We start from the raw sequence: 55,996 nt of genomic DNA on the forward strand, positions 1-55,996 counted from the left end.
CCGCGCCTCGCCCGCCGGCCGGGTGGGGCGCCCGCACCCCCGGCCCCGGCCCCCCGCCGGCGGACCGGGGGCGGCCCCCCGCGGGGGGCCGGCGGGGGGGGGGGGGGTCCCCCCCCCCCCGCGGCTGGGACACCGACCGCCTGCTCGGCGGCAGCGCCGACGGCACCGGCGCCTCGTACGTCAGCGAGGGCGCGTTCCTGTACGGGGCGCCGGAGTTCGACGCCGGCTTCTTCGGGATCAGCCCGCGCGAGGCCCTCGTCATGGACCCGCAGCAGCGGCTGCTGCTGGAGACCTCCTGGGAGGCGATCGAGCGGGCCGGGATCGACCCGCACACGCTGCGCGGCAGCCGGACGGGCGTGTTCGCCGGCACCAACGGGCAGGACTACGCGGCCCTGGTGACCAGGGCGCCGGAGGCGGCCGAGGGCTACCTGGCCACCGGCATCGGCGCCAGCGTGGTCTCCGGCCGGATCTCGTACACCTTCGGGCTGGAGGGCCCGGCCGTCACCGTGGACACCGCGTGCTCCGCCTCGCTGGTCTCCCTCCACCTCGCCGTCCAGGCGCTGCGCCAGGGCGAGTGCTCGCTCGCCCTGGCGGGCGGGGTCACCGTGATGTCGACCCCGCTGTCCTTCGTCGAATTCTCCAAGCAGCGCGGGCTCGCCCCGGACGGCCGCTGCAAGGCCTTCGCCGAAGCCGCCGACGGCACCGGCTGGGGCGAGGGCGCCGGCATGCTGCTGCTGGAGCGGCTCTCCGACGCCCGCCGCAACGGGCACCCGGTGCTCGCCGTGGTTCGCGGCAGCGCCGTCAACCAGGACGGCGCCTCCAGCGGCCTGACCGCCCCCAACGGCCCCTCCCAGCAGCGGGTCGTGCGCCAGGCCCTGGCGAACGCCCGGCTCTCCACCGCCGACGTGGACGCCGTCGAGGCGCACGGCACCGGCACCCGCCTGGGCGACCCGATCGAGGCCCAGGCGCTGCTGGCCACCTACGGCCAGGACCGCGAACTGCCGCTGCTGCTGGGCTCGGTGAAGTCCAACCTCGGCCACACCCAGGCCGCGGCGGGCGTGGCCGGCGTGATGAAGATGGTGCTGGCCCTCCAGCACGGCGTGCTGCCGCGGACCCTGCACGTGGACGCGCCGTCCTCCCAGGTGGACTGGACGGCCGGATCCGTCGAGCTGCTGACCGAGCAGCGGGCGTGGCCCGAGACCGGCCGCCCGCGCCGGGCCGGCGTCTCCTCCTTCGGCGTCAGCGGCACCAACGCCCACGTCATCATCGAGCAGGCCCCCGAGGAGCCGCCCGCCGGGCAGGCGAGCGAGCTGCCCGCCGGGGAGCAGCCCGCCGCTGCGGCACCGGCGCCCGCCCCGGGCCCGCTGCCCTTCCTGCTCTCCGCCCGCACCGACCGCGCCCTGCGCGCCCAGGCGCTGCGGCTGCGCGAGCACCTGGAGACGGACCCGGCCCCCGCCGACCTCGCTCTCTCGCTGGCGGTCTCGCGCTCCCGGTTCACCCACCGCGCGGCCGTCGTCGCCGGGAACACCGCCGAACTGGCCTGCGCGCTGGAGGCGTTCGCGGCGGGCGAGGAGCCGGCCCGGGTGGTCTCCGGCACCGCCGACGTGACCGGCAAGACCGTCTTCGTCTTCCCCGGCCAGGGCTCCCAGTGGGCCGGCATGGCCGTCGAACTCCTCGACACCGAACCGGTCTTCGCCCAGCGCATCACCGAATGCGCCGACGCGCTGGCCGAGTTCACCGACTGGAACCTGATCGACGTCCTCCGAGGCACCGACGGCGCCCCCGGCTACGACCGCGTCGACGTCGTCCAACCCGCCCTGTGGGCCGTCATGGTCTCCCTCGCCACCCTCTGGCAGGCCCACGGCGTCCACCCCGACGCCGTCATCGGCCACTCCCAGGGCGAGATCGCCGCCGCCACCGTCGCCGGCGCCCTCACCCTCCACGACGCCGCCCGCGTCGTCGCCCTGCGCTCCCAGGCCATCACCGCCATCGCCGGCCACGGCGGCATGGTCTCCATCGCCCAACCCGCCCACCACCTCGACCTCACCCCCTGGCACGACCGCATCTCCGTCGCCGCCGTCAACGGCCCCGCCTCCACCGTCGTCGCCGGAGACGCCGACGCCCTCGACGAACTCCAGGCCGCCCTGGAGGCCGAGGGGGTGCACGCCCGCCGCGTCCCCGTCGACTACGCCTCCCACTCCGCCCACGTCGAACAGCTCCAGGACGAACTGCTCCGCCTGCTCGCCCCCGTCGCCCCCCGAACCTCCCAGGTGCCCTTCTACTCGACGGTGGACGACGCCTGGCTGGACACCGCGGAGCTGGACGCCGCCTACTGGTACCGCAACCTGCGCCGGACCGTCCGGCTGGAGCAGGCCGTGCGCGCGCTCGCCGCCGACGGGCACGCCTTCTTCGTCGAGGCCAGCCCCCACCCGGTGCTCGCCCCCGCCGTCCAGGACACCCTGGACGCCGCCGGGGCCACCGCCGTCGCGACCGGCACCCTGCGCCGCGACCAGGGCGGGCCCGCCCGGTTCCGCACCGCGCTCGCCGCCCTGCACGTGCGGGGCCGCGAGGCCGACTGGCCGGCCCTCCTCCCCGGCGCGCGCCGGATCGCCCTGCCCACCTACGCCTTCCAGCACGAGCGCTACTGGCTGGACGCCACCGGCGCCGTCGGCGACGCCGCCGACCTCGGCCTCGGCTCCGCCGCGCACCCGCTGCTCGGCGCCTCGCTCTCCCTCGCCGACGGCGACGGCCTGCTGCTCACCGGCCGGCTCTCGCTGCGCACCCACCCCTGGCTGGCCGACCACGCCGTGCTCGGCTCCGTGCTGCTGCCCGGCACCGCCTTCCTCGACCTGCTGGTCCACGCCGGGGACCAGGCCGGCTGCGACCGGGTCGAGGAACTCGCCCTGGAGAGCCCGCTGGTGCTCCCCGAGACCGGCGGCATCGCCCTCCAGCTGCGGGTCGGCCCGGCCGACGACAGCGGACGGCGCGAGGTCACCGTCCACTCCCTGCGCGAGGACGCGCCGCCGGACGCGCCCTGGGTCCGGCACGCCAGCGGGTGGCTCGCCCGGGCCGGCGCGCCGGCCGCCGCCGAGGAGCTGACGGCCTGGCCGCCGGCCGGCGCCACCGCCGTCGACCTCGACGGCTACTACGAGCGGCTGGCCGCCGGCGGCCTCGGCTACGGCCCGGCCTTCCGCGGCCTGCGGGCCGCCTGGCTGGACGGCGACGACGTCTACGCCGAGGTCGCGCTGCCCGAGGAGCAGCGCTCCGGCGCCGAGCGCTTCGGGCTGCACCCGGCGCTGCTGGACGCCGCCCTGCACGCGCTGGGCTGCGCCGCGGACGGCGGCGAGGGCCTGGACCTGCTGCCGTTCGCCTGGAGCGGTGTGACCCTGCACGCCGCCGGCGCGACCGAGCTGCGCGTACGGCTCAGCCGCACCGGCCGGGACAGCGTCTCGCTGCTGGCCGCCGACCGCTCCGGCGCCCCGGTGGCCACCGCCGACTCCTTCGTGCTGCGCCCGATCGGCGCCGTGGGGGCCGCCGCCCGCGACACCACCGCCGACGCGCTGTTCCGGCTCGACTGGACGGCCGTGCCGCTGCCCGAGGAGGGCGTCGAGCCGTACCGCGCCGACGGCCTGGACGCGCTGCCCGCCGAGGTGCCGGCCACCGTGCTGGTGCCGGTCGAGGCGCCCGCCGGGGGCGCCACCGCGGACGGCGTGCGGGCCGTCACCCACCGGGTGCTGGCGCTGCTGCGGCAGTGGCTCGCCGAGGAGCGCTTCGCCGACTCCCGGCTGGTGCTGGCCACCACCGGCGCCGTCGCCGCCCGCCCCGGCGAGGACGTCACCGCCCTGGCCTGCTCCGCGCTGTGGGGCCTGGTGCGCTCCGCGCAGTCCGAGAACCCGGACCGGATCGTCCTGGTCGACCTGGACGGCACCGCGGCCTCGGCCGCCGCACTGCCCGCCGCGCTCGCCACCGGCGAGCCCCAACTCGCCCTGCGCGAGGGGGCGGTGCTGGCCGCACGGCTGGCCCGCGCGGCCGGCTCCGGCGCGCTCACCCCGCCCGCCGGCACGCCCTGGCGCCTGGACACCACCGGCCGCGGCACCCTGGACAACCTCACCCTGGCCGCCTGCCCGGAGACCCTGGAGCCGCTCGCCCCCGGCCACGTCCGGGTCGCGATGCGCGCCGCCGGGCTCAACTTCCGCGACGTGCTCAACGCGCTCGGCATGTACCCGGGCCAGGCCGGCCTGCTCGGCAACGAGGGCGCCGGCGTCGTCCTGGAGGTCGCCGAGGACGTCACCTCGCTCGCCCCCGGCGACCGGGTGATGGGCATGTTCGCCGGCTCCTTCGGCACCACCGCGGTCACCGACCACCGGCTGCTGGTCCGGATCCCGCGGGGCTGGGGCTTCACCGAGGCCGCGTCCGCCCCGATCGTCTTCCTCACCGCCCACTACGCGCTGACCGACCTGGCCGGGCTGCGGGCCGGGGAGTCCGTCCTGGTGCACGCCGCCGCCGGCGGCGTGGGCATGGCCGCCGTCCAGCTCGCCCGCCACCTGGGCGCCGAGGTGTACGGCACGGCCGGCACCGGCAAGTGGGACGCGCTGCGGCCGCTCGGCCTGGACGACGCCCACCTGGCCGGCTCCCGCACCCTGGACTTCGGCCGGGAGTTCCTGGCGGCCACCGGCGGCCGCGGCGTGGACGTCGTCCTGAACGCGCTGGCCGGGGAGTTCGTCGACACCTCGCTCGCCCTGCTGCCCCGCGGCGGCCGGTTCGTCGAGATGGGCAAGACCGACATCCGGGACGCCGAGGAGGTCGCCCGGCGGCACCCCGGCGTCGCCTACCGCGCCTTCGAGCTGTTCGAGGCCGGCCCGCAGCGCATCCGGGAGATGCTCACCGAGCTGGTCGAGCTGTTCGAGTCGGGGGCGCTGCACCCGCTGCCGATCACCACCTGGGACGTCCGCCGCTCGGTCGACGCCTTCCGCCACGTCAGCCAGGCCCGGCACACCGGCAAGGTCGTGCTGACCGTCCCGCCCGCGGCCGACCCCGACGGCACCCTGCTGATCACCGGCGGCACCGGCGTGCTGGGCGGGGTGCTGGCCCGGCACCTGGTCGCCGAGCACGGCGTGCGCCACCTGCTGCTCACCAGCCGGACCGGCCCCGACGCGCCCGGCGCGGCCGAGCTCACCGCCGAACTCACCGCCCTCGGCGCCACCGTGACCGTCGCCGCCTGCGACGCCGCCGACCGCGAGCAGCTCGCCGCCCTGCTGGCCGCGATCCCCGCCGAGCACCCGCTCACCGGCGTGGTGCACACCGCCGGAGTGCTCGACGACGGCGTGATCGGCTCGCTCACCCCGGAGCGGATCGACGCGGTGCTGCGCCCCAAGGTCGACGGCGCGCTCAACCTGCACGAGCTGACGCTCGACCGGGAGCTGGCCTGCTTCGTGCTGTTCTCCTCCGCCGCCGGCGTGCTCGGCGGCGCGGGCCAGGGCGGCTACGCCGCCGCCAACACCTTCCTGGACGCCCTCGCCCAGCACCGCCGCGCCCGCGGCCTGGCCGGCTCCTCGCTCGCCTGGGGCCTGTGGGCGCAGCGCAGCAGCATGACCGGGCACCTGGACGCCCGGGACGTCGAGCGGATGAGCGAGGGCGGCATGACCCCGCTCGGCTCGGAGCTCGGCATGGCCCTGTACGACGCGGCCGCGCTGCGGGACGAGCCGCTGCTGCTGCCCGCCGACCTCGACCTGTCCGCCCGGCGCGGGCGCGGGCCCGTCCCGGCGCTGCTGCGCGGCCTGCTGCGGGCCCCGGCCCGGCGCAGGGCGGAGGCGGTGTCCGGGCCCACCGGCTCGGCGCTGGCCGGCCGGCTGGCCGCGCTCGGCGAGGCGGACCGCACCGGGCTCCTGCTGGACCTGGTGCGCGGCCACGCGGCCTCGGTGCTGGGGCACGGCTCGGCGGAGGCGATCGAGGCCGACCGCGCGTTCAAGGACCTCGGCTTCGACTCGCTGACGGCGGTGGAGCTGCGCAACCGGCTCACCACCGCGACCGGGCTGCGGCTGCCCGCCACCCTGGTCTTCGACCACCCGTCGCCGACCGCGCTCGCCCGCCACCTGCGGGCCCGGCTGCTCGACGACCAGGCCCCGGCGGCCGCCGGCACGGCGCCGGCCCCGGCCGGCCGGGAGGCGGACGCCGACGGGGACGCCGTCGCGATCGTCGCGATGGGCTGCCGCTACCCCGGCAAGGTCGCCTCGCCCGAGGACCTGTGGCGGCTGCTGCTGGAGGGCGGCGACGCACTCGGCGGCTTCCCGGGCGACCGCGGCTGGGAGCCCGGCGGCCAGGGCGGCTTCCTGTACGACGCGGCCGGGTTCGACGCCGAGTTCTTCGGCATCAGCCCGCGCGAGGCGCTCGCCATGGACCCGCAGCAGCGGCTGCTGCTGGAGACCTCCTGGGAGACCTTCGAGCGGGCCGGCATCGACCCGGCCTCGGTGCACGGCACCCGGGTCGGCGTGTTCACCGGCACCAGCGGCCAGGACTACGCCTCGCGGCTGCGCCGCGTCCCCGGCGAGGTCGAGGGCTACCTGGGCAACGGCAGCGCGGCCAGCGTGATCTCCGGCCGGGTGGCGTACACCTTCGGGCTGGAGGGCCCGGCGATCACCGTGGACACCGCCTGCTCCTCCTCGCTGGTGGCCCTGCACCTGGCGGCGGCCGCGCTGCGCCGCGGCGAGTGCGACCTCGCCCTGGCCGGCGGCGTGGCCGTGATGTCCACCCCCGGCCTGTTCGCCGAGTTCGACCGGCAGGGCGGCATGTCGGCGGACGGCCGCTGCAAGGCCTTCGCCGCCTCCGCCGACGGGACGGGCTTCGCCGAGGGCGTGGGCGTGCTGCTGGTCGAGCGGCTCTCCGACGCCCGCCGCAACGGGCACCCGGTGCTCGCGCTGGTGCGGTCCACCGCGATCAACCAGGACGGCGCCTCCAACGGGCTGACCGCCCCGAGCGGCCCGGCGCAGGAGCGGGTGATCCGCGAGGCGCTGGCCGCCGCCGGCCTCGGCTCCGCCGACGTGGACGCCGTCGAGGCGCACGGCACCGGCACCCGCCTGGGCGACCCGATCGAGGCCAACGCCCTGCTCGCCACCTACGGCCAGGACCGCGAACTCCCGCTGCTGCTCGGCTCGCTGAAGTCCAACATCGGCCACGCCCAGGCCGCCGCCGGCGTCGGCGGCATCATCAAGATGGTGCTCGCCATGCGGCACGGCGTCCTCCCCCGCACCCTGCACGTCGACGAGCCCACCCCGCACGTGGACTGGACGGCCGGCGCGGTCGAACTCCTCACCGAACAGCGGGCATGGCCCGAGACCGGCCGCCCGCGCCGGGCCGGCGTCTCCTCCTTCGGGATCAGCGGCACCAACGCCCACGTCATCATCGAGCAGGCCCCCGAGGAGGGCGCCGAGGAGCCCGCCGCGCCGACCGGGCACGGCACCCTGCCGTTCCTGCTCTCCGCCCGCTCCGAGCGGGCGCTGGCCGCCCAGGCCGAGCGGCTGTCCGCCTTCCTGGCCGAGCACCCGGAGACCGCCCTGCCGGACCTCGCCCACTCGCTGACCGCCTCCCGGGCCGCGCTGCCGCACCGCGGCGCGGTGGTCGCCCGGGACCGCGAGGGCCTGCTGGAGGGCCTGGCGGCGCTGGCCGCGGGCCGCGGCCTGCGCGGCACCGCGGCGAGCGGCCGGACGGCCTTCCTGTTCACCGGCCAGGGCGCCCAGCGCCCCGGCATGGGCCGCGAACTGTACGACGCCTACCCGGAGTTCGCGCAGGCCTTCGACGCCGTCTGCGCCGAGCTGGACCGGCACCTGGAGCGGCCGCTGCGCGAGGTGGTGTTCCAGGAGGGCGAGCTGCTCGACCGCACCGGCTGGACCCAGCCCGCCCTGTTCGCCGTCGAGGTCGCCCTCTACCGCCTGGTCGAGTCCTTCGGCCTGCGGCCGGACTTCGTCACCGGGCACTCCGTCGGCGAGCTGGCCGCGGCCCACGTCGCCGGCGTGCTCTCGCTGGCCGACGCCGCCCGGCTGGTCGCCGCCCGCGGCCGGCTGATGGAGCGGCTCCCGGCCGGCGGCGCGATGGTGGCCGTCCGCGCCACCGAGGAGGAGGTGCTGCCGCTGCTCGGCGAGCAGGTCTCGCTGGCCGCCGTCAACGGCCCCGAGGCCGTGGTGGTCGCCGGGCAGGAGGACGCGGTGCTGGCCGTCGCGGCCGCGCTGGCCGAGCGCGGGCGCAGCACCCGGCGGCTGCGGGTCAGCCACGCCTTCCACTCGCCGCTGATGGACCCGATGCTGGCCGAGTTCCGCGCCGTCGCCGAGTCGCTGACCTACCACCAGCCGCTGATCCCGCTGGCGGCCGAGGTCACCGACCCGGAGTACTGGGTGCGGCACGTCCGCGAGGCCGTCCGCTTCCACGACACGCTGCTCGGGCTCGCCGAGCGCGGCGTGACCACCTTCCTGGAGCTGGGCCCGGACGCGGTGCTCACCGCGGCCGGCCGGGAGAGCCTGCCCGGCTCCGGGGTCGCGCTGATCACCGCCCAGCGGCGGGACCGCTCCGAGGAGCGGACCCTGGTCGAGGCGCTGGCCGCGCTGCGGCTGCGCGGCGCGGCCGTCGACTGGTCGCGCCTGCTGCCCGGCGCCCGCCGCACCGAGCTGCCCACCTACGCCTTCCAGCGCGAGCGGTACTGGCTGGAGGACGCCGAGGGCCCGGTCGGCCTGGCCGGGGCCGGTCTCGGCTCGCCGGAGCACCCGATGCTCGGCGCGATGACCGAACTGGCCGACGGCACGGGCTTCCTGTTCACCGGCTCGCTCTCCGAGCGGACCCACCCGTGGATCGCCGAGCACGGGGTGATGGGCCGCACCGTCGTCCCGGGCGTCGCCTACGCCGAACTGGCCCTGCACGCCGCCGAGCAGGTGGGCTGCGACCGGGTCGAGGAGATCACCCACCTGGCGCCGCTGGTCCTGCCGCGGACCGGCAGCGTGCTGCTCCAGCTGCGGGTCGGCCCGGCCGACGCACAGGGCCGGCGCCCGCTGACCGTGCACTCCCGGCCGGAGGACGCCGCCGAGGGCGAGTGGACCCACCACGCCGACGCCGTGCTCGGCACCGGCGCCGGCGCCCCGGACTTCGACCTCCGGGCCTGGCCGCCGGCCGGCGCGCAGGAGGTCGACCTGACCGGCTTCTACCGGCGCGCGAGCGACACCGGCTTCGCCTACGGGCCGCTGTTCGCGGGCCTGAAGGCGCTCTGGCGGCGCGGGGACGAGGTCTTCGCGGAGGTCGCGCTGCCCGAGGAGGGCCGCGCCGCGGCCGCCCGGTTCGGCATCCACCCCGGCATGTTCGACGCGGTGCTCCAGGCGATGGCCGCCTCCACCCTGCTGGAGCGGATCTCCACCGACGAGGCCCCGCACGGCCGGCTGCCCTTCGCCTGGACGGGCGTCGAGCTGTACGCCTCCGGTGCGGCCGCCGTCCGGGCCCGCCTCACCCCGGCCCGCGCCGGCGGGGTGGCCTTCGCCGTCGCCGACGCCACCGGCGCGCCGGTCGCCTCGGTGGAGTCCCTGGTGATGCGTCCGGTCTCGCCGGAGGCGATCCGCGGGGCCGGCGCCGGCGGGCGGGACGCCCTCTACCGGGTCGAGCCGGCCGAGCTGCGGCTGCCGGCCGCCCCGGCGGCCCCCGCCGACTGGGCCGTGCTCGGCGAGCCGGCGTTCGGCCTGCCGGGCCGCCCGCACCTGGCGGCGCTGGCCGAGGACGCCCCGCACACCGTGCTGGTGCCCTGGACGGCCGAGGGGCCGGGCCCGCTCGCCGAGCGGGTGCACGCCGCCGCCGGCCGGGCGCTGACCCTCCTCCAGGAGTGGCTCGCCGACGAGCGCTTCGCCGACTCCCGGCTGGTGTTCGTCACCCGGCACGCCGTCGGCCCGGACCTGCGGGACCTGGCGCACGCCCCGCTCTGGGGCCTGGTGCGCTCGGCGCAGGCCGAGCACCCCGACCGGTTCGTCCTGGTCGACCTGGACGGCGAGGAGGCCTCCGCGGCCGTCCTGCCCGCCGCCCTGGCCACCGACGAGCCCCAGCTGATCGTCCGCCGGGGCACGGTGTCCGCGCCGCGGCTGGCCCGGGCCGGCGCCGGGGCCGCCACCGGGGCCCCGGCCCTGCGCCCGGACGGCACGGTGCTGGTCACCGGAGCCACCGGGGCGCTCGGCCGGCTGGTCGCCCGGCACCTGGCCACCGCGCACGGCGTGCGGCGCCTGCTGCTCACCAGCCGCAGCGGCCCCGACGCCCCGGGCGCCGCCGCCCTGGCCGACGAGCTCACCGCGCTCGGCGCCGAGGTCACCCTCGCGGCCTGCGACGCGGCCGACCGGACGGCCCTGGCGGCACTGCTCGCCGCGCACGAGGTCACCGCCGTGGTGCACACCGCGGGCGTGCTGGACGACGGCGTGCTCGACGCGCTCACCCCCGAGCGGGTCGCCGCCGTACTGCGCCCCAAGGTGGACGGCGCGGTCAACCTGCACGAGCTGACCGCCGGGCGGGAGCTGGACGCCTTCGTCCTGTTCTCCTCCGTCGCCGGGGTGCTCGGCGCCGCCGGGCAGGCCGGCTACGCCGCCGCCAACACCTTCCTGGACGCCCTGGCGCACAGCCGCCGCGCGGCGGGCCTGCCGGGCACCGCGATCGCCTGGGGCCCGTGGCTGCTGGACGACCCGGCGCACGCCGGCATGGCGGGCGGCCTCGGCCGGGCCGACCTCGGCCGGCTCGCCCGCGGCGGGATGGCCCCGCTGCGGGCGGAGCAGGGCCTGGAGCTGTTCGACGCCGGCCGGGCCGGCGCCGACCCGCTGGCCGTCGCCGTCCGGCTCGACCCGGCCGCCTTCCGGGGCGGGGACGTGCCGCCGATGCTGCGCGGCCTGGTCCGCGCCCCGGGCCGGCGGGCCGCCGAGTCCGGCGGCGGCCAGGACCCGGCCCGGCGGATCGCCGGCCTCTCCGGGGAGCACCGCACCCGGGCCCTGCTCGACCTGGTCCGCACCCGGGTCGCGGACGTCCTCGGACACGCCTCGGCGGAGTCCGTGCAGGCCGACCGGGCGTTCAAGGAGATCGGCTTCGATTCGCTGACCGCCGTGGAGCTGCGCACCCGGCTGCACGAGGCGACCGGGCTGCGGTTGCCGGCCACCCTGGTGTTCGACTACCCGACCCCGGCGGCGCTGGCCGGCTTCCTCGACGAGCGGCTGCCCCGCGAGGGCGCGCCCCGGGAGGAGCCCGTCCTCGCCGGACTGGACCGGCTGGAGGCCGCCCTGGAGCGGCGGCTCGCGGACGGCCACGCGCTCGACGGCCTGTCCCCGCGCCTGCGGGCCCTGCTCGACCGGCTGGACGGCCCGGGCGCCTCCGGTGCCGCACTGGCCGGCGACGACAGCGACCTCGACGCCGCCTCCGACGACGAGCTCTTCGCCCTCGTCGACTCCCTGGACTAGCCCAGGCCACGCCGCCGGGCCCGCCCCCCTTGCCGGGGCGCGGGGCCCGGCGGCTCCCCCGGACACGCCCGGCGGCGGCCGCGGCCCCGCCCCGGAGCCGGACCACCCCGGCAGCCACCACCCGTAGCAGGAAGTGATCTGAGATGGCCAACGAAGACCAGCTTCGCGAGTACCTCAAGCGGGCGGTGGCCGATACCCGGAAGGCCCACCGGCGGCTCAAGGAGCTCGAGGACGAGCGCCACGAGCCGATCGCGATCATCGGCATGGCCTGCCGCTTCCCCGGCGGGGTGCGCAGCCCGGAGGAGCTGTGGCGGCTGCTGGCCGACGGGACGGACGCGATCTCGCAGTTCCCGACCGACCGCGGCTGGGACCTCGACGCGGTGTACGACCCGGACCCGGGCGCCGCGGGCACCAGCTACACCCGCCACGGCGGCTTCCTGGACGGCGCGGCCGGCTTCGACGCCGGGTTCTTCGGGATCAGCCCGAACGAGGCGCTGGCGATGGACCCGCAGCAGCGGCTGCTGCTGGAGACCTCCTGGGAGGCCGTGGAGCGCGCCGGCATCGACCCGCAGTCGCTGGCCGGCGGCCGGACGGGCGTCTTCGTCGGCACCACCTCCCAGCTGTACGGCACCGGTTCGGACATCCCCGAGGGGGTGGACCTGTACCTGGGCACCGGCACCACCGCCAGCGTCACCTCCGGCCGGATCGCCTACCACTTCGGCCTGGAGGGCCCGGCGGTCTCGGTGGACACCGCCTGCTCCTCCTCGCTGGTCGCCCTGCACTGGGCGGCCCGGTCGCTGCGCCAGGGCGAGTGCACCACGGCGCTGGCCGGCGGCGTGACGGTGATGTCCAACCCCGGCATGTTCGTGCTGTTCAGCCAGCAGAAGGGGCTGGCCCCGGACGGCCGCTGCAAGGCCTTCGCGGGCGCCGCCGACGGCACCGCGTGGAGCGAGGGCGTCGGCATGCTGATGCTGGAGCGGCTCTCCGACGCCCGCCGCAACGGCCACCGGGTGCTCGGCCTGATCCGCGGCAGCGCCGTCAACCAGGACGGCGCCTCCAACGGCCTGACCGCCCCCAACGGCCCCTCCCAGCAGCGGGTGATCCGGCACGCGCTGGCCGACGCCCGGCTGTCGGCGGGCGAGGTGGACGTGGTGGAGGCGCACGGCACCGGCACCACCCTGGGCGACCCGATCGAGGCCCAGGCACTGCTGGCCACCTACGGCCAGGACCGCGAACTGCCGCTGCTGCTCGGCTCGGTGAAGTCCAACATCGGCCACACCCAGTGCGCCGCGGGCGTGGCGGGCGTGATCAAGACGGTGCTCGCCATGCAGCACGGCGTGCTGCCCCGGACCCTGCACGTGGACGAGCCCACCCCGCACGTGGACTGGTCGGCGGGCGCGGTGGAGCTGCTGACCGAGGAGCGGGCGTGGCCCGAGACCGGCCGCCCGCGCCGGGCCGGCGTCTCCTCCTTCGGCGTCAGCGGCACCAACGCCCATGTGGTGCTGGAGCAGGCCCCGCCGCCGCAGTCCCCGCCGGACGGCGCCCGCCCGGTGGAGCCGTCCTCGCTGCAGGCCCCCTCGGCACAGGCACCGTCGGCCGGCCCGGTCGCCCTGGCGTTCTCCGCCAAGAGCCCGGCCGCTCTGCGGGACCAGGCCGCGCGGCTGCGCGAACTGCTCGCCACCGGAACGGGGTTCACCCCCGCCGACCTCGCCTGCGCGCTGGCCGCGTCCCGCTCGGCCTTCGCCCACCGCGGCGCGGTGGTCGGCGCGAGCGCCGAAGAACTCCACGACGCCCTGGGGGACTTCGCCGCCGCGACGGCGGAGGTGACCGGCAGGACGGTCTTCGTCTTCCCCGGCCAGGGCTCCCAGTGGGCCGGCATGGCCATCGAACTCCTCGACACCGAACCGGTCTTCGCCCAGCGCATCACCGAATGCGCCGACGCGCTGGCCGAGTTCACCGACTGGAACCTGACCGACGTCCTCCGAGGCACCGACGGCGCCCCCGGCTACGACCGCGTCGACGTCGTCCAACCCGCCCTGTGGGCCGTCATGGTCTCCCTCGCCGCCCTCTGGCAGGCCCACGGCGTCCACCCCGACGCCGTCATCGGCCACTCCCAGGGCGAGATCGCCGCCGCCACCGTCGCCGGCGCCCTCACCCTCCACGACGCCGCCCGCGTCGTCGCCCTCCGCTCCCAGGCCATCACCGCCATCGCCGGCCACGGCGGCATGGTCTCCATCGCCCAACCCGCCCACCACATCGACCTCACCCCCTGGCACGACCGCATCTCCGTCGCCGCCGTCAACGGCCCCACCTCCACCGTCGTCGCCGGAGACGCCGACGCCCTCGACGAACTCCTCGAACAACTCACCGCCGACGGCATCCGCGCCCGCCGCGTCCCCGTCGACTACGCCTCCCACTCCGCCCACGTCGAGGCCCTGCAAGACGAGCTGCTCACCGTCCTGGCCGACCTGCGGCCGCAGGCCCCGCGGATCCCGTTCTGGTCCACCCTGGACAGCCGCTGGCTGGACACCGCCGCCTTCGACGCCACGTACTGGTACCGCAACCTGCGCCACCCGGTGCAGCTGGACACCGCCGTCCGCGCCCTGCTCGCCGAGGGCTTCACCACCTACGTCGAGACCAGCCCCCACCCCGTCCTCGTCCCCGGCCTCCAGGAGACCCTGGACGAGACGACCACCCCCACCGTCACCACCGGCACCCTGCGCCGCGACCAGGGCGGCCTCGCCCGCTTCCTGACCTCCGCCGCCGGGCTGTGGACGCACGGCGTGCCGGTGGACCTCACCGGCCGGCTGTCCGGCACCCGCCCGGTCGACCTGCCCACCTACCCCTTCCAGCACGAGCGCTACTGGCTGGAGCCGTCCTCCGGCACCGGGGACGTGACGGCGGCCGGCCTCGACGCCACCGAGCACCCGCTGCTCGGCGCCGCCCTGCCGCTGGCCGAGGGCGACGGGGTCGTGCTCACCGGCCTGCTGTCGCTGCGCACCCACCCGTGGCTGGCCGACCACGCCGTCTCCGGCACCGTCCTGCTGCCCGGCACCGCCTTCGTGGAGCTGGCCGTGCGCGCCGGTGACGAGGTCGGCTGCGGTCTGGTCGAGGACCTGGCCATCGAGGTCCCGCTGGTCCTGCCGGAGCGCGGAGCCGTCGTCCTCCAGACCGTGGTCGGCGCGCCCGACGAGGCCGGCCTGCGGCCGGTGGCCGTCTACGGCCGGCCCCAGGACGCCCCGCACGGCGAGCCGTGGACCCGGCACGCGGGCGGCCTGCTCGCCGCCGACGAGGCGCGCCCGCCCGCCGAGCAGGCGGTCTGGCCGCCCGCCGGCGCCGCCGCCGTCGACCTGGACGGCTTCTACGAGCGCCTGGCGGCGGCCGGGTACGGCTACGGCCCGGTGTTCCGGGGCCTGGCCCGGGCCTGGCGGCTCGGCGAGGAGGTGCACACCGAGGTCCGGCTGCCGCAGCAGGCGCACGCCGACGCGGACCGCTTCGGCCTGCACCCCGCGCTGATGGACGCCGCCCTGCACGGCATGGGCCTGGCCCGCCGGGAGGGCGCCGCCGAGGGCAACGGCCTGCCGTTCGCCTGGAGCGGTGTCCGGCTGCACGGCACCGGCGCGAAGGCGCTGCGGGTGACGCTCTCCCCGGCCGGCCCGGGCTCGGTGTCGCTGGCCCTGTACGACGAGACCGGCGCCCCGGTGGCCTCCGTCGCCTCGCTGGCCGTCCGCACGATCTCCGCCGGGCAGCTGCGGGCCGCCCGGCGCGGGCAGCGGGACGCGCTCTTCGGGATCGAGTGGGCCCGGGTCGCGCCGGGCGACGGCGCCCGGCCGCAGCGCTGGGCGGTGCTCGGCGCCCCCGGGGCCGTCCCCGGGCTCCGGCCGGACGGCCTGGCCGGCCTGGAGCGCCTGGACTCGCTCTCCGGGGCCGGGGCCGCGCCGGAGGTGCTGCTCCTGCCCGCGCCGGCGGCCGCCGCCGACTCCCCGGTGGAAGCCCACCGGGTGGCCGCCGAAGTCCTGGGCCTGCTCCAGGAGTTCCTCGCCGAGGAGCGGTTCTCCGGCACCCGGCTCGCGGTGCTGACCGGGGGCGCGGTCGCCGCCGCCGAGGGCGACCGGCTGCCCGGCCTGGCGCACGCCCCGCTGTGGGGCCTGCTCGGCTCGGCCCAGGCGGAGCACCCCGAGCGGTTCGTCCTGGTCGACCTGGACGGCACCGCCGACGCCGCCGCCGTCCTGCCGCCCGCGCTGGCCTGCGGAGAACCCCGACTGGCCGTGCGCGCGGGCGAGCTGCTCGCCCCCCGGCTGGTCCGGGCCGCGCCGACCGCCACCGCCCGTCCGCTCGACCCGGCCGGCACGGTGCTGGTCACCGGCGGCACCGGCACCCTCGGCACCCTGCTCGCCCGCCACCTCGTCACCGAACACGGCGTGCGCCACCTGCTGCTCACCAGCCGCAGCGGCCCCCACGCCCCCGGCGCCGACCACCTCACCGCCGAACTCACCGCCCTCGGCGCCACCGTCACCGTCACCGCCTGCGACACCGCCGACCGCCACCAGCTCGAAACCCTGCTCGCCGCAATCCCCGCCGACCACCCCCTCACCGCCGTCGTCCACACCGCCGGAGTGCTCGACGACGCCGTGATCGAGAACCTGACGCCCGAGGCGCTCGCCCGGGTGCTGCGGCCCAAGCTCGACGCCGCCGCGCACCTGCACGAGCTGACGGCCGGGCTCGACCTCGCCGCCTTCGTCCTGTTCTCCTCCGCCGCCGCCACCTTCCCCAGCCCCGGCCAGGGCAACTACGCCGCCGCCAACGCCTACCTGGACGCGCTGGCGGCCCGCCGCCGGGCGGCCGGGCTGCCCGCCCAGTCCCTCGCCTGGGGCCTGTGGGCGCAGCCCAGCGGCATGACCGGCCACCTGGGCGAGGCCGAGCTGGAGCGGATGAGCCGGGGCGGCACGGTCCCGCTGTCCGAGCGCGACGGGCTCGCCCTGTTCGACGAGGCGCTGGCCGTCCCCGCCCCGCTGGTGGTGCCGGCCGGGCTCGACCTCGCGGCGCTGCGCGGCCGCGCACCGGTTCCGCACCTGCTGCGCGCCCTCGTCCGGCCGGCCGCGCGGCGCACCGCCCGCTCCCGGTCGGCCGAGGAGGGCGGCCGGCTGGCCGAGCGGCTCGCCGCGCTCTCCGAGGCGGACGGCCGCCGGGCCGCGCTCGACCTGGTGCGCAGCCAGATCGCCGGGGTGCTCGGGCACTCCTCGGCCGAGCAGGTCGATCCCGAACTCCCCTTCAGCAAGCTCGGATTCGACTCGGTGACGGCCGTGGAGCTGCGCAACCGGCTCCACCAGGCCTCCGGTCTGCGCCTGCCGGCGACGGCGGTCTTCGACTACCCGACCGCCACCGCGCTGGCCGAGCGGATGCGCGCCCTGCTGCTGCCCGAGGAGCGGGCCGACGACGGCGCCGCCGAGGAGCGGGCCGCCGAGCAGGCCCGGGCGGCCGAGATCGACGGCATGGACATCACCGACCTGGTCGAACTGGCGCTGGGCACCTCGGTGGACCCCGCGGGCGTGTGAGGAAGAGGACAGCATGACGACCCCCCAGGAGCGGATCGTCGAGGCGCTGCGCGCCTCGCTCAAGGACAACGAGCGGCTCAGGAAGCAGAACGAGCGGCTGGCGGCGGTCGCCGACGAGCCGATCGCGATCACCGGGATGGCCTGCCGGCTGCCCGGCGGAGTGCGCACGCCCGAGGACTTCTGGCGGCTGCTCACCGCGGGCGGCGACGGGATCGGCCCGTTCCCCGCCGACCGCGGCTGGGACCTCGGCGAGGAGAGCGCCACCGCCCAGGGCGGGTTCCTGTACGACGCGGCCGAGTTCGACCCCGGCTTCTTCGGCATCGGCCCGCGCGAGGCGCTGGCGATGGACCCGCAGCAGCGGCTGCTGCTGGAGGCCTCCTGGGAGGCCGTGGAGCGGGCCGGGATCGACCCGCTCACCCTGCGCGGCAGCCGGACGGGCGTGTTCGCCGGCGTGATGTACCACGACTACGCCGCCCGGCTGGGCGAGGTGCCCGACGAGGTCGCCGCCTACCTGGGCAACGGCAGCGCGGGCAGCGTCGCCACCGGCCGGGTCTCGTACGCGATGGGCCTGGAGGGCCCGGCCGTCACCGTGGACACCGCCTGCTCCTCCTCGCTGGTGACGATCCACCTGGCGGTCCAGGAGCTGCGCCGCCGGGGCTGCGACCTGGCCCTGGCGGGCGGCGTCGCGGTGATGTCCACGCCTGGGCTGTTCGTGGAGTTCACCCGCCAGAAGGGCCTGGCGGCGGACGGCCGCTGCAAGGCCTTCGCGGACGCGGCGGACGGCACCGGGTTCTCCGAGGGCGTCGGCATGCTGGTCCTGGAGCGGCTCTCCGACGCCCGGCGCAACGGGCACCCGGTGCTCGCGGTGCTGCGCGGCAGCGCCGTCAACCAGGACGGCGCCTCCAACGGGCTGACCGCCCCCAACGGCCCGGCCCAGGAGCGGGTGATCCGCCAGGCGCTCGCCGCCGCGGGCCTGACCGCCGCCGACGTGGACGCCGTCGAGGCGCACGGCACCGGCACCCGGCTGGGCGACCCGATCGAGGCCCAGGCGCTGCTGGCCACCTACGGCCAGGAGCGCGAACTGCCGCTGCTGCTGGGCTCGGTGAAGTCCAACATCGGCCACACCCAGAGCGCGGCCGGGGTGGCGGGTGTGATCAAGACGGTGCTGGCCCTGCGGCACGGCGTGCTGCCCCGGACCCTGCACGTGGACCGGCCGTCCTCGCACGTGGACTGGTCGGCGGGCGCGGTGGAGCTGCTGACCGAGGAGCGGGAATGGCCCGTAACCGGCCGCCCGCGCCGGGCCGGCGTCTCCTCCTTCGGGATCAGCGGCACCAACGCCCACGTCATCGTCGAGCAGGCCCCCGAGGAGCAGCCCGCCGAGGGGCAGAGCACCGAGGCGCCCGCCGCGCCGAGGGCCACGCCCGCGCCCTGGCTGCTGGCCGGCCGCACCGAGGCCGCCGTACGGGCCCAGGCCGGGCAGCTCGCCGCGCACCTGGCGGCCCACCCCGGGCTCGGGGCCGCCGACGTCGCCCACTCGCTGGCCACCGGCCGTTCCGCCTTCCCGCACCGCGCCGTGGTGGTCGACGCGGACCGCGGCGCGCTGGAGGCGTTCGCGGCGGGCGAGGAGCCGGCCCGGGTGGTCTCCGGCACCGCCGACGTGACCGGCAAGACCGTCTTCGTCTTCCCCGGACAGGGCTCCCAGTGGGCCGGCATGGCCGTCGAACTCCTCGACAGCGAACCGGTCTTCGCCCAGCGCATCACCGAATGCGCCGACGCGCTGGCCGAGTTCACCGACTGGAACCTGACCGACGTCCTGCGCGGCACCGACGGCGCCCCCGGCTACGACCGCGTCGACGTCGTCCAACCCGCCCTGTGGGCCGTCATGGTCTCCCTCGCCACCCTCTGGCAGGCCCACGGCGTCCACCCCGACGCCGTCATCGGCCACTCCCAGGGCGAGATCGCCGCCGCCACCGTCGCCGGCGCCCTCACCCTCCACGACGCCGCCCGCGTCGTCGCCCTGCGCTCCCAGGCCATCACCGCCATCGCCGGCCACGGCGGCATGGTCTCCATCGCCCAACCCGCCGACCACATCGACCTCACCCCCTGGCACCACCGCATCTCCGTCGCCGCCGTCAACGGCCCCGCCTCCACCGTCGTCGCCGGAGACGCCGACGCCCTCGACGAACTCCTCGAGCGCTGCACGGCCGACGGCATCCGCGCCCGCCGCGTCCCCGTCGACTACGCCTCCCACTCCGCCCACGTCGAGAAGCTCCAGGACGAACTGCTCCGCCTGCTCGCCCCCGTCACCCCCCGCACCGCCGCCACCCCGTTCTGGTCCACCGTCGACAGCCAGTGGCTGGACACCACGACGATGGACGCCGCCTACTGGTACCGCAACCTGCGCCACCCGGTACAGCTGGACACCGCCGTCCGCGCCCTGCTCGCCGAGGGCTTCACCACCTACGTCGAGACCAGCCCCCACCCCGTCCTCGTCCCCGGCCTCCAGGAGACCCTGGACGAGACGACCACCCCCACCGTCACCACCGGCACCCTGCGCCGCGACCAGGGCGGCCCGACGGCCTTCCTGACCTCCGCCGCCCAGCTGCACGTCCGGGGCGTCCCCGTCGACTTCTCCCCCGCCTTCGCCGGCGGCCGGCGGATCGACCTGCCCACCTACCCGTTCCAGCGCACCCGCTACTGGCTGGAGGGGCCCCGCGAGGACGCCACGGCCGGCGCCCTGTTCCGGACGCTCTGGCGCCCCGTCGGCGGAGCCCGCACCGGCCGCCCGGACGGCCCGATCGGCGTCCTCGGCACCGCGCCCGGCGCCACCGACGGGCTGGTCCACTACCCCGACCTGGCCGCCCTCGCCGCCGCCGACACCGTCCCCGCCACCGTCCTCCACCACCTGCCCGCCGCCGCGGGCCCGGACGCCGGGCTGCCCACGGCCGTACGCGCCGCCGTCAACGGCACCCTCGACCTGCTGCGCGGCTGGCTCGCCGAGCCCCGGCTGGCCGGCTCCCGCCTCGTCCTGGCCACCCGCCGCGCCGCCGGCCCCGGCCTCGACGACCTCGCCCTGGCCCCGGTGTGGGGCCTGGTCCGCTGCGCGCAGGCGGAGTACCCGGGGCAGTTCGCCCTGCTCGACCTGGACGGCTCCGCCGCCTCCGCCGCGGCCGTCCCCGCCGCCCTGGCCACCGACGAGCCCCAGCTGGTGCTCCGCGAGGGCGTCCCGTACGCGGCCCGGCTGCTGCCCGTCCCCCGGGAGGCGGCCCGTCCGCTCGACCCGGCCGGCACGGTGCTGGTCACCGGCGGCACCGGCACCCTCGGCGCCCTGCTCGCCCGCCACCTCGTCACCGAACACGGCGTGCGCCACCTGCTGCTCACCAGCCGCAGCGGCCCCCACGCCCCCGGCGCCGACCACCTCACCGCCCAACTCACCGCCCTCGGCGCCACCGTCACCGTCACCGCCTGCGACACCGCCGACCGCCACCAGCTCGAAACCCTGCTCGCCGCAATCCCCGCCGACCACCCCCTCACCGCCGTCGTCCACACCGCCGGAGTGCTCGACGACGGGATCGTGGACGCGCTCACCCCCGAGCGGGTGGACACGGTGCTGCGGCCCAAGGTGGACGCCGCCGTCCACCTGCACGAGCTGACCGCCGGGCTCGACCTGGCCGCCTTCGTCCTGTTCTCCTCCGCCGCCGCCACCCTGGGCAGCGCCGGCCAGACCAGCTACGGCGCGGCCAACGCCTTCCTGGACGCGCTCGCCGAACGCCGGTGCGCCCAAGGCCTGCCCGCGCAGTCGCTCGCCTGGGGCCTGTGGGCCGAGACCAGCGGCATGACCGGCGCGCTGGGCGAGGCCGGGCTGGAGCGGATGGTCCGCGGCGGGGTCCCCCCGCTCTCCTCCGCCGAGGGCCTGGCCCTGTTCGACGCCGCGCTGGCGGCCGGTGACGCCACTCTGGTGACCGCCCGCCTCGACCTGCCCGCCATCGGCCGCCGCGCCGCGCCCGGCCCGCTGCCCGCGCTGCTGCGCGACCTGGCCGCCCCGGCGCCGGGGCGGCACCGGGACCACCGGGCCGGGACGGACCTCCCCGAGGACTCCTCGGGGCCGTCCGCCGCCGAGCGGCTGGCCGAACGGCTGGCCGGCGCCGGGGAGGCGGAGCGGGAGCGGGTGCTGCTCGACCTCGTCCGCGGCGCGGTGGCCGGGGTGCTCGGCCACGCCGGGCCCGAGGAGGTCGAGCCGGGGCGGCGGTTCCTGGAGCTGGGCTTCGACTCGCTGACGGCGCTCGCGCTGCGCAACCGGCTCAACGCGGCCACCGGGCTCCGGCTGGCCACCAGCCTGATCTACGACCAGCCCTCCCCGGCCCTGCTCGCCGCGCACCTGCGCGAGCACCTCACGCAGCGGCCCGACGGCACCGCGGCCGGGCCCGACGACACCGCGGCCGGGCCGGGTGGCACCGCGGGCGGGGCCGGAGCGGCCGGCCCGCTGGCGACGCTCTACTGGCAGGCCTGCGAGCGGGGCTCCTCGATGGCGGCGCTGGACCTGCTCAAGGCCGCCGCCGCCTGCCGCCCCGCGTTCCGGGCCGGCGACGCGGCCCCGGCCGGCGAGCCGGTCCGGCTCGCCGAGGGCCCGGACGGCCCGGTGCTGGTCTGCCTGCCGTCCTTCGGACCGGTCTCCGGCCCGCACGAGTACGCCCGGTTCGCCGCCGCCTGCCGCGGCCACCGCGCGGTCCTGGTGCTGCCGCAGCCGGGCTTCCTGTCCGGCGAGCTGCCGCCCGCCGACCTCGACGCGCTGGCCGACCTGCACGCCCGCTCCGTCCTGCGGCACACCGACGGGCGGCCGTTCGTCCTGCTCGGCCGCTCGGCCGGCGGCTGGACGGCGCACGCGGTGGCCGCCCGGCTGGAGCGGCTCGGGGCCGCCCCGGCCGGCCTGGCCCTGGTCGACAGCTACGCCCCGGACTACGACCAGCTCCCGCTGCTGGAGCCGTCGATGTCCGCCGCGATGAAGGACCGCGAGTCCGCCTTCGCGCTCGCCGACGACACCCGGCTGGCCGCGATGGGCGCGTACCACCGGATCTTCGCCGGCTGGCGCCCGGAGCGGATCGCCGCACCGACCCTGCTGGTGCGGGCGGCCGACCCGTGGACCGAGGAGATCCGGGAGTCGGCCGGCTGGCAGGCCGTCTGGTCCCTCCCCCACACCGCCGTGGACACCCCCGGCGACCACTTCTCGGTCCTGGAGGACCACTCCGCGACCACCGCGCGCACCGTGCTGGCATGGCTGGCCGACGCCGTCGAGCCCGCCCTCGCGGCCGGCCGCTGACCCACCGTCACAACCTCCCCAGGAGACAGGCAATGAAGATCGTCATCATCGGTGCCGGGCTCAGCGGCGTCGCCTCCGCGCTGGCGCTCACCCGCACCGGCCACGAGGTCGAGCTGTACGAGCAGGCGGACGAGCTCCGCAAGGGCGGCTACGGGGTGATCCTGTGGCCGAACGCCACCGGCATCCTGGACGAGCTGGGCATCGACCACCGGGACCTCGGCCACCGGCTGGACCGGGTGGACATCACCTCGGAGACCGGCCAGCCGCTGGTCAAGGTCGACCTCGACCGGATCGCCCGCGACTTCGGCTCGCCGAACAAGGTGATCCGCCGCAGCGAGCTGGTGGAGGTACTGGCCGCGGCCCTGCCGCCGGGCGTGCTGCGCTTCGGCGCCCGCGCGGCCGCCGTCGAGGAGCCCGCACCGGGCACCGACGGGCCGGTCGCGATCACCTTCGAGGACGGTCGCCGGGTCGAGGCCGACGTACTGCTCGGCGCGGACGGCCACCGCTCCTTCGTCCGCAAGCACCTCTTCGGCTTCTCCCCGGCCGAGCACACCGGCTGGGCGACCTGGCACGGCACCACCCCGCTGCCGGTGGAGCTGACCGACAGCAACCGGGTGCAGACCATGGCCGGCGAGCACGGCCTGTGCGTGATGCACCCGCTCGGCGAGTCCATGCTCTACTGGGCCTTCGAGACGCCGTGGGCGGACGGCGACGCGGTGCCGCCCGGCGCGCCCGGCTCCCCCGACGGGACGGGCCCGACCGGCGCCGACGGCAAGCCGCAGTCCGCGGTGGCCAACCTGCGGGCCCGGTTCGCCGGCTTCGCCTCCCCGCTGCCCGAGCTGCTGGAGTCGATCACCGACGACGACATCCAGGTCTTCCCGCACATCCTGCACCAGGTCCCCAAGCAGTGGGGCCGCGGACCGGTGACGCTGGTCGGCGACTCGGTGCACGCCGTCCCGCCGCGCACCGGCATGGGCGCCAACCAGGCCCTGGAGGACGCCTGGGTGATCGGGCGGACGCTGAACGGCCAGGGCTCCCCCGCCGAGATGCTGCGCCGCTACGAGAAGATCCGCCGCCGCCGGATCAAGCTGCTCTACCACTACGCCGCGGCGACCGGGAAGCAGGGCCAGTCGGTGCCCGGGCTGTTCAAGCGCTCCAAGGACGGCATCTCCTTCACCGGGTTCCAGCGCTTCCAGATCAAGGCCTTCAGCACCTACCTCAACGCCAAGCCCCGCTGACCGCACGCCCGTTCGCGTCCGTCCGTCCCCACAGAGAGAGCGATTCCGCCATGAAGATCATCCGTCAGCACGCCTACGGCGCCCCCGAGGTGCTGGAGCTGGAGGACCTCGAACTGCCCGCGCCCGGCCCGGGCGAGGTGCTGCTGCGCACCCACGCCGCGGCCGTCACCTTCTTCGACATCCTCAACCGCCGAGGCGACCTCGCCAAGCGCGACTACTACCGGGCCGACGCCGAACTCCCGCTGGAGCCCGGCTACCAGGGCTCCGGCTACGTCGAGGCGCTCGGCCCCGACGTGACCGGCGTGCGGATCGGCGACCGGGTCGCGTGGGCGCTGGCGGCCGGCTCGTACGCGAGCCACGTCATCGCCCCTGCCGCGCAGTTGATCCCGGTGCCGGAGGACATCGACCTCGGCGAGGCGGCCGGCCTGCCGGTGCAGGGCCTGCTCGCGTACAAGCTGACCCACGAGGCGTACCCGCTGGCCGAGGGCGACTGGGCCCTGGTGCAGTCGGCGGCCGGCGGGGTGGGCACGCTGATCACCCAGTTCGCCCGGATGCGCGGCGCCCGGGTCATCGGCGTCGTCTCCACCGAGGAGAAGGCCGTCGTCGCCAAGGAGGCCGGCGCCGAGGCGGTGATCGTCTCCGGCACCACCGCGGACCAGGCCGCCGAGGTGAAGCGGATCACCGGCGGCGAGGGCGTGCGGGTGGTCTACGACGCCGTCGGCAAGGACACCTTCGAGGCCAACCTCGACAGCCTGGCCCCGCGCGGCTACCTGGTCAACTTCGGCCAGGCGAGCGGCTTCGTGCCGCCGATGGACCTGATGACGCTGAACGACAAGGGCTCGCTGTACGTCACCCGCTTCTGCCTGCCGCGCTTCTTCGACGAGTCCTGGCCGCCGCTGAACTTCCTGGACCGCTGCTTCCAGTGGATGCGCGAGGGCAGGCTGACCGTCCGGATCGACTCGCGCTTCCCGCTCGGGCAGGCCGCCCAGGCGCACGCCGCCGTCGAGGAGCGCCGGACCAGCGGCCGCGTCCTGCTCATCCCGTAACACCCCCCTACACCCCCTGAATTCCCCTCAGAACCCCTGGTACGCACCATATTCGGATCTGCCTCGCAGACCGGGACGGGTAGGCTCCGCACCATGAGTGACACGAGCGCGACTTCGGTCGCGCGCGCCACGATCGACGAATTCACCGCCGCGCATCCCACCGATATCGACGGCGTCTTCCGCCGGCTCGTCGCGGAATTCTGGGCGGACGGTTCGCTCCGCCCGGGCGCCGCCGCCGGCGTCCCCGTCCTGCTGGACGCCCTGGGCACCGCTCCCGCCGCGCAGCGGTCCCGGCTCGCCCTGCTGCTCGGGCTGCTGGCCGAGGCCTCCGGGCCGGGCGGCGCCGACGGCACCGACGGCCCGGACGGCGGCCACCCGGCCCGCGAGGCGGTCCGGTCCGGCCTGGACGGCTACCTGCGGCTGCTGCCGCACGCCGCGGCGGACCCGGGCCTGAGCGCCGCCCTGCTGTTCCTGCTGGGCCACTTCCCCGAGGACGGCGCGCGGATCCTCGGCGCCGTCCCCGCCGCCGGGGCGGACCAGGACGACCTGTCCCGGCTGGCCCGCTGCCTCCAGCCGTGGGAGGGCGCGGACGCCGCCACCCGCTGGAACCTCGGCCGGGTCTTCCCCTCCCCCGCCGTCTGGGGCGTCACCGAGCGGGAGCGGGCCGCCAACCCCGCCCTCGACCAGTGGCTCGGCCTGCCCGCCGGGCGCGCCGGCGAGCTGTGGGCGACCGAGACCCGGGCGCTGCTGGCCTACTCCGGCGCCAAGGCCGTCTGGGCCTGCGAGCACGGCGCCACCGTCTCCCCGTTCGTCGTGCCCGCCCCCGAGCCGGAGCGGGCCGCCGCTCCGGCCCCGGTCGCGGACGTCCTGCGCGGCCACGCCGGGGCGGTGCGCTGTCCGCGCTGCCGGCAGCCGCTGACCGGCGGCGCCGGGAGTGCCGACTGCACCGGCTGCGGCGCCGGATTCCCGGCGGTGGGCGGCCTGGTGGACTTCCACGACCAGCCGTCCGGCCCGAGCGACCCGCTGCTGGCCGGCCGCTACGAGCGCGGCCTGCGGGCCGGGTTCGTCCGGATCATGGGCGCCAACTGGGGCGGCTGGGTGTCGCTCGACGACGAGGACGCCTACCTCACCCGGCACGTGCGGCCCACCGACGGGCCGGTGCTCGACCTGGCGGCCGGCGCCGGCCGCTGGACCAGGGTGCTCGCCCGTTCGCTCGGCGAGGAGCGGGTGATCGCGCTGGACGTCTCCGCCGAGATGCTGGCCCAGCTGCGGGCCAAGCTGGACGGCGTGCTCACCGTCCGCGGCAGCGCGCTGGACCTTCCCTTCGCCGACGCCTCGCTGGGCGGGGTGAACTGCTGGAACGCGCTCCAGGCCATCCCCGACCCGGAGCAGGCGATCCGCGAGGTCGGCCGCTGCCTGCGCCCGGGCGGCACCTTCACGGTGCTGACGTTCCGCCAGGCCGCCGACCCGCTCTACCGCCACTTCCAGCGCAGGCTGGAGCGCCAGGCGCACCGCGGCTCCTTCGACCCCGAGCAGCTCACCGGCTGGCTGGCCGACGCCGGGATGGCCGTGCGCGACCTGTCCGGCCCCGGAAACTTCCTGTTCGTCACCGCCGTCAAGGCATAGTCCCGCACGAGGAGAGGCCATGCCCGTCAGCCCCGACCCTTCCCTGACCTACCTTCCGGGAATGGACAACAAGGTGGTTTTCCTGAAGAACCTGATCAGCTCGCCGCTGATCGAGGTGGGGGAATTCACCTACTACGCAGACATCGACGACCCGGCGGCTTTCGAGACCCGGAACGTGCTCTACAACTTCGGCCCGGAAAAGCTGGTGATCGGCAGGTACTGCGCCATCGGCACCGGCACCCAGTTCGTCATGCCGGCCGCGAACCACCCGATGATCGGCTCCACCACCTACCCGTTCTTCATGTTCGGCGGGGACTGGACCGCGCAGACGGTGGACGCGCTGGCCGGCGTCGCCAGCCGCGGCGACACCGTCGTCGGCAACGACGTGTGGATCGGCCGCGAGGCCGTGATCATGCCGGGCGTGACGATCGGCGACGGCGCGATCATCGGCACCCGGGCCGTGGTCACCTCCGACGTGCCCGCCTACGGCGTGGTCGGCGGCAACCCCGCCAAGCTGATCAAGAAGCGCTTCGAGGACGCGGACATCGACCGGCTCGCCCGGATCGCCTGGTGGGACTGGCCGGTCGAGGCCGTCACCGAGCACGTCCGCACCATCTTCACCGGCTCCCCCACCGACCTCGAACTGGTGGCCAAGCAGGCCGGACTGATTGACTGATCGTTCACGTCCGGTCTCCGGTCGCGCTTCCGGCCGGGGACCGGGCCCGTACGGCCCACCACCTTGTGAATGGAGTAGCACCATGGACGCCGCAGTCCTCCACACGCTCGGCCAGCCGCCCCGTTACGAGCGGTTCCCCGAGCCGACCCCCGCCGAGGGCGAGGTGCTCGTCGAGGTCCTGGCGGCCGCCCTCAACCCCTCCACCAAGGCGGTGGCCGGCGGCGGCCACTTCGCCAGCTCCGCCAACCTGCCCGCGGTGGTCGGCCTGGACGGGGTGGGCCGGCTGGCCGACGGCTCCCGGGTGTTCTTCGGCGGGGTGCGCAAGCCGTACGGCTCGATGGCCCGACTGGCCGTCGCCCGCGCCCCGTTCACCTGGCCGGTGCCGGACGGCGTGGACGACCTGACCGCCGCCGCGCTGCCCAACCCGGCGCTCTCCTCGTGGATCCCGCTGGAGCACGCCGCCAGGCTCCAGCCGGGCGAGACCGTCCTGGTGCTGGGCGCCACCGGCGCCGCCGGCAAGCTCTCCATCCAGATCGCCAAGCACCTGGGCGCCGGCCGGGTGGTCGCCGCCGGGCGCAACCAGGAGGTGCTGGACACCCTGGGCGAGTACGGCGCGGACGCCACCGTCTCGCTCAACGGCACCCAGGAGGAGGTGGCCGAGGCGTTCGCCGCCGCGGCCGGCGAGACCGGGTACGACGTGATCCTGGACTACCTCTGGGGCAAGCCGACCGAGGCCCTGCTCACCGCGCTGACCCGCAACGACTTCCACCTGAAGAGCTCCGGGCCGCGCCTGGTGCAGATCGGGGAGTCGGCGGGCGCCACCATCGAGCTGTCGGCCGGCACCATCCGCAGCGCCGGCCTGACCATCGTGGGCGGCGGCTTCCCGCCGCCGGAGGCCTTCCTGGACATGTTCAACCGCCTGATGGCGGGGGCCGCCGCGGGGGAGATCCGGATCGACACCCGGGCGGTGCCGCTCGCCGAGATCGAGCAGGCCTGGCAGGCCGAGGACACCGGGCACCAGCGCCTGGTCATGGTCCCGTAGCGGTCCGCCGCACCGAGGCGTGGCGAACGAGGAGGCCGCCGCCGGGGATCCCCGGCGGCGGCCTCCTCGTTCGCCACGCCTCGGTGCGGCGGACCGCTACGGGACCATGACCAGGCGCTGGTGCCCGGTGTCCTCGGCCTGCCAGGCCTGCTCGATCTCGGCGAGCGGCACCGCCCGGGTGTCGATCCGGATCTCCCCCGCGGCGGCCCCCGCCATCAGGCGGTTGAACATGTCCAGGAAGGCCTCCGGCGGCGGGAAGCCGCCGCCCACGATGGTCAGGCCGGCGCTGCGGATGGTGCCGGCCGACAGCTCGATGGTGGCGCCCGCCGACTCCCCGATCTGCACCAGGCGCGGCCCGGAGCTCTTCAGGTGGAAGTCGTTGCGGGTCAGCGCGGTGAGCAGGGCCTCGGTCGGCTTGCCCCAGAGGTAGTCCAGGATCACGTCGTACCCGGTCTCGCCGGCCGCGGCGGCGAACGCCTCGGCCACCTCCTCCTGGGTGCCGTTGAGCGAGACGGTGGCGTCCGCGCCGTACTCGCCCAGGGTGTCCAGCACCTCCTGGTTGCGCCCGGCGGCGACCACCCGGCCGGCGCCCAGGTGCTTGGCGATCTGGATGGAGAGCTTGCCGGCGGCGCCGGTGGCGCCCAGCACCAGGACGGTCTCGCCCGGCTGGAGCCTGGCGGCGTGCTCCAGCGGGATCCACGAGGAGAGCGCCGGGTTGGGCAGCGCGGCGGCGGTCAGGTCGTCCACGCCGTCCGGCACCGGCCAGGTGAACGGGGCGCGGGCGACGGCCAGTCGGGCCATCGAGCCGTACGGCTTGCGCACCCCGCCGAAGAACACCCGGGAGCCGTCGGCCAGCCGGCCCACCCCGTCCAGGCCGACCACCGCGGGCAGGTTGGCGGAGCTGGCGAAGTGGCCGCCGCCGGCCACCGCCTTGGTGGAGGGGTTGAGGGCGGCCGCCAGGACCTCGACGAGCACCTCGCCCTCGGCGGGGGTCGGCTCGGGGAACCGCTCGTAACGGGGCGGCTGGCCGAGCGTGTGGAGGACTGCGGCGTCCATGGTGCTACTCCATTCACAAGGTGGTGGGCCGTACGGGCCCGGTCCCCGGCCGGAAGCGCGACCGGAGACCGGACGTGAACGATCAGTCAATCAGTCCGGCCTGCTTGGCCACCAGTTCGAGGTCGGTGGGGGAGCCGGTGAAGATGGTGCGGACGTGCTCGGTGACGGCCTCGACCGGCCAGTCCCACCAGGCGATCCGGGCGAGCCGGTCGATGTCCGCGTCCTCGAAGCGCTTCTTGATCAGCTTGGCGGGGTTGCCGCCGACCACGCCGTAGGCGGGCACGTCGGAGGTGACCACGGCCCGGGTGCCGATGATCGCGCCGTCGCCGATCGTCACGCCCGGCATGATCACGGCCTCGCGGCCGATCCACACGTCGTTGCCGACGACGGTGTCGCCGCGGCTGGCGACGCCGGCCAGCGCGTCCACCGTCTGCGCGGTCCAGTCCCCGCCGAACATGAAGAACGGGTAGGTGGTGGAGCCGATCATCGGGTGGTTCGCGGCCGGCATGACGAACTGGGTGCCGGTGCCGATGGCGCAGTACCTGCCGATCACCAGCTTTTCCGGGCCGAAGTTGTAGAGCACGTTCCGGGTCTCGAAAGCCGCCGGGTCGTCGATGTCTGCGTAGTAGGTGAATTCCCCCACCTCGATCAGCGGCGAGCTGATCAGGTTCTTCAGGAAAACCACCTTGTTGTCCATTCCCGGAAGGTAGGTCAGGGAAGGGTCGGGGCTGACGGGCATGGCCTCTCCTCGTGCGGGACTATGCCTTGACGGCGGTGACGAACAGGAAGTTTCCGGGGCCGGACAGGTCGCGCACGGCCATCCCGGCGTCGGCCAGCCAGCCGGTGAGCTGCTCGGGGTCGAAGGAGCCGCGGTGCGCCTGGCGCTCCAGCCTGCGCTGGAAGTGGCGGTAGAGCGGGTCGGCGGCCTGGCGGAACGTCAGCACCGTGAAGGTGCCGCCCGGGCGCAGGCAGCGGCCGACCTCGCGGATCGCCTGCTCCGGGTCGGGGATGGCCTGGAGCGCGTTCCAGCAGTTCACCCCGCCCAGCGAGGCGTCGGCGAAGGGAAGGTCCAGCGCGCTGCCGCGGACGGTGAGCACGCCGTCCAGCTTGGCCCGCAGCTGGGCCAGCATCTCGGCGGAGACGTCCAGCGCGATCACCCGCTCCTCGCCGAGCGAACGGGCGAGCACCCTGGTCCAGCGGCCGGCGCCGGCCGCCAGGTCGAGCACCGGCCCGTCGGTGGGCCGCACGTGCCGGGTGAGGTAGGCGTCCTCGTCGTCGAGCGACACCCAGCCGCCCCAGTTGGCGCCCATGATCCGGACGAACCCGGCCCGCAGGCCGCGCTCGTAGCGGCCGGCCAGCAGCGGGTCGCTCGGGCCGGACGGCTGGTCGTGGAAGTCCACCAGGCCGCCCACCGCCGGGAATCCGGCGCCGCAGCCGGTGCAGTCGGCACTCCCGGCGCCGCCGGTCAGCGGCTGCCGGCAGCGCGGACAGCGCACCGCCCCGGCGTGGCCGCGCAGGACGTCCGCGACCGGGGCCGGAGCGGCGGCCCGCTCCGGCTCGGGGGCGGGCACGACGAACGGGGAGACGGTGGCGCCGTGCTCGCAGGCCCAGACGGCCTTGGCGCCGGAGTAGGCCAGCAGCGCCCGGGTCTCGGTCGCCCACAGCTCGCCGGCGCGCCCGGCGGGCAGGCCGAGCCACTGGTCGAGGGCGGGGTTGGCGGCCCGCTCCCGCTCGGTGACGCCCCAGACGGCGGGGGAGGGGAAGACCCGGCCGAGGTTCCAGCGGGTGGCGGCGTCCGCGCCCTCCCACGGCTGGAGGCAGCGGGCCAGCCGGGACAGGTCGTCCTGGTCCGCCCCGGCGGCGGGGACGGCGCCGAGGATCCGCGCGCCGTCCTCGGGGAAGTGGCCCAGCAGGAACAGCAGGGCGGCGCTCAGGCCCGGGTCCGCCGCGGCGTGCGGCAGCAGCCGCAGGTAGCCGTCCAGGCCGGACCGGACCGCCTCGCGGGCCGGGTGGCCGCCGTCCGGGCCGTCGGTGCCGTCGGCGCCGCCCGGCCCGGAGGCCTCGGCCAGCAGCCCGAGCAGCAGGGCGAGCCGGGACCGCTGCGCGGCGGGAGCGGTGCCCAGGGCGTCCAGCAGGACGGGGACGCCGGCGGCGGCGCCCGGGCGGAGCGAACCGTCCGCCCAGAATTCCGCGACGAGCCGGCGGAAGACGCCGTCGATATCGGTGGGATGCGCGGCGGTGAATTCGTCGATCGTGGCGCGCGCGACCGAAGTCGCGCTCGTGTCACTCATGGTGCGGAGCCTACCCGTCCCGGTCTGCGAGGCAGATCCGAATATGGTGCGTACCAGGGGTTCTGAGGGGAATTCAGGGGGTGTAGGGGGGTGTTACGGGATGAGCAGGACGCGGCCGCTGGTCCGGCGCTCCTCGACGGCGGCGTGCGCCTGGGCGGCCTGCCCGAGCGGGAAGCGCGAGTCGATCCGGACGGTCAGCCTGCCCTCGCGCATCCACTGGAAGCAGCGGTCCAGGAAGTTCAGCGGCGGCCAGGACTCGTCGAAGAAGCGCGGCAGGCAGAAGCGGGTGACGTACAGCGAGCCCTTGTCGTTCAGCGTCATCAGGTCCATCGGCGGCACGAAGCCGCTCGCCTGGCCGAAGTTGACCAGGTAGCCGCGCGGGGCCAGGCTGTCGAGGTTGGCCTCGAAGGTGTCCTTGCCGACGGCGTCGTAGACCACCCGCACGCCCTCGCCGCCGGTGATCCGCTTCACCTCGGCGGCCTGGTCCGCGGTGGTGCCGGAGACGATCACCGCCTCGGCGCCGGCCTCCTTGGCGACGACGGCCTTCTCCTCGGTGGAGACGACGCCGATGACCCGGGCGCCGCGCATCCGGGCGAACTGGGTGATCAGCGTGCCCACCCCGCCGGCCGCCGACTGCACCAGGGCCCAGTCGCCCTCGGCCAGCGGGTACGCCTCGTGGGTCAGCTTGTACGCGAGCAGGCCCTGCACCGGCAGGCCGGCCGCCTCGCCGAGGTCGATGTCCTCCGGCACCGGGATCAACTGCGCGGCAGGGGCGATGACGTGGCTCGCGTACGAGCCGGCCGCCAGCGCCCACGCGACCCGGTCGCCGATCCGCACGCCGGTCACGTCGGGGCCGAGCGCCTCGACGTAGCCGGAGCCCTGGTAGCCGGGCTCCAGCGGGAGTTCGGCGTCGGCCCGGTAGTAGTCGCGCTTGGCGAGGTCGCCTCGGCGGTTGAGGATGTCGAAGAAGGTGACGGCCGCGGCGTGGGTGCGCAGCAGCACCTCGCCCGGGCCGGGCGCGGGCAGTTCGAGGTCCTCCAGCTCCAGCACCTCGGGGGCGCCGTAGGCGTGCTGACGGATGATCTTCATGGCGGAATCGCTCTCTCTGTGGGGACGGACGGACGCGAACGGGCGTGCGGTCAGCGGGGCTTGGCGTTGAGGTAGGTGCTGAAGGCCTTGATCTGGAAGCGCTGGAACCCGGTGAAGGAGATGCCGTCCTTGGAGCGCTTGAACAGCCCGGGCACCGACTGGCCCTGCTTCCCGGTCGCCGCGGCGTAGTGGTAGAGCAGCTTGATCCGGCGGCGGCGGATCTTCTCGTAGCGGCGCAGCATCTCGGCGGGGGAGCCCTGGCCGTTCAGCGTCCGCCCGATCACCCAGGCGTCCTCCAGGGCCTGGTTGGCGCCCATGCCGGTGCGCGGCGGGACGGCGTGCACCGAGTCGCCGACCAGCGTCACCGGTCCGCGGCCCCACTGCTTGGGGACCTGGTGCAGGATGTGCGGGAAGACCTGGATGTCGTCGTCGGTGATCGACTCCAGCAGCTCGGGCAGCGGGGAGGCGAAGCCGGCGAACCGGGCCCGCAGGTTGGCCACCGCGGACTGCGGCTTGCCGTCGGCGCCGGTCGGGCCCGTCCCGTCGGGGGAGCCGGGCGCGCCGGGCGGCACCGCGTCGCCGTCCGCCCACGGCGTCTCGAAGGCCCAGTAGAGCATGGACTCGCCGAGCGGGTGCATCACGCACAGGCCGTGCTCGCCGGCCATGGTCTGCACCCGGTTGCTGTCGGTCAGCTCCACCGGCAGCGGGGTGGTGCCGTGCCAGGTCGCCCAGCCGGTGTGCTCGGCCGGGGAGAAGCCGAAGAGGTGCTTGCGGACGAAGGAGCGGTGGCCGTCCGCGCCGAGCAGTACGTCGGCCTCGACCCGGCGACCGTCCTCGAAGGTGATCGCGACCGGCCCGTCGGTGCCCGGTGCGGGCTCCTCGACGGCGGCCGCGCGGGCGCCGAAGCGCAGCACGCCCGGCGGCAGGGCCGCGGCCAGTACCTCCACCAGCTCGCTGCGGCGGATCACCTTGTTCGGCGAGCCGAAGTCGCGGGCGATCCGGTCGAGGTCGACCTTGACCAGCGGCTGGCCGGTCTCCGAGGTGATGTCCACCCGGTCCAGCCGGTGGCCGAGGTCCCGGTGGTCGATGCCCAGCTCGTCCAGGATGCCGGTGGCGTTCGGCCACAGGATCACCCCGTAGCCGCCCTTGCGGAGCTCGTCCGCCTGCTCGTACAGCTCGACCTCGTGGCCGGTGCGGGTGAGCGCCAGCGCGGAGGCGACGCCGCTGAGCCCGGCACCGATGATGACGATCTTCATTGCCTGTCTCCTGGGGAGGTTGTGACGGTGGGTCAGCGGCCGGCCGCGAGGGCGGGCTCGACGGCGTCGGCCAGCCATGCCAGCACGGTGCGCGCGGTGGTCGCGGAGTGGTCCTCCAGGACCGAGAAGTGGTCGCCGGGGGTGTCCACGGCGGTGTGGGGGAGGGACCAGACGGCCTGCCAGCCGGCCGACTCCCGGATCTCCTCGGTCCACGGGTCGGCCGCCCGCACCAGCAGGGTCGGTGCGGCGATCCGCTCCGGGCGCCAGCCGGCGAAGATCCGGTGGTACGCGCCCATCGCGGCCAGCCGGGTGTCGTCGGCGAGCGCGAAGGCGGACTCGCGGTCCTTCATCGCGGCGGACATCGACGGCTCCAGCAGCGGGAGCTGGTCGTAGTCCGGGGCGTAGCTGTCGACCAGGGCCAGGCCGGCCGGGGCGGCCCCGAGCCGCTCCAGCCGGGCGGCCACCGCGTGCGCCGTCCAGCCGCCGGCCGAGCGGCCGAGCAGGACGAACGGCCGCCCGTCGGTGTGCCGCAGGACGGAGCGGGCGTGCAGGTCGGCCAGCGCGTCGAGGTCGGCGGGCGGCAGCTCGCCGGACAGGAAGCCCGGCTGCGGCAGCACCAGGACCGCGCGGTGGCCGCGGCAGGCGGCGGCGAACCGGGCGTACTCGTGCGGGCCGGAGACCGGTCCGAAGGACGGCAGGCAGACCAGCACCGGGCCGTCCGGGCCCTCGGCGAGCCGGACCGGCTCGCCGGCCGGGGCCGCGTCGCCGGCCCGGAACGCGGGGCGGCAGGCGGCGGCGGCCTTGAGCAGGTCCAGCGCCGCCATCGAGGAGCCCCGCTCGCAGGCCTGCCAGTAGAGCGTCGCCAGCGGGCCGGCCGCTCCGGCCCCGCCCGCGGTGCCACCCGGCCCGGCCGCGGTGTCGTCGGGCCCGGCCGCGGTGCCGTCGGGCCGCTGCGTGAGGTGCTCGCGCAGGTGCGCGGCGAGCAGGGCCGGGGAGGGCTGGTCGTAGATCAGGCTGGTGGCCAGCCGGAGCCCGGTGGCCGCGTTGAGCCGGTTGCGCAGCGCGAGCGCCGTCAGCGAGTCGAAGCCCAGCTCCAGGAACCGCCGCCCCGGCTCGACCTCCTCGGGCCCGGCGTGGCCGAGCACCCCGGCCACCGCGCCGCGGACGAGGTCGAGCAGCACCCGCTCCCGCTCCGCCTCCCCGGCGCCGGCCAGCCGTTCGGCCAGCCGCTCGGCGGCGGACGGCCCCGAGGAGTCCTCGGGGAGGTCCGTCCCGGCCCGGTGGTCCCGGTGCCGCCCCGGCGCCGGGGCGGCCAGGTCGCGCAGCAGCGCGGGCAGCGGGCCGGGCGCGGCGCGGCGGCCGATGGCGGGCAGGTCGAGGCGGGCGGTCACCAGAGTGGCGTCACCGGCCGCCAGCGCGGCGTCGAACAGGGCCAGGCCCTCGGCGGAGGAGAGCGGGGGGACCCCGCCGCGGACCATCCGCTCCAGCCCGGCCTCGCCCAGCGCGCCGGTCATGCCGCTGGTCTCGGCCCACAGGCCCCAGGCGAGCGACTGCGCGGGCAGGCCTTGGGCGCACCGGCGTTCGGCGAGCGCGTCCAGGAAGGCGTTGGCCGCGCCGTAGCTGGTCTGGCCGGCGCTGCCCAGGGTGGCGGCGGCGGAGGAGAACAGGACGAAGGCGGCCAGGTCGAGCCCGGCGGTCAGCTCGTGCAGGTGGACGGCGGCGTCCACCTTGGGCCGCAGCACCGTGTCCACCCGCTCGGGGGTGAGCGCGTCCACGATCCCGTCGTCGAGCACTCCGGCGGTGTGGACGACGGCGGTGAGGGGGTGGTCGGCGGGGATTGCGGCGAGCAGGGTTTCGAGCTGGTGGCGGTCGGCGGTGTCGCAGGCGGTGACGGTGACGGTGGCGCCGAGGGCGGTGAGTTGGGCGGTGAGGTGGTCGGCGCCGGGGGCGTGGGGGCCGCTGCGGCTGGTGAGCAGCAGGTGGCGCACGCCGTGTTCGGTGACGAGGTGGCGGGCGAGCAGGGCGCCGAGGGTGCCGGTGCCGCCGGTGACCAGCACCGTGCCGGCCGGGTCGAGCGGACGGGCCGCCTCCCGGGGGACGGGCAGCAGCCGGGCCGCGTACGGGACGCCCTCGCGGAGCACCAGCTGGGGCTCGTCGGTGGCCAGGGCGGCGGGGACGGCCGCGGCGGAGGCGGCGGAGCCGTCCAGGTCGAGCAGGGCGAACTGCCCCGGGTACTCCGCCTGCGCGCAGCGGACCAGGCCCCACACCGGGGCCAGGGCGAGGTCGTCGAGGCCGGGGCCGGCGGCGCGGCGGGTGGCCAGGACGAGGCGGGAGCCGGCCAGCCGGGGCTCGGCGAGCCAGCCGCGCAGCAGGTCGAGGGTGCCGTTGACGGCGGCGCGTACGGCCGTGGGCAGCCCGGCGTCCGGGCCCGCGGCGGCGGGCAGGTGGTGGAGGACGGTGGCGGGGACGGTGTCGGCGGCGGCGAGGGCGGCCAGGTCGGGGTAGTGGACCAGCCCGTCGGTGGCGCCGGGCGCGGTGCCGAGGACGCCGATCGGGCCGTCCGGGCGGCCGGTGCGGGCTCCGCCGACGGGGCGCCAGAGCGTCCGGAACAGGGCGCCGGCCGTGGCGTCCTCGCGGGGCCCCTCCAGCCAGTAGCGGGTGCGCTGGAACGGGTAGGTGGGCAGGTCGATCCGCCGGCCGCCGGCGAAGGCGGGGGAGAAGTCGACGGGGACGCCCCGGACGTGCAGCTGGGCGGCGGAGGTCAGGAAGGCCGTCGGGCCGCCCTGGTCGCGGCGCAGGGTGCCGGTGGTGACGGTGGGGGTGGTCGTCTCGTCCAGGGTCTCCTGGAGGCCGGGGACGAGGACGGGGTGGGGGCTGGTCTCGACGTAGGTGGTGAAGCCCTCGGCGAGCAGGGCGCGGACGGCGGTGTCCAGCTGTACCGGGTGGCGCAGGTTGCGGTACCAGTAGGCGGCGTCCATCGTCGTGGTGTCCAGCCACTGGCTGTCGACGGTGGACCAGAACGGGGTGGCGGCGGTGCGGGGGGTGACGGGGGCGAGCAGGCGGAGCAGTTCGTCCTGGAGCTTCTCGACGTGGGCGGAGTGGGAGGCGTAGTCGACGGGGACGCGGCGGGCGCGGATGCCGTCGGCCGTGCAGCGCTCGAGGAGTTCGTCGAGGGCGTCGGCGTCTCCGGCGACGACGGTGGAGGCGGGGCCGTTGACGGCGGCGACGGAGATGCGGTGGTGCCAGGGGGTGAGGTCGATGTGGTCGGCGGGTTGGGCGATGGAGACCATGCCGCCGTGGCCGGCGATGGCGGTGATGGCCTGGGAGCGCAGGGCGACGACGCGGGCGGCGTCGTGGAGGGTGAGGGCGCCGGCGACGGTGGCGGCGGCGATCTCGCCCTGGGAGTGGCCGATGACGGCGTCGGGGTGGACGCCGTGGGCCTGCCAGAGGGTGGCGAGGGAGACCATGACGGCCCACAGGGCGGGTTGGACGACGTCGACGCGGTCGTAGCCGGGGGCGCCGTCGGTGCCGCGCAGGACGTCGGTCAGGTTCCAGTCGGTGAACTCGGCCAGCGCGTCGGCGCATTCGGTGATGCGCTGGGCGAAGACCGGTTCGCTGTCGAGGAGTTCGACGGCCATGCCGGCCCACTGGGAGCCCTGTCCGGGGAAGACGAAGACGGTCTTGCCGGTCACGTCGGCGGTGCCGGAGACCACCCGGGCCGGCTCCTCGCCCGCCGCGAACGCCTCCAGCGCGCCGCGGTCCGCGTCGACCACCACGGCGCGGTGCGGGAAGGCGGAACGGCCGGTGGCCAGCGAGTGGGCGACGTCGGCGGCCCCGAGCCCGGGGTGGGCCGCCAGGTGCGCGGCGAGCTGCCCGGCCTGGGCCCGTACGGCGGCCTCGGTGCGGCCGGCCAGCAGCCAGGGCGCGGGCGTGGCCCTCGGCGCGGCGGGCGCCTCGGTGCTCTGCCCCTCGGCGGGCTGCTCCTCGGGGGCCTGCTCGACGATGACGTGGGCGTTGGTGCCGCTGATCCCGAAGGAGGAGACGCCGGCCCGGCGCGGGCGGCCGGTTACGGGCCATTCCCGCTCCTCGGTCAGCAGCTCCACCGCGCCCGCCGACCAGTCCACGTGCGAGGACGGCCGGTCCACGTGCAGGGTCCGGGGCAGCACGCCGTGCCGCAGGGCCAGCACCGTCTTGATCACACCCGCCACCCCGGCCGCGCTCTGGGTGTGGCCGATGTTGGACTTCACCGAGCCCAGCAGCAGCGGCAGTTCGCGCTCCTGGCCGTAGGTGGCCAGCAGCGCCTGGGCCTCGATCGGGTCGCCCAGCCGGGTGCCGGTGCCGTGCGCCTCGACGGCGTCCACGTCGGCGGCGGTCAGGCCCGCGGCGGCGAGCGCCTGGCGGATCACCCGCTCCTGGGCCGGGCCGTTGGGGGCGGTCAGCCCGTTGGAGGCGCCGTCCTGGTTGACGGCGCTGCCGCGCAGCACCGCGAGCACCGGGTGCCCGTTGCGCCGGGCGTCGGAGAGCCGCTCCAGGACCAGCATGCCGACGCCCTCGGAGAACCCGGTGCCGTCCGCCGCGTCCGCGAAGGCCTTGCAGCGGCCGTCCGCCGCCAGGCCCTTCTGGCGGGTGAACTCCACGAACAGCCCAGGCGTGGACATCACCGCGACGCCGCCCGCCAGGGCCAGGTCGCAGCCCCGGCGGCGCAGCTCCTGGACCGCCAGGTGGATCGTCACCAGCGAGGAGGAGCAGGCGGTGTCCACGGTGACGGCCGGGCCCTCCAGGCCCATCGCGTACGAGACCCGGCCGGTGGCGACGCTGCCCGCGCTGCCGTTGCCCAGGTAGGCGGCGACCTCGTCGGGCACCTCGCCCAGCCGGGCGGCGTAGTCGTGGTACATCACGCCGGCGAACACGCCCGTCCGGCTGCCGCGCAGGGTGAGCGGGTCGATCCCGGCCCGCTCCACGGCCTCCCAGGAGGCCTCCAGCAGCAGCCGCTGCTGCGGGTCCATCGCCAGCGCCTCGCGCGGGCCGATGCCGAAGAAGCCGGGGTCGAACTCGGCCGCGTCGTACAGGAACCCGCCCTGGGCGGTGGCGCTCTCCTCGCCGAGGTCCCAGCCGCGGTCGGCGGGGAACGGGCCGATCCCGTCGCCGCCCGCGGTGAGCAGCCGCCAGAAGTCCTCGGGCGTGCGCACTCCGCCGGGCAGCCGGCAGGCCATCCCGGTGATCGCGATCGGCTCGTCGGCGACCGCCGCCAGCCGCTCGTTCTGCTTCCTGAGCCGCTCGTTGTCCTTGAGCGAGGCGCGCAGCGCCTCGACGATCCGCTCCTGGGGGGTCGTCATGCTGTCCTCTTCCTCACACGCCCGCGGGGTCCACCGAGGTGCCCAGCGCCAGTTCGACCAGGTCGGTGATGTCCATGCCGTCGATCTCGGCCGCCCGGGCCTGCTCGGCGGCCCGCTCCTCGGCGGCGCCGTCGTCGGCCCGCTCCTCGGGCAGCAGCAGGGCGCGCATCCGCTCGGCCAGCGCGGTGGCGGTCGGGTAGTCGAAGACCGCCGTCGCCGGCAGGCGCAGACCGGAGGCCTGGTGGAGCCGGTTGCGCAGCTCCACGGCCGTCACCGAGTCGAATCCGAGCTTGCTGAAGGGGAGTTCGGGATCGACCTGCTCGGCCGAGGAGTGCCCGAGCACCCCGGCGATCTGGCTGCGCACCAGGTCGAGCGCGGCCCGGCGGCCGTCCGCCTCGGAGAGCGCGGCGAGCCGCTCGGCCAGCCGGCCGCCCTCCTCGGCCGACCGGGAGCGGGCGGTGCGCCGCGCGGCCGGCCGGACGAGGGCGCGCAGCAGGTGCGGAACCGGTGCGCGGCCGCGCAGCGCCGCGAGGTCGAGCCCGGCCGGCACCACCAGCGGGGCGGGGACGGCCAGCGCCTCGTCGAACAGGGCGAGCCCGTCGCGCTCGGACAGCGGGACCGTGCCGCCCCGGCTCATCCGCTCCAGCTCGGCCTCGCCCAGGTGGCCGGTCATGCCGCTGGGCTGCGCCCACAGGCCCCAGGCGAGGGACTGGGCGGGCAGCCCGGCCGCCCGGCGGCGGGCCGCCAGCGCGTCCAGGTAGGCGTTGGCGGCGGCGTAGTTGCCCTGGCCGGGGCTGGGGAAGGTGGCGGCGGCGGAGGAGAACAGGACGAAGGCGGCGAGGTCGAGCCCGGCCGTCAGCTCGTGCAGGTGCGCGGCGGCGTCGAGCTTGGGCCGCAGCACCCGGGCGAGCGCCTCGGGCGTCAGGTTCTCGATCACGGCGTCGTCGAGCACTCCGGCGGTGTGGACGACGGCGGTGAGGGGGTGGTCGGCGGGGATTGCGGCGAGCAGGGTTTCGAGCTGGTGGCGGTCGGCGGTGTCGCAGGCGGTGACGGTGACGGTGGCGCCGAGGGCGGTGAGTTCGGCGGTGAGGTGGTCGGCGCCGGGGGCGTGGGGGCCGCTGCGGCTGGTGAGCAGCAGGTGGCGCACGCCGTGTTCGGTGACGAGGTGGCGGGCGAGCAGGGTGCCGAGGGTGCCGGTGCCGCCGGTGACCAGCACCGTGCCGGCCGGGTCGAGCGGACGGGCGGTGGCGGTCGGCGCGGCCCGGACCAGCCGGGGGGCGAGCAGCTCGCCCGCGCGCACGGCCAGTCGGGGTTCTCCGCAGGCCAGCGCGGGCGGCAGGACGGCGGCGGCGTCGGCGGTGCCGTCCAGGTCGACCAGGACGAACCGCTCGGGGTGCTCCGCCTGGGCCGAGCCGAGCAGGCCCCACAGCGGGGCGTGCGCCAGGCCGGGCAGCCGGTCGCCCTCGGCGGCGGCGACCGCGCCCCCGGTCAGCACCGCGAGCCGGGTGCCGGAGAACCGCTCCTCGGCGAGGAACTCCTGGAGCAGGCCCAGGACTTCGGCGGCCACCCGGTGGGCTTCCACCGGGGAGTCGGCGGCGGCCGCCGGCGCGGGCAGGAGCAGCACCTCCGGCGCGGCCCCGGCCCCGGAGAGCGAGTCCAGGCGCTCCAGGCCGGCCAGGCCGTCCGGCCGGAGCCCGGGGACGGCCCCGGGGGCGCCGAGCACCGCCCAGCGCTGCGGCCGGGCGCCGTCGCCCGGCGCGACCCGGGCCCACTCGATCCCGAAGAGCGCGTCCCGCTGCCCGCGCCGGGCGGCCCGCAGCTGCCCGGCGGAGATCGTGCGGACGGCCAGCGAGGCGACGGAGGCCACCGGGGCGCCGGTCTCGTCGTACAGGGCCAGCGACACCGAGCCCGGGCCGGCCGGGGAGAGCGTCACCCGCAGCGCCTTCGCGCCGGTGCCGTGCAGCCGGACACCGCTCCAGGCGAACGGCAGGCCGTTGCCCTCGGCGGCGCCCTCCCGGCGGGCCAGGCCCATGCCGTGCAGGGCGGCGTCCATCAGCGCGGGGTGCAGGCCGAAGCGGTCCGCGTCGGCGTGCGCCTGCTGCGGCAGCCGGACCTCGGTGTGCACCTCCTCGCCGAGCCGCCAGGCCCGGGCCAGGCCCCGGAACACCGGGCCGTAGCCGTACCCGGCCGCCGCCAGGCGCTCGTAGAAGCCGTCCAGGTCGACGGCGGCGGCGCCGGCGGGCGGCCAGACCGCCTGCTCGGCGGGCGGGCGCGCCTCGTCGGCGGCGAGCAGGCCGCCCGCGTGCCGGGTCCACGGCTCGCCGTGCGGGGCGTCCTGGGGCCGGCCGTAGACGGCCACCGGCCGCAGGCCGGCCTCGTCGGGCGCGCCGACCACGGTCTGGAGGACGACGGCTCCGCGCTCCGGCAGGACCAGCGGGACCTCGATGGCCAGGTCCTCGACCAGACCGCAGCCGACCTCGTCACCGGCGCGCACGGCCAGCTCCACGAAGGCGGTGCCGGGCAGCAGGACGGTGCCGGAGACGGCGTGGTCGGCCAGCCACGGGTGGGTGCGCAGCGACAGCAGGCCGGTGAGCACGACCCCGTCGCCCTCGGCCAGCGGCAGGGCGGCGCCGAGCAGCGGGTGCTCGGTGGCGTCGAGGCCGGCCGCCGTCACGTCCCCGGTGCCGGAGGACGGCTCCAGCCAGTAGCGCTCGTGCTGGAAGGGGTAGGTGGGCAGGTCGACCGGGCGGGTGCCGGACAGCCGGCCGGTGAGGTCCACCGGCACGCCGTGCGTCCACAGCCCGGCGGCGGAGGTCAGGAAGCGGGCGAGGCCGCCCTGGTCGCGGCGCAGGGTGCCGGTGGTGACGGTGGGGGTGGTCGTCTCGTCCAGGGTCTCCTGGAGGCCGGGGACGAGGACGGGGTGGGGGCTGGTCTCGACGTAGGTGGTGAAGCCCTCGGCGAGCAGGGCGCGGACGGCGGTGTCCAGCTGCACCGGGTGGCGCAGGTTGCGGTACCAGTACGTGGCGTCGAAGGCGGCGGTGTCCAGCCAGCGGCTGTCCAGGGTGGACCAGAACGGGATCCGCGGGGCCTGCGGCCGCAGGTCGGCCAGGACGGTGAGCAGCTCGTCTTGCAGGGCCTCGACGTGGGCGGAGTGGGAGGCGTAGTCGACGGGGACGCGGCGGGCGCGGATGCCGTCGGCGGTGAGTTGTTCGAGGAGTTCGTCGAGGGCGTCGGCGTCTCCGGCGACGACGGTGGAGGTGGGGCCGTTGACGGCGGCGACGGAGATGCGGTCGTGCCAGGGGGTGAGGTCGATGTGGTGGGCGGGTTGGGCGATGGAGACCATGCCGCCGTGGCCGGCGATGGCGGTGATGGCCTGGGAGCGGAGGGCGACGACGCGGGCGGCGTCGTGGAGGGTGAGGGCGCCGGCGACGGTGGCGGCGGCGATCTCGCCCTGGGAGTGGCCGATGACGGCGTCGGGGTGGACGCCGTGGGCCTGCCAGAGGGCGGCGAGGGAGACCATGACGGCCCACAGGGCGGGTTGGACGACGTCGACGCGGTCGTAGCCGGGGGCGCCGTCGGTGCCTCGGAGGACGTCGGTCAGGTTCCAGTCGGTGAACTCGGCCAGCGCGTCGGCGCATTCGGTGATGCGCTGGGCGAAGACCGGTTCGGTGTCGAGGAGTTCGATGGCCATGCCGGCCCACTGGGAGCCCTGGCCGGGGAAGACGAAGACCGTCCTGCCGGTCACCTCCGCCGTCGCGGCGGCGAAGTCCCCCAGGGCGTCGTGGAGTTCTTCGGCGCTCGCGCCGACCACCGCGCCGCGGTGGGCGAAGGCCGAGCGGGACGCGGCCAGCGCGCAGGCGAGGTCGGCGGGGGTGAACCCCGTTCCGGTGGCGAGCAGTTCGCGCAGCCGCGCGGCCTGGTCCCGCAGAGCGGCCGGGCTCTTGGCGGAGAACGCCAGGGCGACCGGGCCGGCCGACGGTGCCTGTGCCGAGGGGGCCTGCAGCGAGGACGGCTCCACCGGGCGGGCGCCGTCCGGCGGGGACTGCGGCGGCGGGGCCTGCTCCAGCACCACATGGGCGTTGGTGCCGCTGACGCCGAAGGAGGAGACGCCGGCCCGGCGCGGGCGGCCGGTCTCGGGCCACGCCCGCTCCTCGGTCAGCAGCTCCACCGCGCCCGCCGACCAGTCCACGTGCGGGGTGGGCTCGTCCACGTGCAGGGTCCGGGGCAGCACGCCGTGCTGCATGGCGAGCACCGTCTTGATCACGCCCGCCACGCCCGCGGCGCACTGGGTGTGGCCGATGTTGGACTTCACCGAGCCGAGCAGCAGCGGCAGTTCGCGGTCCTGGCCGTAGGTGGCCAGCAGTGCCTGGGCCTCGATCGGGTCGCCCAGGGTGGTGCCGGTGCCGTGCGCCTCCACCACGTCCACCTCGCCCGCCGACAGCCGGGCGTCGGCCAGCGCGTGCCGGATCACCCGCTGCTGGGAGGGGCCGTTGGGGGCGGTCAGGCCGTTGGAGGCGCCGTCCTGGTTGACGGCGCTGCCGCGGATCAGGCCGAGCACCCGGTGGCCGTTGCGGCGGGCGTCGGAGAGCCGCTCCAGCATCAGCATGCCGACGCCCTCGCTCCACGCGGTGCCGTCGGCGGCGCCCGCGAAGGCCTTGCAGCGGCCGTCCGGGGCCAGCCCCTTCTGCTGGCTGAACAGCACGAACATGCCGGGGTTGGACATCACCGTCACGCCGCCGGCCAGCGCCGTGGTGCACTCGCCCTGGCGCAGCGACCGGGCCGCCCAGTGCAGGGCGACCAGCGAGGAGGAGCAGGCGGTGTCCACCGAGACCGCCGGGCCCTCCAGGCCGAAGTGGTAGGCGATCCGGCCGGAGGTGACGCTGGCGGTGGTGCCGGTGCCCAGGTACAGGTCCACCCCCTCGGGGATGTCCGAACCGGTGCCGTACAGCTGGGAGGTGGTGCCGACGAAGACGCCCGTCCGGCCGCCGGCCAGCGACTGCGGGTCGATGCCGGCGCGCTCCACGGCCTCCCAGGAGGTCTCCAGCAGCAGCCGCTGCTGCGGGTCCATCGCCAGCGCCTCGTTCGGGCTGATCCCGAAGAACCCGGCGTCGAAGCCGGCCGCGCCGTCCAGGAAGCCGCCGTGGCGGGTGTAGCTGGTGCCCGCGGCGCCCGGGTCCGGGTCGTACACCGCGTCGAGGTCCCAGCCGCGGTCGGTCGGGAACTGCGAGATCGCGTCCGTCCCGTCGGCCAGCAGCCGCCACAGCTCCTCCGGGCTGCGCACCCCGCCGGGGAAGCGGCAGGCCATGCCGATGATCGCGATCGGCTCGTGGCGCTCGTCCTCGAGCTCCTTGAGCCGCCGGTGGGCCTTCCGGGTATCGGCCACCGCCCGCTTGAGGTACTCGCGAAGCTGGTCTTCGTTGGCCATCTCAGATCACTTCCTGCTACGGGTGGTGGCTGCCGGGGTGGTCCGGCTCCGGGGCGGGGCCGCGGCCGCCGCCGGGCGTGTCCGGGGGAGCCGCCGGGCCCCGCGCCCCGGCAAGGGGGGCGGGCCCGGCGGCGTGGCCTGGGCTAGTCCAGGGAGTCGACGAGGGCGAAGAGCTCGTCGTCGGAGGCGGCGTCGAGGTCGCTGTCGTCGCCGGCCAGTGCGGCACCGGAGGCGCCCGGGCCGTCCAGCCGGTCGAGCAGGGCCCGCAGGCGCGGGGACAGGCCGTCGAGCGCGTGGCCGTCCGCGAGCCGCCGCTCCAGGGCGGCCTCCAGCCGGTCCAGTCCGGCGAGGACGGGCTCCTCCCGGGGCGCGCCCTCGCGGGGCAGCCGCTCGTCGAGGAAGCCGGCCAGCGCCGCCGGGGTCGGGTAGTCGAACACCAGGGTGGCCGGCAACCGCAGCCCGGTCGCCTCGTGCAGCCGGGTGCGCAGCTCCACGGCGGTCAGCGAATCGAAGCCGATCTCCTTGAACGCCCGGTCGGCCTGCACGGACTCCGCCGAGGCGTGTCCGAGGACGTCCGCGACCCGGGTGCGGACCAGGTCGAGCAGGGCCCGGGTGCGGTGCTCCCCGGAGAGGCCGGCGATCCGCCGGGCCGGGTCCTGGCCGCCGCCGGACTCGGCGGCCCGCCGGCCCGGGGCGCGGACCAGGCCGCGCAGCATCGGCGGCACGTCCCCGCCCCGGAAGGCGGCCGGGTCGAGCCGGACGGCGACGGCCAGCGGGTCGGCGCCGGCCCGGCCGGCGTCGAACAGCTCCAGGCCCTGCTCCGCCCGCAGCGGGGCCATCCCGCCGCGGGCGAGCCGGCCGAGGTCGGCCCGGCCGAGGCCGCCCGCCATGCCGGCGTGCGCCGGGTCGTCCAGCAGCCACGGGCCCCAGGCGATCGCGGTGCCCGGCAGGCCCGCCGCGCGGCGGCTGTGCGCCAGGGCGTCCAGGAAGGTGTTGGCGGCGGCGTAGCCGGCCTGCCCGGCGGCGCCGAGCACCCCGGCGACGGAGGAGAACAGGACGAAGGCGTCCAGCTCCCGCCCGGCGGTCAGCTCGTGCAGGTTGACCGCGCCGTCCACCTTGGGGCGCAGTACGGCGGCGACCCGCTCGGGGGTGAGCGCGTCGAGCACGCCGTCGTCCAGCACGCCCGCGGTGTGCACCACGGCGGTGACCTCGTGCGCGGCGAGCAGTGCCGCCAGGGCCGTCCGGTCGGCCGCGTCGCAGGCCGCGAGGGTGACCTCGGCGCCGAGCGCGGTGAGCTCGTCGGCCAGGGCGGCGGCGCCCGGGGCGTCGGGGCCGCTGCGGCTGGTGAGCAGCAGGCGCCGCACGCCGTGCGCGGTGGCCAGGTGCCGGGCGACCAGCCGGCCGAGCGCCCCGGTGGCTCCGGTGACCAGCACCGTGCCGTCCGGGCGCAGGGCCGGGGCCCCGGTGGCGGCCCCGGCGCCGGCCCGGGCCAGCCGCGGCGCGGACACCGTGCCCCGGCGGACGATCAGCTGGGGCTCGTCGGTGGCCAGGGCGGCGGGCAGGACGGCCGCGGAGGCCTCCTCGCCGTCCAGGTCGACCAGGACGAACCGGTCGGGGTGCTCGGCCTGCGCCGAGCGCACCAGGCCCCAGAGCGGGGCGTGCGCCAGGTCCCGCAGGTCCGGGCCGACGGCGTGCCGGGTGACGAACACCAGCCGGGAGTCGGCGAAGCGCTCGTCGGCGAGCCACTCCTGGAGGAGGGTCAGCGCCCGGCCGGCGGCGGCGTGCACCCGCTCGGCGAGCGGGCCCGGCCCCTCGGCCGTCCAGGGCACCAGCACGGTGTGCGGGGCGTCCTCGGCCAGCGCCGCCAGGTGCGGGCGGCCCGGCAGGCCGAACGCCGGCTCGCCGAGCACGGCCCAGTCGGCGGGGGCCGCCGGGGCGGCCGGCAGCCGCAGCTCGGCCGGCTCGACCCGGTAGAGGGCGTCCCGCCCGCCGGCGCCGGCCCCGCGGATCGCCTCCGGCGAGACCGGACGCATCACCAGGGACTCCACCGAGGCGACCGGCGCGCCGGTGGCGTCGGCGACGGCGAAGGCCACCCCGCCGGCGCGGGCCGGGGTGAGGCGGGCCCGGACGGCGGCCGCACCGGAGGCGTACAGCTCGACGCCCGTCCAGGCGAAGGGCAGCCGGCCGTGCGGGGCCTCGTCGGTGGAGATCCGCTCCAGCAGGGTGGAGGCGGCCATCGCCTGGAGCACCGCGTCGAACATGCCGGGGTGGATGCCGAACCGGGCGGCCGCGGCGCGGCCCTCCTCGGGCAGCGCGACCTCCGCGAAGACCTCGTCCCCGCGCCGCCAGAGCGCCTTCAGGCCCGCGAACAGCGGCCCGTAGGCGAAGCCGGTGTCGCTCGCGCGCCGGTAGAAGCCGGTCAGGTCGACCTCCTGCGCGCCGGCCGGCGGCCAGGCCCGGAGGTCGAAGTCCGGGGCGCCGGCGCCGGTGCCGAGCACGGCGTCGGCGTGGTGGGTCCACTCGCCCTCGGCGGCGTCCTCCGGCCGGGAGTGCACGGTCAGCGGGCGCCGGCCCTGTGCGTCGGCCGGGCCGACCCGCAGCTGGAGCAGCACGCTGCCGGTCCGCGGCAGGACCAGCGGCGCCAGGTGGGTGATCTCCTCGACCCGGTCGCAGCCCACCTGCTCGGCGGCGTGCAGGGCCAGTTCGGCGTAGGCGACGCCCGGGACGACGGTGCGGCCCATCACCCCGTGCTCGGCGATCCACGGGTGGGTCCGCTCGGAGAGCGAGCCGGTGAACAGGAAGCCCGTGCCGTCGGCCAGTTCGGTCATCGCGCCGAGCATCGGGTGCTCCGGCGAGCCGAGACCGGCCCCGGCCAGGCCGACCGGGCCCTCGGCGTCCTCCAGCCAGTACCGCTCGCGCTGGAAGGCGTAGGTGGGCAGCTCGGTGCGGCGGGCGCCGGGCAGCAGGCGCGACCAGTCGACGGCCGCGCCGCGCAGCCGCAGCGCGGCCAGCGCCTCGACCAGGGTCCGCTCCTCGGAGCGGTCCCGCCGCTGGGCGGTGATCAGCGCGACCCCGGAGCCGGGCAGGCTCTCCCGGCCGGCCGCGGTGAGCACCGCGTCCGGGCCCAGCTCCAGGAAGGTGGTCACGCCGCGCTCGGCGAGCCCGAGCAGCGTGTCGTGGAAGCGGACGGCCTCGCGGACGTGCCGCACCCAGTACTCCGGGTCGGTGACCTCGGCCGCCAGCGGGATCAGCGGCTGGTGGTAGGTCAGCGACTCGGCGACGGCGCGGAACTCGGCCAGCATCGGGTCCATCAGCGGCGAGTGGAAGGCGTGGCTGACCCGCAGCCGCCGGGTGCTGCGCCCGCGCTCGGCCAGCGCGGCCGCGACGGCCAGCACCGCGTCCTCCTGCCCGGCGACCACCACGGCCTCGGGGCCGTTGACGGCGGCCAGCGAGACCTGCTCGCCGAGCAGCGGCAGCACCTCCTCCTCGGTGGCGCGGACGGCCACCATCGCGCCGCCGGCCGGGAGCCGCTCCATCAGCCGGCCGCGGGCGGCGACCAGCCGGGCGGCGTCGGCCAGCGAGAGCACGCCGGCGACGTGGGCCGCGGCCAGCTCGCCGACGGAGTGCCCGGTGACGAAGTCCGGCCGCAGGCCGAAGGACTCGACCAGGCGGTAGAGGGCGACCTCGACGGCGAACAGGGCGGGCTGGGTCCAGCCGGTGCGGTCGAGCAGCTCGCCCTCCTGGAACACCACCTCGCGCAGCGGCCGCTCCAGGTGCCGGTCCAGCTCGGCGCAGACGGCGTCGAAGGCCTGCGCGAACTCCGGGTAGGCGTCGTACAGTTCGCGGCCCATGCCGGGGCGCTGGGCGCCCTGGCCGGTGAACAGGAAGGCCGTCCGGCCGCTCGCCGCGGTGCCGCGCAGGCCGCGGCCCGCGGCCAGCGCCGCCAGGCCCTCCAGCAGGCCCTCGCGGTCCCGGGCGACCACCGCGCCGCGGTGCGGCAGCGCGGCCCGGGAGGCGGTCAGCGAGTGGGCGAGGTCCGGCAGGGCGGTCTCCGGGTGCTCGGCCAGGAAGGCGGACAGCCGCTCGGCCTGGGCGGCCAGCGCCCGCTCGGAGCGGGCGGAGAGCAGGAACGGCAGGGTGCCGTGCCCGGTCGGCGCGGCGGGCTCCTCGGCGCCCTCCTCGGGGGCCTGCTCGATGATGACGTGGGCGTTGGTGCCGCTGATCCCGAAGGAGGAGACGCCGGCCCGGCGCGGGCGGCCGGTCTCGGGCCATGCCCGCTGTTCGGTGAGGAGTTCGACCGCGCCGGCCGTCCAGTCCACGTGCGGGGTGGGCTCGTCGACGTGCAGGGTGCGGGGGAGGACGCCGTGCCGCATGGCGAGCACCATCTTGATGATGCCGCCGACGCCGGCGGCGGCCTGGGCGTGGCCGATGTTGGACTTCAGCGAGCCGAGCAGCAGCGGGAGTTCGCGGTCCTGGCCGTAGGTGGCGAGCAGGGCGTTGGCCTCGATCGGGTCGCCCAGGCGGGTGCCGGTGCCGTGCGCCTCGACGGCGTCCACGTCGGCGGAGCCGAGGCCGGCGGCGGCCAGCGCCTCGCGGATCACCCGCTCCTGCGCCGGGCCGCTCGGGGCGGTCAGCCCGTTGGAGGCGCCGTCCTGGTTGATCGCGGTGGACCGCACCAGCGCGAGCACCGGGTGCCCGTTGCGGCGGGCGTCGGAGAGCCGCTCGACCAGCAGCACGCCCACGCCCTCGGCGAAGCCCGTCCCGTCGGCGGAGGCGGCGAAGGCCTTGCAGCGGCCGTCCGCCGACATGCCGCCCTGCCGGTCGAACTCGGCGAACAGGCCGGGGGTGGACATCACGGCCACGCCGCCGGCCAGGGCGAGGTCGCACTCGCCGCGGCGCAGCGCGGCCGCCGCCAGGTGCAGGGCCACCAGCGAGGAGGAGCAGGCGGTGTCCACGGTGATCGCCGGGCCCTCCAGCCCGAAGGTGTACGCCACCCGGCCGGAGATCACGCTGGCCGCGCTGCCGTTGCCCAGGTAGCCCTCGACCTCGCCGGGGACGCGGCGCAGCCGCGAGGCGTAGTCCTGGCCGCTGGTGCCGGTGAACACGCCGACCCGGGTGCCGTGCACCGAGGCCGGGTCGATGCCGGCCCGCTCGAAGGTCTCCCAGGAGGTCTCCAGCAGCAGCCGCTGCTGCGGGTCCATGGCGAGCGCCTCGCGCGGGCTGATGCCGAAGAACTCGGCGTCGAACCCGGCCGCGTCGTACAGGAAGCCGCCCTGGCCGCCGGGCTCCCAGCCGCGGTCGCCCGGGAAGCCGCCGAGTGCGTCGCCGCCCTCCAGCAGCAGCCGCCACAGGTCCTCGGGCGAGGCGACCTTGCCGGGGTAGCGGCAGCCCATCGCGACGATCGCGACGGCGTCCCCGTCGGCGTCCGCCTCCCGGCCGGCCGGGGCCGGCGCCGTGCCGGCGGCCGCCGGGGCCTGGTCGTCGAGCAGCCGGGCCCGCAGGTGGCGGGCGAGCGCGGTCGGCGACGGGTGGTCGAAGACCAGGGTGGCGGGCAGCCGCAGCCCGGTCGCGGTGGTGAGCCGGTTGCGCAGCTCCACCGCCGTCAGCGAGTCGAAGCCGAGGTCCTTGAACGCGCGGTCGGCCTCGATCGCCTCCGCCGAGCCGTGCCCCAGCACCGAGGCCGCGTGGCCGCGCACCAGGTCCAGCAGGAGCCCGGTGCGGTCCGCCTCGCCGAGCGCGGCCAGCCGGCCGGCCAGCGCCGAGCCGGTGGGCCCGGACACCGCCTCCGCCCTGCGCCGGGCCGGGGCCCGCAGCAGGCCGCGCAGCAGCGCCGGGACGGGCCCGCGCCCGCGCCGGGCGGACAGGTCGAGGTCGGCGGGCAGCAGCAGCGGCTCGTCCCGCAGCGCGGCCGCGTCGTACAGGGCCATGCCGAGCTCCGAGCCGAGCGGGGTCATGCCGCCCTCGCTCATCCGCTCGACGTCCCGGGCGTCCAGGTGCCCGGTCATGCTGCTGCGCTGCGCCCACAGGCCCCAGGCGAGCGAGGAGCCGGCCAGGCCGCGGGCGCGGCGGTGCTGGGCGAGGGCGTCCAGGAAGGTGTTGGCGGCGGCGTAGCCGCCCTGGCCCGCGCCGCCGAGCACGCCGGCGGCGGAGGAGAACAGCACGAAGCAGGCCAGCTCCCGGTCGAGCGTCAGCTCGTGCAGGTTGAGCGCGCCGTCGACCTTGGGGCGCAGCACCGCGTCGATCCGCTCCGGGGTGAGCGAGCCGATCACGCCGTCGTCGAGCACTCCGGCGGTGTGCACCACGCCGGTGAGCGGGTGCTCGGCGGGGATCGCGGCCAGCAGGGCGGCGAGCTGCTCGCGGTCGGCGGCGTCGCAGGCGGCGACGGTCACGGTGGCGCCGAGGGCGGTGAGTTCGGCGGTGAGCTCGGCCGCGCCGGGCGCGTCGGGGCCGGTCCGGCTGGTGAGCAGCAGGTGGCGCACGCCGTGCTCGGCGACCAGGTGCCGGGCCAGCACCCCGCCCAGCACGCCGGTGCCGCCGGTGATCAGCAGGGTGCCGTCGGGGTCGGCCGCGGGCGGGACGGTCAGCACGACCTTGCCGGTGTGCCGGGCCTGGCTGACGTGGCGGAAGGCGTCGACCGAGCGGCGGACGTCCCAGGTGGTGATCGGCAGCGGGTGCAGCGCCCCCGACTCGAACAGCTCGACCAGCTCGGTGAGCATCTCCCGGATGCGCTGCGGGCCGGCCTCGAACAGCTCGAAGGCGCGGTAGGCGACGCCGGGGTGCCGCCGGGCGACCTCCTCGGCGTCCCGGATGTCGGTCTTGCCCATCTCGACGAACCGGCCGCCGCGGGGCAGCAGGGCGAGCGAGGTGTCGACGAACTCCCCGGCCAGCGCGTTCAGGACGACGTCCACGCCGCGGCCGCCGGTGGCCGCCAGGAACTCCCGGCCGAAGTCCAGGGTGCGGGAGCCGGCCAGGTGGGCGTCGTCCAGGCCGAGCGGCCGCAGCGCGTCCCACTTGCCGGTGCCGGCCGTGCCGTACACCTCGGCGCCCAGGTGGCGGGCGAGCTGGACGGCGGCCATGCCCACGCCGCCGGCGGCGGCGTGCACCAGGACGGACTCCCCGGCCCGCAGCCCGGCCAGGTCGGTCAGCGCGTAGTGGGCGGTGAGGAAGACGATCGGGGCGGACGCGGCCTCGGTGAAGCCCCAGCCCCGCGGGATCCGGACCAGCAGCCGGTGGTCGGTGACCGCGGTGGTGCCGAAGGAGCCGGCGAACATGCCCATCACCCGGTCGCCGGGGGCGAGCGAGGTGACGTCCTCGGCGACCTCCAGGACGACGCCGGCGCCCTCGTTGCCGAGCAGGCCGGCCTGGCCCGGGTACATGCCGAGCGCGTTGAGCACGTCGCGGAAGTTGAGCCCGGCGGCGCGCATCGCGACCCGGACGTGGCCGGGGGCGAGCGGCTCCAGGGTCTCCGGGCAGGCGGCCAGGGTGAGGTTGTCCAGGGTGCCGCGGCCGGTGGTGTCCAGGCGCCAGGGCGTGCCGGCGGGCGGGGTGAGCGCGCCGGAGCCGGCCGCGCGGGCCAGCCGTGCGGCCAGCACCGCCCCCTCGCGCAGGGCGAGTTGGGGCTCGCCGGTGGCGAGCGCGGCGGGCAGTGCGGCGGCCGAGGCCGCGGTGCCGTCCAGGTCGACCAGGACGATCCGGTCCGGGTTCTCGGACTGCGCGGAGCGCACCAGGCCCCACAGCGCGGAGCAGGCCAGGGCGGTGACGTCCTCGCCGGGGCGGGCGGCGACGGCGCCGGTGGTGGCCAGCACCAGCCGGGAGTCGGCGAAGCGCTCCTCGGCGAGCCACTGCCGCAGCAGCGCCAGCACCCGGTGGGTGACGGCCCGCACGCCGTCCGCGGTGGCGCCCCCGGCGGGCGCCTCGACCGGCACCAGCACGGTGGCCGGCACCTCGGCGGGCAGCGCGTCCAGGCCGTCGGCGCGGTACGGCTCGACGCCCTCCTCGGGCAGCGGCACGGCCGTCCAGTCGAGCCGGAACAGCGCGTCGGCGGTGGTGTCGCGGGCGGCGGCCCCCACGGCGCCGATCGGGCGCAGCACGAAGGAGTCGGCGGTGGCCACCGGGGCGCCGGAGCGGTCGGCGGCCAGCAGCGAGACGCTGTCCCGGCCGGTGCGGCTGAGCCGTACGCGCAGCTCGGTCGCGCCGGCGGCGTGCAGGGTCACACCGCTCCAGGCGAACGGCAGCAGGTCCAGGCCCTCGCCGCCGTCCGCGGCGCAGCCCAGCGCGTGCAGGGCGGCGTCCAGCAGCGCCGGGTGCAGCCCGAAGCGCTCGGCGCCGGAGCGCTGCTCCTCGGGCAGCGCGACCTCGGCGTAGACGTCGTCGCCGTCCAGCCAGGCGGCCCGCAGGCCGCGGAAGGCCGGGCCGTAGCCGAGGCCGCCGGCGGCCAGCCGCTCGTAGTAGCCGTCGAGGTCGACGGCGGTGGCGCCGGCCGGCGGCCAGGCCGTCAGCTCCTCGGCGGCGGCCGGCGCGCCGGCCCGGGCGAGCCACCCGCTGGCGTGCCGGACCCAGGGCGCGTCCGGCGGCGCGTCCTCGCGCAGGGAGTGGACGGTGACCTCGCGCCGTCCGCTGTCGTCGGCCGGGCCGACCCGCAGCTGGAGGGCGATGCCGCCGGTCTCGGGGAGCACCAGCGGGCTCTCCAGGGCGAGTTCCTCGACCCGGTCGCAGCCGGCCTGGTCCCCGGCGTGGACCAGCAGGTCGAGGAAGGCGGTGCCGGGCAGCAGCACGGAGCCGAGCACGGCGTGGTCGGCCAGCCAGGGGTGGGTGCGCAGCGAGAGCCGGCCGGTGAGCAGCAGGCCGTCGCCGTCGGCGAGGGAGAGCGAGGCGCCGAGCAGCGGGTGCGCGGCGGAGCCGAGGCCGAGGTCGGCGGCGTCGCCGACGGCGCCGGTGGCGTCCAGCCAGTAGCGCTCGTGCTGGAAGGCGTAGGTGGGCAGGGCGATCCGGCGCGCGCCGGGGAGGAGGGCCGGCCAGTCGGCCTCGCGGCCCCGCACGTGCAGGGCGGCGAGCGCGGTGCGGAACCGGGCGGGCCCGCCCTGGTCGCGGCGCAGGGTGCCGGTCGCGACGGCGGTGGCCCCGGCGGCGTCCAGGGTGTCCTGGACGGCGGGGGCGAGCACCGGGTGGGGGCTGGCCTCGACGAAGAAGGCGTGCCCGTCGGCGGCGAGCGCGCGCACGGCCTGCTCCAGCCGGACGGTCCGGCGCAGGTTGCGGTACCAGTAGGCGGCGTCCAGCTCCGCGGTGTCCAGCCAGGCGTCGTCCACCGTCGAGTAGAAGGGCACCTGGGAGGTTCGGGGGGCGACGGGGGCGAGCAGGCGGAGCAGTTCGTCCTGGAGCTGTTCGACGTGGGCGGAGTGGGAGGCGTAGTCGACGGGGACGCGGCGGGCGTGCACCCCCTCGGCCTCCAGGGCGGCCTGGAGTTCGTCGAGGGCGTCGGCGTCTCCGGCGACGACGGTGGAGGCGGGGCCGTTGACGGCGGCGACGGAGATGCGGTCGTGCCAGGGGGTGAGGTCGAGGTGGTGGGCGGGTTGGGCGATGGAGACCATGCCGCCGTGGCCGGCGATGGCGGTGATGGCCTGGGAGCGCAGGGCGACGACGCGGGCGGCGTCGTGGAGGGTGAGGGCGCCGGCGACGGTGGCGGCGGCGATCTCGCCCTGGGAGTGGCCGATGACGGCGTCGGGGTGGACGCCGTGGGCCTGCCAGAGGGTGGCGAGGGAGACCATGACGGCCCACAGGGCGGGTTGGACGACGTCGACGCGGTCGTAGCCGGGGGCGCCGTCGGTGCCTCGGAGGACGTCGATCAGGTTCCAGTCGGTGAACTCGGCCAGCGCGTCGGCGCATTCGGTGATGCGCTGGGCGAAGACCGGTTCGGTGTCGAGGAGTTCGACGGCCATGCCGGCCCACTGGGAGCCCTGGCCGGGGAAGACGAAGACGGTCTTGCCGGTCACGTCGGCGGTGCCGGAGACCACCCGGGCCGGCTCCTCGCCCGCCGCGAACGCCTCCAGCGCGCAGGCCAGTTCGGCGGTGTTCCCGGCGACGACGGCCGCGCGGTGGGTGAACCGGGAGCGCGAGACCGCCAGCGAGAGAGCGAGGTCGGCGGGGGCCGGGTCCGTCTCCAGGTGCTCGCGCAGCCGCAGCGCCTGGGCGCGCAGGGCGCGGTCGGTGCGGGCGGAGAGCAGGAAGGGCAGCGGGCCCGGGGCGGGCGCCGGTGCCGCAGCGGCGGGCTGCTCCCCGGCGGGCAGCTCGCTCGCCTGCCCGGCGGGCGGCTCCTCGGGGGCCTGCTCGATGATGACGTGGGCGTTGGTGCCGCTGACGCCGAAGGAGGAGACGCCGGCCCGGCGCGGGCGGCCGGTCTCGGGCCACGCCCGCTGCTCGGTCAGCAGCTCGACGGATCCGGCCGTCCAGTCCACCTGGGAGGACGGCGCGTCCACGTGCAGGGTCCGCGGCAGCACGCCGTGCTGGAGGGCCAGCACCATCTTCATCACGCCGGCCACGCCCGCCGCGGCCTGGGTGTGGCCGAGGTTGGACTTCACCGAGCCCAGCAGCAGCGGCAGTTCGCGGTCCTGGCCGTAGGTGGCCAGCAGCGCCTGGGCCTCGATCGGGTCGCCCAGGCGGGTGCCGGTGCCGTGCGCCTCGACGGCGTCCACGTCGGCGGTGGAGAGCCGGGCGTTCGCCAGGGCCTGGCGCACGACCCGCTGCTGGGAGGGGCCGTTGGGGGCGGTCAGGCCGCTGGAGGCGCCGTCCTGGTTGACGGCGCTGCCGCGAACCACGGCGAGCACCGGGTGCCCGTTGCGGCGGGCGTCGGAGAGCCGCTCCAGCAGCAGCATGCCGGCGCCCTCGCCCCAGCCGGTGCCGTCGGCGGCTTCGGCGAAGGCCTTGCAGCGGCCGTCCGGGGCGAGCCCGCGCTGCTTGGAGAATTCGACGAAGGACAGCGGGGTCGACATCACGGTGACCCCGCCCGCCAGGGCGAGCGAGCACTCGCCCTGGCGCAGCGCCTGGACGGCGAGGTGGAGGGAGACCAGCGAGGCGGAGCACGCGGTGTCCACGGTGACGGCCGGGCCCTCCAGCCCGAAGGTGTACGAGATCCGGCCGGAGACCACGCTGGCGCCGATGCCGGTGGCCAGGTAGCCCTCGGCCGCCTCCGGCGCCCTGGTCACCAGGGCCGCGTAGTCCTGCCCGTTGGTGCCGGCGAACACGCCCGTCCGGCTGCCGCGCAGCGTGTGCGGGTCGATCCCGGCCCGCTCGATCGCCTCCCAGGAGGTCTCCAGCAGCAGCCGCTGCTGCGGGTCCATGACGAGGGCCTCGCGCGGGCTGATCCCGAAGAAGCCGGCGTCGAACTCCGGCGCCCCGTACAGGAACGCGCCCTCGCTGACGTACGAGGCGCCGGTGCCGTCGGCGCTGCCGCCGAGCAGGCGGTCGGTGTCCCAGCCGCGGGGGGGGGGGGACCCCCCCCCCCCCCGCCGGCCCCCCGCGGGGGGCCGCCCCCGGTCCGCCGGCGGGGGGCCGGGGCCGGGGGTGCGGGCGCCCCACCCGGCCGGCGGGCGAGGCGCGG

The 55,996-nt window shown here is 76.8% G+C and carries 14 protein-coding genes and 2 pseudogenes; 8 read left to right on the top strand and 8 right to left on the bottom strand.

Translation table 11 applies throughout. The features are described 5' to 3' along the window. The 8 genes and pseudogenes from ACH5AR_RS32110 to ACH5AR_RS32145 form a co-directional block, all read left to right on the top strand. Positions 1 to 11,450 (top strand): SDR family NAD(P)-dependent oxidoreductase (locus ACH5AR_RS32110; protein WP_396305060.1); only part of this gene is annotated, 11,450 nt, incomplete at its 5' end. A 143-nt stretch (positions 11,451 to 11,593) separates the two neighbouring features. Beyond that, positions 11,594 to 17,005, top strand: coding sequence for a type I polyketide synthase (locus ACH5AR_RS32115; protein WP_396305061.1), 5,412 nt, complete (start codon positions 11,594 to 11,596; stop codon positions 17,003 to 17,005). A gap of 19 nt (positions 17,006 to 17,024) precedes the next feature. Then, positions 17,025 to 22,322 (top strand): annotated as a pseudogene (locus ACH5AR_RS32120) (SDR family NAD(P)-dependent oxidoreductase); the annotation flags it as partial. 32 nt (positions 22,323 to 22,354) lie between these two features. Continuing rightward, a complete protein-coding gene (locus ACH5AR_RS32125) occupies positions 22,355 to 23,560 on the top strand; it encodes an FAD-dependent oxidoreductase (protein ID WP_396305062.1) in 1,206 nt (401 codons plus the stop codon). A 50-nt stretch (positions 23,561 to 23,610) separates the two neighbouring features. Then, complete coding sequence (locus ACH5AR_RS32130; RefSeq protein WP_396305063.1) at positions 23,611 to 24,606, top strand: quinone oxidoreductase family protein; 996 nt, start codon at positions 23,611 to 23,613, stop codon at positions 24,604 to 24,606. Between the two features lie 93 nt (positions 24,607 to 24,699). Continuing rightward, positions 24,700 to 26,232 carry a class I SAM-dependent methyltransferase gene (locus ACH5AR_RS32135; protein ID WP_396305064.1) on the top strand — a complete coding sequence of 511 codons (1,533 nt, stop codon included), beginning with the start codon at positions 24,700 to 24,702 and terminating at the stop codon, positions 26,230 to 26,232. Positions 26,233 to 26,251: 19 nt separating this feature from the next. Further along, on the top strand, positions 26,252 to 26,908 hold the full coding sequence (locus tag ACH5AR_RS32140; protein ID WP_396305065.1) for a CatB-related O-acetyltransferase: 657 nt from the start codon (positions 26,252 to 26,254) through the stop codon (positions 26,906 to 26,908). 82 nt (positions 26,909 to 26,990) lie between these two features. Then, complete coding sequence (locus ACH5AR_RS32145; RefSeq protein ID WP_396305066.1) at positions 26,991 to 27,950, top strand: zinc-binding alcohol dehydrogenase family protein; 960 nt, start codon at positions 26,991 to 26,993, stop codon at positions 27,948 to 27,950. Between the two features lie 96 nt (positions 27,951 to 28,046). On the opposite strand, the gene ACH5AR_RS32150 is transcribed toward ACH5AR_RS32145, so the two are convergent. The 8 genes and pseudogenes from ACH5AR_RS32150 to ACH5AR_RS32185 all read right to left on the bottom strand — a co-directional run. Continuing rightward, positions 28,047 to 29,006, bottom strand: a complete 960-nt coding sequence (locus tag ACH5AR_RS32150) for a zinc-binding alcohol dehydrogenase family protein (RefSeq protein WP_396305066.1) — start codon at positions 29,004 to 29,006, stop codon at positions 28,047 to 28,049. 82 nt (positions 29,007 to 29,088) lie between these two features. Beyond that, positions 29,089 to 29,745, bottom strand: coding sequence for a CatB-related O-acetyltransferase (locus ACH5AR_RS32155; protein WP_396305065.1), 657 nt, complete (start codon positions 29,743 to 29,745; stop codon positions 29,089 to 29,091). A 19-nt stretch (positions 29,746 to 29,764) separates the two neighbouring features. Then, positions 29,765 to 31,297, bottom strand: a complete 1,533-nt coding sequence (locus tag ACH5AR_RS32160) for a class I SAM-dependent methyltransferase (RefSeq protein ID WP_396305064.1) — start codon at positions 31,295 to 31,297, stop codon at positions 29,765 to 29,767. Between the two features lie 93 nt (positions 31,298 to 31,390). Further along, the gene (locus tag ACH5AR_RS32165) at positions 31,391 to 32,386 is read right to left on the bottom strand and encodes a quinone oxidoreductase family protein (RefSeq protein WP_396305063.1); all 996 of its coding nucleotides are present in this window, start codon (positions 32,384 to 32,386) and stop codon (positions 31,391 to 31,393) included. A gap of 50 nt (positions 32,387 to 32,436) precedes the next feature. Continuing rightward, positions 32,437 to 33,642: an FAD-dependent oxidoreductase gene (locus ACH5AR_RS32170; RefSeq protein WP_396305062.1), complete on the bottom strand. Its 1,206-nt coding sequence runs from the start codon at positions 33,640 to 33,642 to the stop codon at positions 32,437 to 32,439. Between the two features lie 32 nt (positions 33,643 to 33,674). Continuing rightward, positions 33,675 to 38,972: pseudogene (locus ACH5AR_RS32175) on the bottom strand (SDR family NAD(P)-dependent oxidoreductase); the annotation flags it as partial. A 19-nt stretch (positions 38,973 to 38,991) separates the two neighbouring features. Beyond that, positions 38,992 to 44,403: a type I polyketide synthase gene (locus ACH5AR_RS32180; protein WP_396305061.1), complete on the bottom strand. Its 5,412-nt coding sequence runs from the start codon at positions 44,401 to 44,403 to the stop codon at positions 38,992 to 38,994. Positions 44,404 to 44,546: 143 nt separating this feature from the next. Then, positions 44,547 to 55,996: SDR family NAD(P)-dependent oxidoreductase (locus ACH5AR_RS32185; protein WP_396305060.1), on the bottom strand; the 11,450-nt coding region annotated here is incomplete at its 5' end.

It is taken from the genome of Kitasatospora sp. NPDC018619 (genome assembly GCF_044391605.1).
In the GTDB taxonomy this organism is placed as follows: domain Bacteria; phylum Actinomycetota; class Actinomycetes; order Streptomycetales; family Streptomycetaceae; genus Kitasatospora.

What these genes read in the sequence shown, in the direction of transcription:
- ACH5AR_RS32135 (WP_396305064.1), top strand. Translation starts at nt 24,700, where the DNA reads ATGAGTGACACGAGCGCGACTTCGGTCGCGCGCGCCACGATCGACGAA.
- ACH5AR_RS32130 (WP_396305063.1), top strand. Translation starts at nt 23,611, where the DNA reads ATGAAGATCATCCGTCAGCACGCCTACGGCGCCCCCGAGGTGCTGGAG.
- ACH5AR_RS32155 (WP_396305065.1), bottom strand. Translation starts at nt 29,745, where the DNA reads ATGCCCGTCAGCCCCGACCCTTCCCTGACCTACCTTCCGGGAATGGAC.
- ACH5AR_RS32145 (WP_396305066.1), top strand. Translation starts at nt 26,991, where the DNA reads ATGGACGCCGCAGTCCTCCACACGCTCGGCCAGCCGCCCCGTTACGAG.
- ACH5AR_RS32170 (WP_396305062.1), bottom strand. Translation starts at nt 33,642, where the DNA reads ATGAAGATCGTCATCATCGGTGCCGGGCTCAGCGGCGTCGCCTCCGCG.
- ACH5AR_RS32180 (WP_396305061.1), bottom strand. Translation starts at nt 44,403, where the DNA reads ATGGCCAACGAAGACCAGCTTCGCGAGTACCTCAAGCGGGCGGTGGCC.
- ACH5AR_RS32140 (WP_396305065.1), top strand. Translation starts at nt 26,252, where the DNA reads ATGCCCGTCAGCCCCGACCCTTCCCTGACCTACCTTCCGGGAATGGAC.
- ACH5AR_RS32115 (WP_396305061.1), top strand. Translation starts at nt 11,594, where the DNA reads ATGGCCAACGAAGACCAGCTTCGCGAGTACCTCAAGCGGGCGGTGGCC.
- ACH5AR_RS32160 (WP_396305064.1), bottom strand. Translation starts at nt 31,297, where the DNA reads ATGAGTGACACGAGCGCGACTTCGGTCGCGCGCGCCACGATCGACGAA.
- ACH5AR_RS32125 (WP_396305062.1), top strand. Translation starts at nt 22,355, where the DNA reads ATGAAGATCGTCATCATCGGTGCCGGGCTCAGCGGCGTCGCCTCCGCG.
- ACH5AR_RS32150 (WP_396305066.1), bottom strand. Translation starts at nt 29,006, where the DNA reads ATGGACGCCGCAGTCCTCCACACGCTCGGCCAGCCGCCCCGTTACGAG.
- ACH5AR_RS32165 (WP_396305063.1), bottom strand. Translation starts at nt 32,386, where the DNA reads ATGAAGATCATCCGTCAGCACGCCTACGGCGCCCCCGAGGTGCTGGAG.